The organism is Thiomonas sp. (assembly GCF_034007205.1).
Lineage (GTDB): Bacteria > Pseudomonadota > Gammaproteobacteria > Burkholderiales > Burkholderiaceae_C > Thiomonas.
The window spans coordinates 1-54,611 of the sequence record NZ_JAVERI010000016.1; the positions used below are offsets into that span (position 1 = coordinate 1).

49 protein-coding genes and 1 riboswitch are annotated in these 54,611 nt (G+C 65.6%); of the genes, 15 read left to right on the forward strand and 34 right to left on the reverse strand.

Features of this window, described 5'->3' with window-relative positions; all coding sequences use genetic code 11:
* Positions 1 to 294 (reverse strand): hypothetical protein (locus RBR52_RS12570; protein ID WP_320377619.1); only part of this gene is annotated, 294 nt, incomplete at its 3' end.
* A 229-nt stretch (positions 295 to 523) separates the two neighbouring features.
* Here RBR52_RS12570 and RBR52_RS12575 point away from each other — a divergent pair.
* On the forward strand, positions 524 to 1,759 hold the full coding sequence (locus tag RBR52_RS12575; RefSeq protein ID WP_320377620.1) for a diguanylate cyclase: 1,236 nt from the start codon (positions 524 to 526) through the stop codon (positions 1,757 to 1,759).
* A gap of 133 nt (positions 1,760 to 1,892) precedes the next feature.
* Here RBR52_RS12575 and clsB read toward each other — a convergent pair whose 3' ends face one another.
* The 15 genes from clsB to RBR52_RS12650 all read right to left on the reverse strand — a co-directional run bounded on the left by clsB (position 1,893) and on the right by RBR52_RS12650 (position 19,360).
* A complete protein-coding gene (gene clsB, locus RBR52_RS12580; protein WP_320377621.1) occupies positions 1,893 to 3,275 on the reverse strand; it encodes a cardiolipin synthase ClsB in 1,383 nt (460 codons plus the stop codon).
* Positions 3,272 to 4,108, reverse strand: a complete 837-nt coding sequence (locus tag RBR52_RS12585; protein WP_320377622.1) for an endonuclease/exonuclease/phosphatase family protein — start codon at positions 4,106 to 4,108, stop codon at positions 3,272 to 3,274. Before RBR52_RS12585 ends, clsB begins: the two co-directional genes overlap by 4 nt.
* A 10-nt stretch (positions 4,109 to 4,118) precedes the next feature.
* Complete coding sequence (nudB, locus tag RBR52_RS12590) at positions 4,119 to 4,631, reverse strand: dihydroneopterin triphosphate diphosphatase (protein WP_320377623.1); 513 nt, start codon at positions 4,629 to 4,631, stop codon at positions 4,119 to 4,121.
* Between the two features lie 74 nt (positions 4,632 to 4,705).
* Positions 4,706 to 5,365 (reverse strand): peroxiredoxin, encoded by a 660-nt coding sequence (locus RBR52_RS12595; RefSeq protein ID WP_320377624.1) that lies wholly within the window; start codon positions 5,363 to 5,365, stop codon positions 4,706 to 4,708.
* Positions 5,366 to 5,611: 246 nt separating this feature from the next.
* Entirely contained in the window at positions 5,612 to 7,933 is a 2,322-nt protein-coding gene (locus RBR52_RS12600; RefSeq protein WP_320377626.1) for a histidine kinase, read from the reverse strand.
* 42 nt (positions 7,934 to 7,975) lie between these two features.
* A complete protein-coding gene (gene gshB / locus RBR52_RS12605; RefSeq protein WP_320377627.1) occupies positions 7,976 to 9,043 on the reverse strand; it encodes a glutathione synthase in 1,068 nt (355 codons plus the stop codon).
* A 14-nt stretch (positions 9,044 to 9,057) separates the two neighbouring features.
* Positions 9,058 to 10,350, reverse strand: coding sequence for a glutamate--cysteine ligase (gene gshA / locus RBR52_RS12610; RefSeq protein WP_320377628.1), 1,293 nt, complete (start codon positions 10,348 to 10,350; stop codon positions 9,058 to 9,060).
* A 176-nt stretch (positions 10,351 to 10,526) separates the two neighbouring features.
* The gene (locus tag RBR52_RS12615) at positions 10,527 to 11,864 is read right to left on the reverse strand and encodes an ammonium transporter (protein ID WP_320377667.1); all 1,338 of its coding nucleotides are present in this window, start codon (positions 11,862 to 11,864) and stop codon (positions 10,527 to 10,529) included.
* A 4-nt stretch (positions 11,865 to 11,868) separates the two neighbouring features.
* The gene (locus tag RBR52_RS12620) at positions 11,869 to 12,207 is read right to left on the reverse strand and encodes a P-II family nitrogen regulator (protein ID WP_013107214.1); all 339 of its coding nucleotides are present in this window, start codon (positions 12,205 to 12,207) and stop codon (positions 11,869 to 11,871) included.
* A 39-nt stretch (positions 12,208 to 12,246) separates the two neighbouring features.
* Positions 12,247 to 13,356: an outer membrane beta-barrel protein gene (locus RBR52_RS12625; protein WP_320377629.1), complete on the reverse strand. Its 1,110-nt coding sequence runs from the start codon at positions 13,354 to 13,356 to the stop codon at positions 12,247 to 12,249.
* Between the two features lie 444 nt (positions 13,357 to 13,800).
* The gene (locus RBR52_RS12630) at positions 13,801 to 14,808 is read right to left on the reverse strand and encodes a dipeptide ABC transporter ATP-binding protein (RefSeq protein WP_320377630.1); all 1,008 of its coding nucleotides are present in this window, start codon (positions 14,806 to 14,808) and stop codon (positions 13,801 to 13,803) included.
* A complete protein-coding gene (locus tag RBR52_RS12635) occupies positions 14,805 to 15,797 on the reverse strand; it encodes an oligopeptide/dipeptide ABC transporter ATP-binding protein (protein WP_320377632.1) in 993 nt (330 codons plus the stop codon). The genes RBR52_RS12630 and RBR52_RS12635 overlap by 4 nt, the downstream gene beginning before the upstream one ends.
* On the reverse strand, positions 15,797 to 16,744 hold the full coding sequence (locus RBR52_RS12640) for an ABC transporter permease subunit (RefSeq protein WP_320377633.1): 948 nt from the start codon (positions 16,742 to 16,744) through the stop codon (positions 15,797 to 15,799). The genes RBR52_RS12635 and RBR52_RS12640 overlap by 1 nt, the downstream gene beginning before the upstream one ends.
* A 13-nt stretch (positions 16,745 to 16,757) precedes the next feature.
* Positions 16,758 to 17,768: an ABC transporter permease subunit gene (locus tag RBR52_RS12645; RefSeq protein WP_320377634.1), complete on the reverse strand. Its 1,011-nt coding sequence runs from the start codon at positions 17,766 to 17,768 to the stop codon at positions 16,758 to 16,760.
* Complete coding sequence (locus RBR52_RS12650) at positions 17,765 to 19,360, reverse strand: ABC transporter substrate-binding protein (protein ID WP_320377635.1); 1,596 nt, start codon at positions 19,358 to 19,360, stop codon at positions 17,765 to 17,767. The genes RBR52_RS12645 and RBR52_RS12650 overlap by 4 nt, the downstream gene beginning before the upstream one ends.
* Before the next feature lie 314 nt (positions 19,361 to 19,674).
* Between RBR52_RS12650 and RBR52_RS12655 the strand changes: the two genes are divergently transcribed.
* Together RBR52_RS12655 and RBR52_RS12660 are read left to right on the forward strand one after the other, a co-directional pair.
* Positions 19,675 to 19,962: an accessory factor UbiK family protein gene (locus RBR52_RS12655; RefSeq protein ID WP_320377636.1), complete on the forward strand. Its 288-nt coding sequence runs from the start codon at positions 19,675 to 19,677 to the stop codon at positions 19,960 to 19,962.
* Between the two features lie 18 nt (positions 19,963 to 19,980).
* Positions 19,981 to 21,507 carry a YifB family Mg chelatase-like AAA ATPase gene (locus RBR52_RS12660; RefSeq protein WP_320377637.1) on the forward strand — a complete coding sequence of 509 codons (1,527 nt, stop codon included), beginning with the start codon at positions 19,981 to 19,983 and terminating at the stop codon, positions 21,505 to 21,507.
* A 265-nt stretch (positions 21,508 to 21,772) separates the two neighbouring features.
* Here the strand turns inward: RBR52_RS12660 and RBR52_RS12665 are convergent, their stop codons facing one another.
* The 3 genes from RBR52_RS12665 to RBR52_RS12675 all read right to left on the reverse strand — a co-directional run bounded on the left by RBR52_RS12665 (position 21,773) and on the right by RBR52_RS12675 (position 24,933).
* Positions 21,773 to 22,537: a glycine zipper 2TM domain-containing protein gene (locus tag RBR52_RS12665; RefSeq protein ID WP_320377638.1), complete on the reverse strand. Its 765-nt coding sequence runs from the start codon at positions 22,535 to 22,537 to the stop codon at positions 21,773 to 21,775.
* Positions 22,538 to 22,622: 85 nt separating this feature from the next.
* Positions 22,623 to 23,900 (reverse strand): O-acetylhomoserine aminocarboxypropyltransferase/cysteine synthase family protein, encoded by a 1,278-nt coding sequence (locus RBR52_RS12670; protein WP_320377639.1) that lies wholly within the window; start codon positions 23,898 to 23,900, stop codon positions 22,623 to 22,625.
* Between the two features lie 115 nt (positions 23,901 to 24,015).
* A complete protein-coding gene (locus RBR52_RS12675; RefSeq protein ID WP_320377640.1) occupies positions 24,016 to 24,933 on the reverse strand; it encodes a helix-turn-helix transcriptional regulator in 918 nt (305 codons plus the stop codon).
* A 189-nt stretch (positions 24,934 to 25,122) separates the two neighbouring features.
* Between RBR52_RS12675 and RBR52_RS12680 the strand changes: the two genes are divergently transcribed.
* The 3 genes from RBR52_RS12680 to RBR52_RS12690 all read left to right on the forward strand — a co-directional run bounded on the left by RBR52_RS12680 (position 25,123) and on the right by RBR52_RS12690 (position 31,033).
* Positions 25,123 to 26,625, forward strand: a complete 1,503-nt coding sequence (locus tag RBR52_RS12680; protein ID WP_320377641.1) for an efflux transporter outer membrane subunit — start codon at positions 25,123 to 25,125, stop codon at positions 26,623 to 26,625.
* 67 nt (positions 26,626 to 26,692) lie between these two features.
* Positions 26,693 to 27,877, forward strand: coding sequence for an efflux RND transporter periplasmic adaptor subunit (locus RBR52_RS12685; RefSeq protein ID WP_320377642.1), 1,185 nt, complete (start codon positions 26,693 to 26,695; stop codon positions 27,875 to 27,877).
* 15 nt (positions 27,878 to 27,892) lie between these two features.
* Positions 27,893 to 31,033 carry an efflux RND transporter permease subunit gene (locus tag RBR52_RS12690; RefSeq protein WP_320377643.1) on the forward strand — a complete coding sequence of 1,047 codons (3,141 nt, stop codon included), beginning with the start codon at positions 27,893 to 27,895 and terminating at the stop codon, positions 31,031 to 31,033.
* Between the two features lie 55 nt (positions 31,034 to 31,088).
* On the opposite strand, the gene metH is transcribed toward RBR52_RS12690, so the two are convergent.
* On the reverse strand, positions 31,089 to 33,815 hold the full coding sequence (gene metH, locus RBR52_RS12695; RefSeq protein WP_320377644.1) for a methionine synthase: 2,727 nt from the start codon (positions 33,813 to 33,815) through the stop codon (positions 31,089 to 31,091).
* Between the two features lie 44 nt (positions 33,816 to 33,859).
* Positions 33,860 to 33,936: riboswitch (S-adenosyl-L-homocysteine riboswitch) on the reverse strand.
* Positions 33,937 to 34,008: 72 nt separating this feature from the next.
* On the opposite strand from metH, the gene RBR52_RS12700 reads away from it, so the two are divergent.
* Positions 34,009 to 34,608, forward strand: coding sequence for a cyclic nucleotide-binding domain-containing protein (locus RBR52_RS12700; RefSeq protein ID WP_320377645.1), 600 nt, complete (start codon positions 34,009 to 34,011; stop codon positions 34,606 to 34,608).
* 3 nt (positions 34,609 to 34,611) lie between these two features.
* Here RBR52_RS12700 and RBR52_RS12705 read toward each other — a convergent pair whose 3' ends face one another.
* On the reverse strand, positions 34,612 to 34,776 hold the full coding sequence (locus RBR52_RS12705) for a hypothetical protein (protein ID WP_320377646.1): 165 nt from the start codon (positions 34,774 to 34,776) through the stop codon (positions 34,612 to 34,614).
* A 169-nt stretch (positions 34,777 to 34,945) separates the two neighbouring features.
* On the opposite strand from RBR52_RS12705, the gene lipB reads away from it, so the two are divergent.
* From lipB to RBR52_RS12720, 3 genes are read left to right on the forward strand one after another with little or no spacing between them, the layout of a single operon-like run.
* A complete protein-coding gene (lipB, locus tag RBR52_RS12710; RefSeq protein WP_320377647.1) occupies positions 34,946 to 35,617 on the forward strand; it encodes a lipoyl(octanoyl) transferase LipB in 672 nt (223 codons plus the stop codon).
* Between the two features lie 28 nt (positions 35,618 to 35,645).
* The gene (gene lipA / locus RBR52_RS12715; RefSeq protein WP_320377648.1) at positions 35,646 to 36,611 is read left to right on the forward strand and encodes a lipoyl synthase; all 966 of its coding nucleotides are present in this window, start codon (positions 35,646 to 35,648) and stop codon (positions 36,609 to 36,611) included.
* Positions 36,612 to 36,660: 49 nt separating this feature from the next.
* Complete coding sequence (locus RBR52_RS12720) at positions 36,661 to 37,146, forward strand: DUF3429 domain-containing protein (RefSeq protein WP_320377649.1); 486 nt, start codon at positions 36,661 to 36,663, stop codon at positions 37,144 to 37,146.
* On the opposite strand, the gene RBR52_RS12725 is transcribed toward RBR52_RS12720, so the two are convergent.
* From RBR52_RS12725 to aceB, 4 genes are all read right to left on the reverse strand, one after another.
* A complete protein-coding gene (locus tag RBR52_RS12725; protein WP_320377650.1) occupies positions 37,130 to 37,624 on the reverse strand; it encodes a transcriptional repressor in 495 nt (164 codons plus the stop codon). The two genes, RBR52_RS12720 and RBR52_RS12725, sit on opposite strands and share 17 nt — an antisense overlap.
* A 38-nt stretch (positions 37,625 to 37,662) precedes the next feature.
* Entirely contained in the window at positions 37,663 to 38,355 is a 693-nt protein-coding gene (locus RBR52_RS12730) for a cupin domain-containing protein (RefSeq protein ID WP_320377651.1), read from the reverse strand.
* Entirely contained in the window at positions 38,352 to 39,086 is a 735-nt protein-coding gene (locus RBR52_RS12735) for an SDR family oxidoreductase (protein ID WP_320377652.1), read from the reverse strand. The genes RBR52_RS12730 and RBR52_RS12735 overlap by 4 nt, the downstream gene beginning before the upstream one ends.
* Before the next feature lie 274 nt (positions 39,087 to 39,360).
* Positions 39,361 to 40,947, reverse strand: a complete 1,587-nt coding sequence (gene aceB / locus RBR52_RS12740) for a malate synthase A (protein WP_320377653.1) — start codon at positions 40,945 to 40,947, stop codon at positions 39,361 to 39,363.
* 202 nt (positions 40,948 to 41,149) lie between these two features.
* Here aceB and RBR52_RS12745 point away from each other — a divergent pair, with 202 nt between their 5' ends.
* Positions 41,150 to 42,061 carry a LysR family transcriptional regulator gene (locus RBR52_RS12745; RefSeq protein WP_320377654.1) on the forward strand — a complete coding sequence of 304 codons (912 nt, stop codon included), beginning with the start codon at positions 41,150 to 41,152 and terminating at the stop codon, positions 42,059 to 42,061.
* Positions 42,062 to 42,064: 3 nt separating this feature from the next.
* Here the strand turns inward: RBR52_RS12745 and RBR52_RS12750 are convergent, their stop codons facing one another.
* From RBR52_RS12750 to RBR52_RS12760, 3 genes are all read right to left on the reverse strand, one after another.
* On the reverse strand, positions 42,065 to 42,580 hold the full coding sequence (locus RBR52_RS12750) for a TlpA disulfide reductase family protein (RefSeq protein ID WP_320377655.1): 516 nt from the start codon (positions 42,578 to 42,580) through the stop codon (positions 42,065 to 42,067).
* Between the two features lie 113 nt (positions 42,581 to 42,693).
* Positions 42,694 to 43,170, reverse strand: coding sequence for a phospholipase D family protein (locus RBR52_RS15460; RefSeq protein WP_413818328.1), 477 nt, complete (start codon positions 43,168 to 43,170; stop codon positions 42,694 to 42,696).
* 466 nt (positions 43,171 to 43,636) lie between these two features.
* Positions 43,637 to 43,864: an SWIB/MDM2 domain-containing protein gene (locus RBR52_RS12760; RefSeq protein WP_320377657.1), complete on the reverse strand. Its 228-nt coding sequence runs from the start codon at positions 43,862 to 43,864 to the stop codon at positions 43,637 to 43,639.
* A gap of 643 nt (positions 43,865 to 44,507) precedes the next feature.
* Between RBR52_RS12760 and RBR52_RS12765 the strand changes: the two genes are divergently transcribed.
* The gene (locus RBR52_RS12765; RefSeq protein ID WP_320377658.1) at positions 44,508 to 44,981 is read left to right on the forward strand and encodes a cytochrome c; all 474 of its coding nucleotides are present in this window, start codon (positions 44,508 to 44,510) and stop codon (positions 44,979 to 44,981) included.
* 46 nt (positions 44,982 to 45,027) lie between these two features.
* Here RBR52_RS12765 and RBR52_RS12770 read toward each other — a convergent pair whose 3' ends face one another.
* A complete protein-coding gene (locus RBR52_RS12770) occupies positions 45,028 to 46,233 on the reverse strand; it encodes a PLP-dependent aminotransferase family protein (RefSeq protein ID WP_320377659.1) in 1,206 nt (401 codons plus the stop codon).
* A 160-nt stretch (positions 46,234 to 46,393) separates the two neighbouring features.
* Between RBR52_RS12770 and RBR52_RS12775 the strand changes: the two genes are divergently transcribed.
* Positions 46,394 to 47,869: a PLP-dependent aminotransferase family protein gene (locus RBR52_RS12775; protein ID WP_320377660.1), complete on the forward strand. Its 1,476-nt coding sequence runs from the start codon at positions 46,394 to 46,396 to the stop codon at positions 47,867 to 47,869.
* Positions 47,870 to 48,247: 378 nt separating this feature from the next.
* Here the strand turns inward: RBR52_RS12775 and RBR52_RS12780 are convergent, their stop codons facing one another.
* From RBR52_RS12780 to RBR52_RS12800, 5 genes are all read right to left on the reverse strand, one after another.
* The gene (locus tag RBR52_RS12780; RefSeq protein WP_320377661.1) at positions 48,248 to 49,384 is read right to left on the reverse strand and encodes a 3-deoxy-7-phosphoheptulonate synthase; all 1,137 of its coding nucleotides are present in this window, start codon (positions 49,382 to 49,384) and stop codon (positions 48,248 to 48,250) included.
* A gap of 15 nt (positions 49,385 to 49,399) precedes the next feature.
* Complete coding sequence (gene aspS, locus RBR52_RS12785) at positions 49,400 to 51,199, reverse strand: aspartate--tRNA ligase (RefSeq protein WP_320377662.1); 1,800 nt, start codon at positions 51,197 to 51,199, stop codon at positions 49,400 to 49,402.
* Between the two features lie 78 nt (positions 51,200 to 51,277).
* Positions 51,278 to 51,913, reverse strand: a complete 636-nt coding sequence (locus RBR52_RS12790) for a DUF502 domain-containing protein (protein WP_320377663.1) — start codon at positions 51,911 to 51,913, stop codon at positions 51,278 to 51,280.
* Between the two features lie 95 nt (positions 51,914 to 52,008).
* The gene (locus RBR52_RS12795) at positions 52,009 to 52,284 is read right to left on the reverse strand and encodes an FmdB family zinc ribbon protein (protein ID WP_320377664.1); all 276 of its coding nucleotides are present in this window, start codon (positions 52,282 to 52,284) and stop codon (positions 52,009 to 52,011) included.
* Between the two features lie 135 nt (positions 52,285 to 52,419).
* Positions 52,420 to 52,998 carry a type II secretion system protein N gene (locus RBR52_RS12800; protein ID WP_320377665.1) on the reverse strand — a complete coding sequence of 193 codons (579 nt, stop codon included), beginning with the start codon at positions 52,996 to 52,998 and terminating at the stop codon, positions 52,420 to 52,422.
* A gap of 80 nt (positions 52,999 to 53,078) precedes the next feature.
* Between RBR52_RS12800 and gspG the strand changes: the two genes are divergently transcribed.
* Together gspG and RBR52_RS12810 are read left to right on the forward strand one after the other, a co-directional pair.
* Entirely contained in the window at positions 53,079 to 53,546 is a 468-nt protein-coding gene (gspG, locus tag RBR52_RS12805) for a type II secretion system major pseudopilin GspG (protein ID WP_320377666.1), read from the forward strand.
* A gap of 289 nt (positions 53,547 to 53,835) precedes the next feature.
* Positions 53,836 to 54,447, forward strand: coding sequence for a prepilin-type N-terminal cleavage/methylation domain-containing protein (locus tag RBR52_RS12810; RefSeq protein ID WP_320377668.1), 612 nt, complete (start codon positions 53,836 to 53,838; stop codon positions 54,445 to 54,447).
* Positions 54,448 to 54,611: the final 164 nt, after the last annotated feature.

Consider the following 54,611-nt stretch of genomic DNA (forward strand, 5'->3'; position numbering starts at 1 on the left):
GCTGATCGTGGACGATTGAGATACAGTAAACCCATCGCTTGCGCGCACCCCCGGCGCGTCCACGATCAGCCTGAAACGCCGTCCACGATCAGAATGAAACAGGCGTCCACGATCGCTGAAATGCGCAACCAGACGGATCGTCGCGGAAGATGAGGAGAATGAGGAGAAGATGGGGCGCAGGGCGGTGTGTTCATGCCTGGCATTCTGGAAGTCCGCTGGTGAAAACGGAAATACAGATTCGTCATGCGCATCCAACCGCAAAGCATATGTCGCGCTGCGCATCAGGCGATTCATCGACGACAAACTCCGGTTGGAAACCTCCCCCTTCAGGGGGATAATCGAACGCGGGAGGGGCATGACCTCTTCCGCGTTGTTTCGCCCGGGTAGACCGGGCGCGGATTGAAACATCCCTTATGGGTAAACTGTCTGCTCTGCATGCATCGCAAAACCCCTGTCATCATGCACCCAGAAGGCGGTCTGCTTGGATTCTGTTTGCAGTGCACACGATTGCGTCGAGGTTGTCATGGCTGACGCTGCCAGCCAGCCCACCGGGGAGTGGATCGACCAGTTGCCAGCCTGTGTGGTCATGCTGGTGGGCGACACCGTGCGCTACGCCAACCCGGCGGCGCTGCGGCTGCTGCAGGCGCGCGAACCGTGCGACGTCATCGGGCGCAAGGTCGACGCTTTCATTCATCCGCTGGACCTGCATCGCGTGCTGGCGCGCTTGCGCCACGCCGAAGGCGGCGGCATCAACCCGGTGACCGAGATTCGCGCCTACGCCTGCAGCGGCCAGCCGCTGATGCTGGCCATGAGCAGCGCCACGCTGCAGGTCAAGGGCCAGACGGCGGTGCTGGCCAGCTTTCTCGACATGACCGAGCGTGCCGCGATGGAGCAGCGGCTGCGCCAGACCGACGAAGACTTCCAGCGCATGATGAACACCATGCAGGATGTGTTCTACCGCACCGATGCGCTGGGCATCACCCGCTACGTCTGCCCGGCGGTGAAGCACGTGCTGGGCTATACGGCCGAAGAGATCATCGGCTTGCCCGCGGCGGCGTTCTATCCCGATCCATCGGAGCGCGACGCCCTCGTGGCCGCCATTCGCAAGCAGGGTGCCGTGCACGATTTTCCGGGCCGCATGCGGCGCAAGGACGGGGTCATCATCGACATTTCCATCAGCACCCGTGCCTTGCGCGACGAGCGGGGTCAATACGCCGGGGTCGAAGGCATCTGGCGCGACATCAGCGAGCGCAAGGCGCTGGAGCGCAGGCTCGAACATCTGGCCACCCGCGACAGCCTGACGGGCATCCACAACCGGCACAGCATTCTGGGCATTCTGGAGCGGCTGCTGCAGCGCAAGGCGCCGCTGTCGGTGCTGCTGCTCGATCTGGATCATTTCAAACAGGTCAACGATGGCTTCGGCCATGTCGCGGGCGACCGCGTGCTGGGTCGATTCGCCGAGATCATCGAGAGCGAAAAGCGCAGCCGCGACTTCTTCGGGCGGCTGGGCGGCGAGGAATTCCTCCTGATTCTCGACGGCGCGGACGAAGCCGAGGCGCAGAGCATCGCCGAGCGCCTGCGCGCCGCGGTCTGCGCTCGACCGATCGCCTTGCCCGGGGGCGCAGTGGTGGCGCTGACGGTCAGCATCGGCATGGCGCCGTCCCGCGCGGACGATCTGCGCACCGCCGACGTGCTGGTGCGCGCCGACCGGGCGCTCTACTGCGCCAAGGCAACGGGGCGCAATCGGGTCTGCGCCTGACGGCGCTCCCCCTCCCAACCTCCCCCGCGTGCGGGGGAGGAGAAGACGGCGCTGCGCTATACAAACGATGCCCCTCCCAACCTCCCCCGCGTGCGGGGGAAGAACGGTTTTGCCCCCTCCCCACTCGTCTGCCTCAATATTCGTTCTTCACCCCACCCGCCAGCGCGACAAAGGCGCGTGCGGCAATCGCCACGAAAGGCCGCAGCCACCAGGGCGCGCGGGTGCGCAGGCGGTCGGGGGTGTCGATCGGCAGCGATTGCGCCAGATGCGTCTGGAGGTGTGCGGCCAGTGCGCGGGCGAAGGCGCGGTCGCGCACGGCCAGATTGGCTTCGAGGTTGACCAGCAGCGACAGCGGGTCGATGTTGGAGCTGCCCACAGTGGCCCAGTCCTCGTCGACCACGGCCACCTTGGCGTGCAGGAAAGCGGGGGTGTATTCATAGATGTGCACCCCGGCGCGCAGCATCTCGCCGTAAAGCGCGCGCGCCGCCCAGCCCGCCATGCGGTAATCGAGCCGACCCTGCAGCAGCAGTTCGACGCGCACGCCGCGCGAGGCGGCGTTTTTCAGCGCCTGGCGGAACTCCAGTCCCGGATAGAAGTAGGGGGTGACGATGAGCACGCGCTGCTTCGCCCGCTCGATGGCGCGGATGTAGCTGTGTTCGATGGCGCGGCGCTGCGAGAAGTTGTCGCGCACCACCAGCGCGGCCAGATCTTGCCCCAGGGGCTGTGCGGCGGGGCGCATCGTGGGTGTTCGCGGCGCCGGCGCCGTCGTGCCGGGCAGCAGCGGCGCGCCGTCTTCGTCGGCTACGGGCATGTCGCTGCCCCAGTCCAGCAGTTCCTGCCAGTAGGCGCGACGGTTGGGCGAGGTATCGAACACGCCGGGGCCGGGCAGTTTGCTCAGGCGGCGCTGCAGGCTGCCGGTGAGCACGGTACGCAGCCACAGCCGCTGCATCAGCCATTGCGTCTGCCGCGCGAGGTGGCCGTGGTATTGCACGGCGTAGTCGAGCCGGGGCTGCGCGCTCCAGCCGTGGTGGATGTCGAGCCGGTCGTCGATCAGATTGATGCCGCCGATGAAGGCGGTGTGCGCATCGACCACGCACAGCTTGCGGTGCAGCCGCCGCCAGCGGCCGCGCTGCACCACGTCGAGCCAGCGCCAGGGGCGAAACACCATGAACTCCACGCCGGCTTCGGCAAAGCGGGTGGAAAGCGCGTTTACGCTGCGCCCCGATCCCAGGCCGTCCACCAGCACCCGCACCTGCACACCGCGCCGCGCGGCATCGCACAGTGCGCTGGCGATGGTCATCGCGGCCTCGTCGGTATGAAAGATGTAGGTCTGCAGCCAGATGCTTTCGCGGGCCTGTTCGATGGCTTGCTGCATGGCCGGGAACAGCGCGCTGCCGTAGGGCAGCAGCCGCGGGCTGGCGCCGTCCACCCAGTTCAGCGGTTCTTCGGCGGCTTGAGGCTGTGCCTCGGGCATGACGGGCACGGGCGCGGGGTGACGCTCGGGCGATGCGCTCACACTGCGATGGTCGAGGAAGCGGCCACGGTTTGCTGCGGCGCGGGTGCCTCGGGGCAGTCCGGATCATCGCAGTGCAGCGCGGCCAGCAGCGGGGCATGGTCGGACAGCCGCGCCCAGGCCCGGCCCCAGCCCAGGCCTATCGCGCTGGCGCTGAAGCCCCGGGCGTAGATGCGATCGAGCGGCATCAGCGGCAGCCGCGCGGGGTAGGTGCGCAAGCGCTTGCGCCACGCGGTCTTGCCATTGCTCTTGAGCGGCGGCTCGCTCACGTCGATCAACCCTTGCTCGAGTAGCTGCAGGCCGATGCGGCCGTGCCAGTCGTTGAAGTCGCCGGCGACGATGAGCGCGGCATGCGTCGGCACCTGGGCGGCGATGTAGTCGAGCAGACGATCGGTCTGGCGCTGGCGGCTGGCGGCAAACAGCCCGAAATGCACCACGATGCAGTGCAGCGGCCCGCCGCGGGGAAGCGCCACCTGCGCATGCAGCAGGCCGCGCTGCTCGAAGCGGTGATCCGACACATCGCAGTGGGCGACATCGATGATGGGATAGCGCGACAACAGCGCGTTGCCATGCTCGCCATGACGGGTGCAGGCATTGGTGCGATAGGCCGCGTGCAGCCCCAGCGCCTGGGCGAGAAAGTCGTGCTGCGGTAGTGCGGGCCAGCCGCTCAGACGGCGGGCGTTGTGCTGATGCAGAAACTGCACCTCCTGCAAAAACACCAGATCGGGCTCCAGTCCCTGCAAGGCCGTATGCAGTTCCAGAATGCTGGCGCGCTTGGCCGGCCCGTGACCGAGCACGCCCTTGTGGATGTTGTACGAGGCGACACGCAACTCCATAACCAGCCCTCTATCGGCAAGCCAGGCGGCGCGGCAACTGGCGGATGGCCTCGGCGTTGGACGCCGAGAAGCAGCGCTGCGCCGCTTCCTGCCACGGTAGCCAGATCAGCGCGCGGTGCTCGCGTTCGGCCAGGGTGACGCGGGCGCCCTCAGGCACTTCGAGGCTGAACACATGCTCGGTGTTTTTCCAGATGCCGGGCGCGTAGCGATGGCGCCACTGCGGGTAGATGTCGTACACATTGGCCAGATGCCAGTCGCGCAGCGCGGTTTTCGGCATGGCGCTGCCGCCGACGTGCAGGCCGGTTTCCTCGGCCACTTCGCGCAGGGCGGCATCCATCAGGGGTTCGCCGGGCGCGTCGATGCTGCCCGTCACGCTTTGCCAGAAACCGGGCTGTTGCGCGCGCTCGATCAGCAGCACGTCGAGCGCGGGGGTGTGAATCACCACCAGCACCGAAACCGGGATTTTCTGTCCCGGTACAGGAGGGCGGTCGGCGGCATGGAGGGCTGCATTCATGCGATGCATATTAGGGCAAGCCGCAAAAAAACACCCCCGCCGGAGTTTCGGCGGAGGTGTTCATCGAGGCTGATCTGGATGGATCAGATCGTCTTCTTGGAGAAGTACCAGTCGGTCACTTCCATGCCTTGCGCGGCGCCCTTGCTGACGCGCTCTTCCGCGCCTTCGGTGGTCTTCGGCGGGGGCACGATGACCTTGTCGCCCGGGCACCAGGCTTCGGGCGTGGCCACGCCGTGCTTGTCGCTGGTCTGCAGCGCTTGCAGCAGGCGCACGAACTCGTTGATCGAGCGGCCGTTGCTCATCGGGTAGTACACCATGGCGCGCAGGATGCCGTTGGGGTCGATGAAGAAGGTGGCGCGCACCGCCTGGGTGTCTGCGGCGCCGGGGTGGATCATGCCGTAGGCGCGGGCCACTTCCATCTTCAGGTCTTCGATGATGGGGAAGGGAATGTCCACGCCGAAGTGCTGCTTGATCGAACGCACCCAGGCCAGGTGGGAGAAGATCGAGTCGATCGACAGGCCGAGCAGTTCGCAGTTCATCGACTTGAAGGTCTCGGCTTCGCGGGCGAAGCCCATGAACTCGGTGGTGCACACCGGGGTGAAGTCGGCGGGGTGGGAGAACAGGATCAGCCACTTGCCCTTGTAGTCGGCCAGGGTGCGGGGGCCGTGGGTGGTGACGGCGCTGAAGTTGGGCGCCGGCTCGTTGAGACGGGGAAGGCCGAAGTTTTCGGGGGTTTGTTCCATGCTTGAGCTCCTTGAGTGAGGGGAAAAACATCCGGCGAGAGTGCCGTTGAGAAAGAAGTCTAGGGAAAACCCGGAAATTGATCCAATCGATTGTCACAATCGAACGGTTAGGAAAAACATATGATGAGTCTGCGCAGATGCTGCAAAGCCCCCTCCCCAACCCTCGGCACAAGTGGGGAGGGGAGATTTCCCTGCGCTGCAGCGCATTCTGCACTGCCAACTCAAACTAAGTATGACAGATCGAGATCAGCCCGCTAAGACCAAGGGAAAGACCAGTTCCACCCAGGTGCCGTGGCCTGAAGGCTGTGCGGCATTTTCTGCGCAGGCTTCGGTGGGCAGGCTGGCCGGAGTGCGGTCGATGTTGCGGCGCCAGGCGATCTCGCCGCCCAGCGCGCGGGCGCGGATCTGCATGCTGGTGAGGCCATGACCGCTGGTGGTCTGCTGCGGGTCGAGGCCGATGCCGTCGTCGAAAACGTCCAGCCGCATATAGGTGCGCCCCCAGGGTCGGCTCGCCGACCCGTCCCCCGAGGGGATCAAGGAAACTTGGGACGGCCCTGCGTTTCCTTGAGAGTTATCGACGATGCTCAGCCGCACCGAAACGCGGCTGGCGCGGGCGTGGCGTATGGCGTTGCTCACCGCCTCCTGCAGCAGGGCGCGCAGGTGGTATTGCTGCGCGGCGTCCTGCGGCGGCGGACGCGACGCGCTCAGACCGGCGATGAGCGGCGGCGGCCAGTCGAGCGCCATGCCGGCGGCGGCCAGGCGCTGCGCGGTTTCCGAGCGGATGTCGGCAGCGAACTCCTCCCACGGCTGCACCGCCTGCCGCAGCCCGCGCACGATGGCGCGGAGCTGGTCGATGGTGGTCATCAGCAGGGCCTGTTCGCGCTCGCCGTGCACCAGATGCCGCAGGGTGAGCAGCTTGGCGCCGATGTCGTCGTGCAGATCGCTGGCGATGCGGTCGCGTTCCTGTTGCACGCCGGTTTCCAGCGCGTCGCGGCCCGCCGCGGCTTGGTTGAACAGGGTCACGAGCGAGGCGGCCAGCTCGGCGTCGGTCACGGTGAACAGGCGCTGGCCGGCGCTGCGCCCCTGCAGACGGCGCGCGGCCAGGCCGCCTGCCGGGGCGATGCGCAGCTCCATGCCGTCCTGCGCCAGACCGGGGTCGGTGTCGACCTCGCTTTGCCGCATGGGCAGGTTGTGCAGCGGCTGATACAGCCGGTTGAGCAGACCGAGCCAGCGCCGTTCACGCTCCAGGGTTTGCGCGGTGAAGGCCACCGAGATGATTTCGGGCAGCAGTCGGTCGATGGGCGGCAGCTCGCCTTGCATCATGCGGCCCCACAGCCACTGGCGCAGGGGCAGATAAAGCAGCCCGGCCAGCAGCAGCGTGAGCGCGAGCGACAGGTCGTGCGGCCAGTTCAGCAGCAGCACCAGCAGCATGTCGAGCACGACGATCAGGCCCAGCCCCAGCACCCACAGCAGCAGCCGATAGGCCCAGCGGTCGAGGTCGAACAGGTGATAGCGCCCCACGCCCAGCGCCAGACCGAGGTACATGGCGAGAAAAAAACCGAAGGCGTAGCCCTGCTGCATGAGCGGAAACACGCCGATCATCCTCGATCCGAAGGTGAAGGCCACAAAGGTGAATCCGCCCAGCAGGGCCGTGAGGATGAACCAGCGCAGCGCCGCGCGGTCGGCTGCGCGCATGGCGCTGCGCCGCCACTGCACCACGGCCAAGGCGACGGCGAGCAGGATTTCCAGCAGCAGCGGGATGCGTATGCCCCAGCTCACGTTGGGTGCGAGACGCGCCGCATCCAGCGCCCACCAGCCCACGACGAGAATGGGCGCTGGCCAGAGCCATTTCGCTGCCGCCAGACGCGCGGGGTAGACGAGGAACAGAGCAGCCAATGCGCCGCCAAACCCCAGCGCGCCCAGATGGTTGAGGATCGAAAGCCGCTCGAACAGACCGCCGGGCAGCGCCAGTTCGCGCGTGCTGTAAACCGCGGCGGTGAAGGTGGCCAGCAGAAACAGCAGCCCGGAGAGCGCCAGCAGCCGCCCCGACCAGCCCCTGGGTTTGAGCGCGTACACCCAGGCGCCGACGAGCAGGGACACGCCGCCGCAGAGCAACTGGAACCAGAACACGAAAGGCAGACTGGAAAGCGGGCGGCTGGGGCGTGGCGTGACGGTGTGCTCGAAAACCTGCCCGGCGGGGTCTTGCCAGCTCAGTCGCAGGGGGCGTTTTTGTAGCGCGGCGATCTGCGACTGGCGCTGAAAGAAGCGCTCGACTTCGGCGTAGGTGTTGAAATAGTCAGGTTCTTCGATCAGGTCGGCGGGCTGCAGCACCACGCGCTGTCCGCCTGCGCCGATCGACAGCAGGCGCGATCCCGGGGGGATGGCGGCGGCAGGACACTTGCGGGCGACCTGCGAGACTTCGATGCCCATGCTGTACGGCTCAGTGCCGGACGACAGGACGAGTCCCAGCCACGGCTGATGCAGGGCGAGGTACAGCGCCGCAGTGACCCCCGCGAGGGTCAGCAGCAAGGCGCCCATCAGAATGCGGGCGGAACGGGTTTGCGGCATCGGCATGATGGGCGGATTGTCGCCCACTGCGCGCTGCCGTCGTCAATGCGCGCGGGGTCGGACGACGGCGTTTTCCAGCGCGTCGATGAAGCGTGCGGCCACGTCGCAGCCGGTCTGCTGCGTGATTTCCTGGAAGCAGGTGGGGCTGGTGACGTTGATCTCGGTGAGCCTGTCGCCAATGATGTCGATGCCCACCAGCAACAGACCGCGCGCGGCCAGCACCGGGCCGAGGGCGCGGGCGATGGCCCAGTCGGACTCGGTGAGCGGCTGCGCCAGCCCCAGACCGCCGGCGGCGAGATTGCCGCGCGTCTCGCCGCCTTGCGGTATGCGCGCCAGGCTGTAGGGCACGGGCTCACCGTCGATGATGAGCACCCGCTTGTCGCCCTGCGCGATGGCGGGCACGAAGCGCTGCGCCATGATGGTGGTGGCGCCGTTGGCCGTGAGGGTTTCGATCACCACGTTGAGGTTGGGATCGGGGCTGCCATCGGCCTGCTGGCGCAGGCGGAAAATGCCGGTGCCGCCCATGCCGTCGAGCGGCTTGAGAATGATGTCGCCCTGTTCGGCGTAGAACGCCTTGATCTGCGCCGCGCGGCGGCTGACCAGGGAGGGGGCGATGAACTGCGGAAATTCCAGGATGGACAGCTTTTCCGGGTGGTCGCGCAGCGCACGGGGGCTGTTGAACACCCTTGCTCCTTCGCGCTCGGCCTGCTGCAGCAGATGGGTGGCGTAGAAATATTCGCTGTCGAAGGGCGGGTCCTTGCGCATGAGCACCGCATCGACCTCGCGCAAGGCGAGCGGGCGCTGGTCGAGCACGCGGTACCAGTTTTTTCCGTGGGCATCGCCGGTCAGTTCGATGCGGCGGCACACGGCCGTCACGGGCGCTGCAAACTCCCCCTCCCAACCTCCCCCGGCAAGCGGGGGAGGGGCGATCACCCTCTCTGCACTTTGGGTGAGGGTTGGGGTGGGGAGCCCGCCCCGCCAGTGCAGATCAGCCGCCTCGCACACCCACAGCACATGGCCGCGCGCCTGCGCCTCGCGCATCATGGCGAAGGTGGTGTCCTTGTAAATCTTGAAGGACGCGATCGGGTCGGCGATGAACAGCAGTTGCATGATGGCGTTGCACCTCAGCCCAGTTCCACATCGGGGTCGGTGCGCTCCAGCTCGTAACTGGCGGCCACCATCGCCAGGCGCGCGATGACGCCGTACATGTAGAAGCGATTCGGTCCGTTGGTGCCGGGTTCGGCCTCCGGGTGGGTGACGTTGAACTGTTCCTCGAAAGCCAGCGGCACGAAGTGCATGCCGGGGGCGTTGAGGTTTTCATCCGGCCCGCGGTCGGCGTGCACGCGGTAGAAGCCGCCCACCACATAGCGGTCCATCATGTAGACCACCGGCTCGCACACCGCTTCCTGCAGGCGCTCGACGCTGGGCACGCCCTCCTGAATCATCACTTCGCTGACCTCCAGACCTTCCTTGACCACGCTCATCTTGTTGCGGGTCTTGCGGTTGAGGTCGCGCACTTCGCTGGGGTCGCGCACGGTCATCACGCCCATTCCGTAGGTGCCGGCGTCGGCCTTGACGATGACGAAGGGTTTTTCCTGAATGCCGTATTCCTTGTACTTCTTGCGCACCTTGGCCAGCACGCTGTCGACCGCGTCGGCCAGGCAGTCTTCGCCATGACGCTCGTGGAAGTTGACCTTGCCGCAGCGGGCGAAGTAGGGGTTGAGCATCCACGGGTCGACGCCGATGAGCTTGGCGAACTTCTTGGCCACATCGTCATAGGCATGAAAGTGGTTGGACTTGCGCCGCACCGCCCAGCCCGCATGCAGCGGCGGCAGCAGGTATTGTTCGTGCAGGCCCTGCAGGATGGGCGGGATGCCGCTCGACAGATCGTTGTTGAGCAGGATGGTGCAGGGGTCGAAGTCTTTCAGGCCCAGACGCATCTTGCTGCGGACCAGCGGCTCGACCACCAGCTCGCCGCCCGAAGGCAGCTTGAGGTGCATGGGCTCGACGACCGATTCGTCGAGCGAACCCAGACGCACGTTCAGCCCGGCCTGGCGGAAGATGCGCATCAGGGTGTCGACGTTTTCCAGATAGAAGGTGTTGCGCGTGTGGTTCTCGGGAATGACCAGCAGGTTCTTGGCCTCCGGGCAGATTTTCTCGATGGCCGCCATGGCGGCCTGCACCGCCAGCGGCATCATGTCCGGGGAGAGGTTGTTGAAGCCGCCGGGAAACAGATTGGTGTCGACCGGCGCGAGCTTGAACCCCGCATTGCGCAGATCGACCGAGCTGTAGAACGGCGGGGTGTGTTCCATCCATTCGAGGCGGAACCAGCGCTCGATGGCCGGTTGCGCCTCGAGGATGCGCTGTTCGAGTTCGAGCACGGGATCGCCCGATGAGGTGATGAGATGCGGGATCATTGTTCTGTTTGTAAAAGCGAGGACAGCCCAGATTCTTGCAGACGCGGCGCAAATGCGCTGCGCATAAAAAACCGCCCCGGTGTTTCGGGGCGGTGGGAACATCCTGGGGACAGGATGAGGAGACGCCATCTGACCTGGCGGCGTTGCTGCCGCCAAACCGTCCGGAGGAAAAACCTTTACAACACTTGCTCGCCGTGCAGGCTGATGTCCAGACCTTCGCGTTCCTGCTCCTCGGTGACGCGCAGGCCGATGACCATGTCGACGACCTTGAGGATGATGAAGGTGACGATGGCGTCGTAGACGATGGTGAACCCCACGCCCTTGGCCTGGATCAGGATCTGCGCCATATTGCCTTCCAGCGCGCCAGCGGTGCCGCCGATGGCCTTGACCGCGAACACGCCGGTGAGCATGGCGCCGATGATGCCGCCGATGGCATGCACGCCGAAGGCGTCGAGCGAGTCGTCATAGCCGATCATTTCCTTCATGTAGACCGCAGTCCAGAAGCACACCACGCCAGCGATCAGGCCGATGGCCAGCGCGCCGCCGGGGCCGACAAAGCCGGAGGCCGGGGTGATGGCCACCAGGCCGGCCACCGCACCGGAGGTGATGCCCAGGATGGTGGGTTTGCCGCGGGCGATCCACTCGGCGAACATCCAGCCCAGGGCGGCGGCGGCGGTGGCGATCTGCGTGGCGGCCATGGCCATGCCGGCGCGGTCGCTCGCGGCCACGGCGGAACCGGCGTTGAAGCCGAACCAGCCCACCCACAGCAGCGAGGCGCCGATCAGGGTCAGCACCAAGTTGTGCGGCGGCATGGCTTCCTTGCCGTAGCCGATGCGCTTGCCCATCACCAATGCCGCCACCAGACCCGCGATACCGGCATTGATGTGCACCACGGTGCCGCCGGCGTAGTCGAGCACGCCGTCGCCGCCGAGCCAGCCGCCGCCCCACACCATGTGAGCGATCGGGGCATACACGGCCAGCAGCCAGATGCCCATGAACCACAGCAGGGCGGAGAACTTCATGCGGTCGGCGAACGACCCCACGATCAGCGCCGGGGTGATGATGGCGAAGGTCATCTGGAAGGTCATGTAAGTCGACTCAGGGATGGTCGGCGCCAGCGGGTTGGCCGAATCCAGGCCCATGCCATTGAGGAAAAACCGGCTCAATCCACCAATGAAGCCATTGCCCGGGGTGAACGCCAGGCTGTAGCCGATGATCATCCACAGCACCGTGACCAGACAGGTGATGGCGAAGCTCTGCATCAGCGTGGCGAGCACATTCTTCTTGCGCACCATGCCGCCGTAGAACAGCGCCAGACCGGGAATGGTCATCATCAGCACCAGCGCGGTGGAGGTCAGCATCCAGGCGTTGTCGCCGGAATTGATGAAGGCGGCCGGGTTGGAGGCCGCAGCCGCCGGGGCGGTCTGTGCCCAGGCGCTGCCCATGCCGAGCAGCATCGCGCCGAGCGCTGCGGGAATTGCGAGACTTTTTTTCATGTCGAAGTCCTCAGGAATGGGGTCAAAGGGCGTCGCCGCCGGTCTCGCCGGTGCGGATGCGCACGACCTGTTCGAGCGCGGAGACGAAAATCTTGCCGTCGCCGATCTTGCCGGTGCGGGCTGCGGTTTCGATCGCTTCGATGGTGCGTTCGACCAGCGCTTCCGGCACGGCCGCCTCGATCTTCACCTTGGGCAGAAAGTCCACCACGTATTCCGCGCCGCGGTACAGCTCGGTGTGGCCCTTCTGCCGACCAAAACCCTTGACCTCGGTGACGGTGATGCCCGTCACCCCGATGCCCGACAAGGACTCGCGCACCTCGTCGAGCTTGAACGGCTTGATGATGGCCGTGATCATTTTCATAGTGGCTCCTTCAGTGGTGGGCCCGCAGGCCCATGTGGGTCAAAACGAGTAGACGGCCATGAGCTCGACCGAATTCTGCTTGGTGGTGGGCGAGCCATCCTTATCGGTGAAGATGGCGTTGTCGGATTTGTCCTGGCGCACTTCGGCCGAGAGCTTGAAGTTCTTCACCGGGGTGTAGTTCACCGCGAGAGTCAGCTCCTTGAGCTTGTTGGACGTGCCGTTGGAGCCGGAGACGATGCCGTCCTTGTCGTCGATGTATTCGCCGCGGGCGGCCAGCGAAAACTGGTCGGAGAGTGCGTAGGTGGCGTAGAGCGCCAGACCGTTGGCCTTGCCGGCGCCGCCGCCGGGCAGGGCATCGTCCTTGGACAGCAGATCGACGTTGGCGGCCAGAGTGAGTGCGCTGTTGACGTTGAAGCTGCCGACAAAGTCGAACAGTTGCAGCACCCCATTGGTCGAACCGCCGAACAACGGCGACTGGCCGCGGTAGTAATCGGCCGTGTAGGAGAACAGGCTGCTCGGGCTGCCGGTCAGTCCCAGTTCGATGGTCTTGGCGGTGTTGGACGGCTGCGGGCTGACCCAGCCGTTGTTGACGCCGCCGATGACGGTCAACGCGGGCGAGACGGCGTAACTGGCGCGCAGGCCGGTGAGGGCGCCAGGCTCCATGTCCCAGAACAGGATGCTGCGCGAAACCGTGGAATCGTTCACCGGATTGGTGGACTCATAGCCCGCCAGCGAACTGAACTTGCCGCCCAGGATGGTGAGACCGCCGTTGGCATACTGCACGAACGCATTGTTCAGGTAGAAGGCGCTGTCGTTGCCGTTGAGCACTTTGGCGTCGTTGCCCGCAATGACGTTGACCTGGGCACCGAAACCCGAACTAGGGAGGTAGGCCACAGTCGCCGAGGCCTGGTTGGCCGAAAAGCCGTTGGTCTTGTTGTCATAGGCGCGAAGCAAGGTCGACGAGGTATCGAAATAGGTGTAGCTGCCTGCCATGTATCCGCTGATGCTCAGACCGGGCGTGGCGGCGATCACCGCGCCCAGGCTGGGGACGGCAGGCGCCGCGGGCGCCGGCGTGGTCTGGGCCGAAGCAACACCTGCAGTGCTGGCCAGAGCGGCAGCCACGGCCGCGGCGATTGCGATTTTGTTCATCCAAGTTTCTCCTGTGAGTGCAGCCGGGCAAGACGCCCACCATGAAATGCCGGGGAGCATCTGCAGCTTTCGTGCCAGGTTTGTATGGGGATGTCACATCATTGACACTTGCTTGTTCTTCTCTTGAAGAGGAAATGGGTGCACCTGAGTTGTGCGAATCGATGTATGCGCACCAATTTGGAACGTTTTGCTGCGGTTGATCCTTGGCTACACGCAAAAACGCAATGGCCCGCCTCCTGTGCCGGGCGGGAAAAATCGGCCGCAGTGCAGCAGAAACCTGCGGGAGCGCAACCGCCATGAACGACGGCTTTCGCCAACGCAACACGGCTTTTTCGACCCGCTCGGCCGCCTGGCTAAGCGCGGCGAGTTCGACGCCACCCGGCGCTTGCTGCTGGTCGCGCGCCAGGCATGCCCATATTTCGGAGAGCGGCCGAAGAGCGGGGATCAGGCGGGAGTTCCGGGTTGGGCGACAAGCGTCTCGGCGAGATGGCAGGCGACTTCGCGTCCCGCCACGGCGCGCAGCTGCGGCACCTCGGCTTTGCACCGGGTGACGGCATGCGGGCAGCGGGTATGGAAGACGCAACCCGAAGGAGGGTTGAGCGGCGAAGGCAACTCGCCTTTGAGCAGCTCGCGTACCTTGCGGCGGTTCGCTTCGATCTGCGGCGTAGCGGTGATGAGCGCGCGGGTGTAGGGATGCAGCGGTGTGTCGAGCAAGGTATCGCGGCTGCCGATCTCCATGGCGCGGCCGAGGTACATCACCATCACGTCATCGGCAATGTGGCGAACCACGGACAGATCGTGGGAGATGAACAGATAGGCCACGCCGAATTCCTCGCCCAAGTCCATCAGCAGATTGAGCACCTGCGCCCGCACCGACACGTCGAGTGCCGAGACGGGTTCGTCGGCGACCACCACCTTGGGGTTGAGCATCAGCGCGCGGGCGATGGCGATGCGCTGGCGCTGTCCGCCGGAGAACATATGCGGGTAGCGGGCGGCGTAATCGGGTCGCAGGCCGACCTTGGCCATCATCCAGTCCACCCGCTCGCGGCGTTCGGCGGCGGTCATGCGGGTGTTGATGATGAGCGGCTCCTCCAGGATGTGGCGCACGGCCTTGCGCGGATTGAGCGAGCCGTAGGGGTCTTGAAACACGATCTGCACCTGGCTGCGCGCCGCCCGCAGCGCCAGTCTGTCGTGCAGGGCGACCGGTCGACCATCGAGTCGGATGCTGCCCGAGGTGGGCGACTCGATGAAGGTCACCTGACGCGCCAGGGTGGATTTGCCGCAGCCCGACTCGCCGACCACGGCCAGCGTGCGCGCCGCGGGCAGGCTGAATGACACGCCGTCGAGCGCACGCAACGCGACCTTGGGGCGAAACGGTCCGGCCGGCACCGCGTAATGTCGGCTGAGGCCGATGGCTTCGAGCACAGGGAGATGGGAAGCGGGGGGCGTCATGCGCTTTGCGGAATGGAGGTGCGGCTTGCCGCCAACGGGAAGAAGCAGCGCACTTGGCGCTGTGTGTCGCCATGGAGCATGGGCTGCTCGCGCCGACAGCGTTCCTGGGCATAAGGGCAGCGTGGGCCGAGCAGGCAGCCACGAGGTCGGTCGTGCTGGCCGGGTACGACACCGGCCAGGGCATTGAGACGGCGCTGGCCACGCGCGCGCTCGGGCAGCGCCGCCAGCAAGGCCTCGGTGTAGGGGTGGCGCGGGTCGTCGAACAGCATGTCGGCTGGTGCCGTTTCCACCACCTGCCCGGCGTACATCACTAGGACCCGGTGCGCAGCTTCGGCGGCCACGGCGAGGTCGTGGGTGATGAGAATGAGCGACATGCCGCGTTCTTGCTGCAGGTGCAGCAGCAGGTCCATGACCTGCGCCTGGATGGTGACGTCCAGCGCGGTGGTCGGCTCGTCGGCGATCAGCAGCTTGGGGTTGCAGGCGATGGCCATGGCGATCATCACCCGCTGGCTCATGCCGCCCGACATCTGATGCGGATAGGTGTCGAGGCGGCGTCGCGGGTCGGGAATGCCGACCTGCGACAACAACTCAGCGGCGCGGTCGCGGCGGCTGCGCGTGCTGCCGCCGCCGTGGATTTTCAGCGCCTCCATGATCTGCCAGCCCACGGTGAACGCCGGGTTCAGGCTGGTCATCGGCTCCTGGAAGATCATGGCGATGTCGCCCCCGGTGATCGTGCGGCGCCGCTTCGGTGGCAGGGCCAGCAGATCCTGACCATCGAACATCAGGCGTTCGGCGCTCACGCGGCCGGGATAGGCGATCAACCCCATGAGCGCAAGCGAGGTGACGCTCTTGCCTGATCCGGATTCGCCGACGATGCCCAGCACTTCGCCGGGCCGAACGGTGAAGCTCACGCCGTCGACCGCGCGGAAGGGTTGGTCTGCGGCGCCGAATTCGACGCGCAGATTCTGGATGTCGAGCAAGGCGGTCATCAGCGTTTGAGTTTGGGGTCCAGGGCATCGCGCAGGCCGTCGCCCATCAGGTTGAAGGCGAGCACGGTGATGAGAATGGCCAGACCGGGAAAGGTCACCACCCACCAGGCGCTTTGCACGAACTGCATCGAATCGGCCAGCATCGTGCCCCATTCGGGGGTCGGTGGCTGTGCGCCCAGGCCCAGAAAGCCCAGCGCGGCGGCGTCGAGGATGGCCGAGGAAAAACCCAGCGTGGCCTGCACGATCAGCGGTGCGGTGCAATTGGGCAGAAGGGTGGAGAACATCAGCCGCAGATGCCCCGCGCCCGCCACGCGCGAGGCCATGACATAGTCCTTGGCCGATTCGGCCACCACCGAGGCGCGAGTGAGCCGTATATAAAACGGAATGTTGACAATGGCGATGGCGATGATGGCGTTGACCAGACTGGGGCCCAGAATGGCGACGATGGCGATGGCCAGCAGCAGGCTGGGTATGGCCATCATGATGTCGACCAGACGCATGATCACGCTATCGATCCAGCCGCGGTAGAACCCAGACAGCAGTCCCAGCACCACGCCGACGGCCAGAGACAGCGTGACCACGAGCAGGCCGACGAACAGCGACAGCCGCGCGCCGAAAATCAGCCGTGAAAGCAGGTCTCGCCCGACGGCGTCGGTGCCCAGCGGATCGGTCCAGCTCCCGCCGGGCAGCCATGCCGGAGGCTGCAGAAACGCCGACTGATCCTGATCGATCGGTGAATGCGGCGCCACCCACGGCGCGAAAATGGCGATGAGTACCAGCGCCACGCTCACCGCCAGCCCGGCCAAGGCGCCCTTGCTTTCCCGGAAGTCGCGCCAGACTTCGACCAGGGGGTGCGGTGGTTGATGGCGGACGTGGGCGAAGGCGTGCGCTTCGCCCGCATCGGATGCACTGTCGAGCGACAGTTCGTTTTGAGGATCGGATGGCATCGCGGCGGCGGGATCAGCGGGGGTGGCGGATGCGGGGGTCGATCAGGCCATAGGTCAGATCGACGAGAAAGTTGACGAGGATGATCGCGCAGGCGATGAGCAGAATGCCGCCCTGGATCACCGGATAGTCGCGCTGGTTGATGGCTTGCACCATCCACTGGCCTATGCCCGGCCAGGAGAAAATGGTTTCGGTGAGAATCGCCCCGGTCAGCAGCATGCCGACCTGCAGGCCGGTCACCGTGACGACTGGAATCAGCGCATTGCGCAACGCATGCACCAGGATCACCCGCCAGGGCGCCGCGCCCTTGGCGCGGGCGGTGCGCACATAGTCATCGCCCAGCACTTCCAGCATCGATGAACGGGTCATGCGCGCGATTACCGCCAGCGGAATCGTGCCCAGCACGATGGCAGGCAGAATCAGGTGCCATAGCGCGTTTTCGAAGGCATCGAAATCGTTCTCCCGCAGCGTGTCGATCAGCATGAAGCCCGTGTGGGGCGTGATCCAGTATTCGGCCGACAGGCGTCCCGATACCGGCGTCCAGCCCAGTTGCACCGAGAACAGCAAAATCAACAGCAGCGCCCACCAGAAAATCGGCATGGAATAGCCGGTGAGGCTGGCCGTCATCACCGTGTGATCGATCCAACTGCCGCGCTTGACTGCGGCGAGTACGCCCGCCGGCAGGCCGATGACGATGGCAAATACGATGGCCGCAAGCGACAGCTCGACAGTAGCCGGGAAGCGCTGGAGAAATTCGGTCATCACCGGCTGGCGGGTAAAGATCGACCGACCCAGATCGCCATGCAGTGCATTCCAGTCGTACATCAGAAACTGCTGCCAAAGTGGCTTGTCCAGGCCGAGCTGGTGCAGCATTTCGGCGTGGCGCTCGGGTGTGAGCCCGCGGATGCCGACCATAATGGTGATCGGATCGCCGGGGATGAGATGCACCAGGGCGAAAGTGAGCAGGCTCACGCCCGCCAGCGCCGGGATGATCAGCGCCAAGCGTTTGAGGAAAAAGGAGGTCATTCCAGGCTTACGCCGTAGAAGATATGCGCTCCCGTCGGCGAGATGGTGTAGCCCCGTACCTTTTTGGACATGGGCATGTAAACCGTGGAATAGTCGATCGGCACCCAAGGAACCTGCTGGTGAAAGATCACCTGCGCCTGTTCATAGAGCTTGGCGCGCTTGGACTGATCGGTGGTTTGCAGGGCTTCGTCCATCAGGTTTTGGTAAGGCTTGTTGCACCACTGGGCGATGTTCTGCGTGGTGTGCACGCCGGCGCAGCCCAGCAGGGTGTTGAGGAAGTTGTCGGGATCGCCGTTGTCGCCGGTCCAGCCCAGCAGCGCGGTCCGGTGTTCGGCCTGTCCCAGGCGCTTGAGGTATTCGCCCCACTCGTAGGTCACGATCTTGGCCTTGACGCCGATCTTGGCCCAGTCCGACTGGATCATCACCGCCATGCGGCGCGCGTCGGGGTTGTACGGACGAGAGACGGGCATGGCCCAGATATCGGTTTCGAAGCCATTGGGGTAGCCCGCCTTGGCCAGCAGTTTCTTGGCTTCGGCCGGGTCATGGGGGTAGTCTTTGATCGATTGGTCGTAGCCCCAGATGGTCCGCGGCATCGGGTTGACCGCCACGGTGGCCGTTCCCTGGAAAACGGCATCGACGATGGCCTTTTTGTTGATGGCCATGTAGAGCGCCTTGCGCACCTCGACATTGTCCAGCGGTTTTTTCTCGGTGTTGAAGGCCAGGTAGCCGACGTTCAGACCGGGCTGCGAGAGCACCTCGATGGATTTATCAGCTTGCATCGCCTTGATATCGGTGGGATTGGGGTAAGCCATGATCTGGCATTCGCCCGCGCGCAGCTTGGCCCAGCGCACCGAGGCATTGGGCGTGATGGCGAATACCAGATTGTCGATGGCGGCCTTGCCGCGCCAATACTGCGGGAACGCCCTGTAGCGGATCATCGAATCGGGCTGATAGGCCACAAGCTCGAACGGGCCGGTGCCGATGGGCTTGAGATCGAGGTCTTGCTTCTTGTTCTCCTTGGCCAACTTGTCCGCGTACTGCGCCGAGTCGATGGAGGCGAAGTCCATGGCCATATCGGCCAGAAAAGCCGCATTGGGCTGATTGAGCTCGAACCGCACGGTGTAGGAGTCGAGCTTCCTGATCGCCTTGATGAGCTTGGGCATGCCCATGCCGTTGAAATAGTCGTACGTGCCGCCCGAGACCCTGTGATACGGATTGCTCTTGTCGAGCATGCGCTCGAAGGTGAACACCACATCGTCGGCGTCGAAGTCGCGCGTGGGGGTGAAGCCAAAGTTGCTCTGGAACCTCACGCCCTTGCGCAAATGGAAAGTGTAGGTTTTGCCATCAGGCGAGACCTCCCACGAGGTGGCCAGCCCCGGCTCGACTTCGGTCGTGCCGGGCTTGAATTCCACCAGACGGCTGTAGATGGTGCGCGAGCTGGCATCGAAGGTGGTGCCGTCGGTGTAGAGCGCAGGTTGAAAGCCGTTGGGGTTGCCCTCGGAGCAGTACACCAAGGTCTTGGCGGCCAGCGCAGGCAGACTGAATGCCGCAAGCGATGCGCCCAGCGCGAGTGCCGCAATGGACTTTCTCATGGAAATTTCCTCATGGGTTGTGTACGGTGGGACTTCAACACAGTGGCACGGAAATAAAGCAAGTGTTGTGCCAAAAAAAACACAAATCCGGCAGCTATCCGCCGCAATCCCTGGTTGGGGGGATTATCAGAGTGGCTCCCGTATACATCAATCCTGTGGTTTGCCCGACCGAAGCGTCTACCCAACGGGTGCAGCAATGCGGCGGGTCTGCTGACGGCGCGCAAGGTGGCTGGGCGGTTCTCCAGCAGACACAAAAGAGCTCGCGCCAAAATCGGTCACAATGCATATTTAGAAGTCATTTCAGGAGCATCGCCATGAACGACGGCTTTCGCCAACGCAACAACACCCTTTTCGACCAGCTCGGCCGCCTGATCGAGCAATCGCCGCTGCACGATGCGCAGCGCAATCTGCGCGCGCTGGCGCATTCCGCAGCGGGGCGGCTCGATCTGGTGACGCGCGACGAGTTCGACGCCACGCAGCGCATGCTGCTGGCGGCGCGCCAGCAGATCGATACCCTCGAAGCCCAGGTGCGCGAATTGCAGGCGCGGCTGGACAGCGGGGCGCAGGCGCCGTCCGCATCGCCCGAAGACGCCTGGCGCTGATCGGCGCATTCGGCATCCATGTCGCTGGCGCAGGTCGCCAGCCGGGCGCTGCTGGGCATGGAAGCGCCGCCGGTCACGGTGGAGGTGCATCTGTCGCCCGGTCTGCCCGGCTTCACCATCGTCGGGCTGCCCGAGGCCGAGGTGCGCGAGGCACGCGACCGGGTGCGCAGCGCGCTCATCAACAGCGGGCTGGGGTTTCCATCGAACAGGCGCATCGTCGTTAATCTGGCGCCGGCCGATCTGCCCAAGGAGTCCGGCCGCTTCGATCTGCCCATCGCCATCGGCCTGCTGGCGGCGCAGGGCTTGATTCCTCCCGAGCGTCTGCGGGGTCACACCTTCGCGGGAGAACTGTCGCTCACCGGGGCGTTGCGGCCCACGCGGGGCGCGCTGGCAATGGCGTGCGCGCTGGGGGCGACGCAGGAAGGCGATGCCGCCGAGTCTCGCCTGGTCTTGCCGCAAGCCAGCGCAGCAGAAGCGGCTCTGGCGCAGGCGGGAACCGTTCTCGGCGCCGACGATCTGCAGCAGGTCGTGGCCTATCTGCTCGAACAGGACGGCGCGGCGCAGCCGGTGACGGCCGCTGCCGTCGAGATTTCGCCTGCCGACGCGCCCGACATGGCCGAGGTGCGGGGCCACAGCGCGGCCAAGCGCGCGCTGGAAATCGCCGCCGCAGGCGGTCATCATGTGCTGATGGTGGGGCCGCCGGGCAGCGGCAAGTCGATGCTGGCGCAGCGCTTTGCCGGGCTGCTGCCGCCCATGACGCGCGAGCAGGCGCTGGAGAGCGCCACGGTGCTCAGTCTGGTGGGGCGCTTCGACCCGGCGCAGTGGGGGCGGCGTTTCGTTCGCAGCCCGCATCACACGGCGTCGGCGGTGGCGCTGGTGGGCGGCGGCGCGGGGACCATTCGCCCGGGCGAAATTTCACTGGCCACGCAGAATATTTTGTTCCTCGATGAGCTCCCCGAGTTCGACCGCGCGGTGCTGGAGAGTCTGCGCGAACCGCTGGAGACCGGGCGCATCCACATTTCCCGCGCGGCGCGTCAGGCCGAATTTCCGGCGCGCTTTCAGCTCATCGCGGCGATGAATCCCTGTCCCTGCGGCTACTTGGGCCATGCCACCAAGGCCTGCCGCTGCACGCCCGATCAGGTGTCGCGGTATCAGGGGCGCGTCTCCGGCCCCTTGCTCGACCGTATCGACATTCAGGTCGAAGTCGGCGCCATTGCGCCCGATGCGCTGCTGCAGATGCCGCAAGGCGAAACCAGCGCGCAGATCGCCGCTCGCGTGGCCGTTGCGGCTGAGCGTCAGCAGGCGCGGCAAGGCAAGCTCAATGCCCGGCTGCAAGGGGCCGAACTGGATGTGCATTGCGCGCTCGACGCCGCCAGCGGCGCCTTTCTGACCCAGGCCATCACCCGGCTGGGCTGGTCGTCCCGCGCGGCGCATCGGGTGCTGCGGCTGGCGCGCACCATCGCCGATCTGGCCGGATCGGAGCACATCGCCCTGCCTCATCTCGCCGAGGCCCTGCAGTTGCGCCGCGCCCTGACGTCGACTTGACAAAAAAAAGCCAGGTGCTTTGCGCACCTGGCTGGAAATGCCCGGATCGGGGGGAGAGTCTGTAGAGCAGACTACCGGGCAACTTGGAGGGCCACAGGATCGAGCATGAACTCAAACCACAGCAGCCCTTGTTCTGTTCAGCAAAAACACAAAAAGTTCAGTCCATTTTGTAACGCTTCATCTTTTCCGTCAATCACGCTCGAACATTGTTGCGGACCCCCGTAAACAGGGGGTGATTGCCGCTTGAAAAATGGCGAGATGACGTTCACCGAATCGGATTGAGTCCGCCGTCGGCGCCGATCTGCACACGCTGACCCACGGGCGGGGCGACCTTGAGCTGCAGGGTCTGCACCTGACCGTTGTCCAGACGCACCTGCACGTTGTAAACCGTCTGCGCATCCACCCGTTTGGCGATTTCGTTGCCGGCGATGCCGCCGCCGATGGCGCCGGCCACGGTGGCCAGCTTGCGTCCGTCACCACCGCCGACCTGATTGCCCAGGATGCCGCCGATGAGACCCCCGGCGATCACACCGACCGGGTTGGTCTGCTGCGACTGTACCTGGACCGGGGTGACCGCGGTCACCGTGCCGCAGTTGTTGCAAACCGGCTGCTGCGGGGCTGCCGGTACGGGCGCGGCTTGCGGTGCGAACTGTTGCGGCTCGAAGGTCTGTGGTGCCATCTGTTGAGCTGAATGCGTCTGCTGCGCCACTGGAACAGGCCGCGGGGCGACCACGCGCTGTTTGACCGCGGGTTGTGGCGCAGGTTCAGGGGTCACCTGTTCGGCAGGCTTGGACGCAGGCGCTGCCGCAAGGGCAGAAACGACTGATGAGGCCGCCGCGGTGTGAGCGAGCGGCGCGCTGGCGGGCTGTGACGCAACGGCCACGGCCACTTCCGGCTTGTTGCCCGAACTGTCGCTGAGTTTGTAAAGCACCGCGGCCAGCAAGGCCACGATCACGGCGCCCATGACGAAAACCGCGATCCAGACGCCTTTGCCCGTCGTAGCCGGAACTTGCGGAGGAATGGATGACATATTGCTCTCCCGAGAGTCTGATGAAGTATGGCCTATTCAACGCGCAGGTCGCCAGTTTGACGACAGCCGCCCGAAGCGCAGGGTATCAGCCGCCGCTGGCTTGCAGCGCCTGGTCGAGATCGCCGATCAGATCATGCACATTTTCGATGCCGATGGACAGTCTCACCATGTCTTCGCTCACCCCGGCGGCCTGCAGTTCCAGCGGGTTGAGCTGGCGGTGCGTGGTCGTGGCCGGATGGCAGGCAAGCGACTTGCAGTCGCCGATGTTGACCAGCCGGGTGATCAGCTTGAGCGCGTCCTGAAAGCGCGCTCCGGCCTCGCGGCCCCCCTTGACGCCGAAGCTCAGTATGCCCGAGGCGCGGCCTTGCATCAGCCGCTGGGCGACATCATGATCGGGATGATCGACCAGCCCGGCGTAGCGTACCCAGGCCACGCGCGGATGTTTCTGCAGATGCGTGGCGATGTGCAGCGTGTTGGCGCAGATGCGGTCCATGCGCAGCGGCAGGGTTTCGATGCCCTGCAGAATGAGAAAGGCGTTGAGCGGCGACAGCGCCGCGCCCATATTGCGCAGCGGCACCACGCGGGCGCGGGCGATGAACGCGGCCGTGCCGAACTGCTGCGTGTAGCTCACGCCGTGATAGCTCACGTCGGGCTCGACCAGCAGCTTGAAGCGCTCGGCGTGCGCCGCCCAATCGAACTTGCCCGAATCGACGATGGCGCCGCCCACGCTGTTGCCGTGGCCGCCGAGGTATTTGGTGAGCGAGTGCACCACGATGTCCGCGCCGTGCTCGAACGGGCGGCAAAGATAGGGCGAGGGCACGGTGTTGTCGACGATCAGCGGCACGCCGGCGGCATGCGCCACCGCCGCGAGCGCGCCGATATCGGTCACATTGCCCAGCGGATTGCCGATGGTTTCGCAGAACACTGCGCGGGTGCGGTGGTCGATCAGCCGGGCGAAGCTCTCCGGGTCGCGCGGATCGGCGAAACGCACCTCCAGCCCCTGCCGCGGGAAGGTGTGGGCGAACAGGTTGTAGGTGCCGCCATACAGACGGCTGCTGGAGACGATGTTGTCGCCCGCCTCGGCCAGCGTCTGGATAGCCGCGGTGATCGCCGCCATGCCCGAGGCCAGCGTCAGCGCCGCCACGCCGCCTTCGAGCGCGGCGACGCGCTTTTCCAGCACGTCGTTGGTCGGGTTCATCATGCGGGTGTAGATATTGCCCGCCACCTTCAGGTCGAACAGGTCGGCGCCGTGCTGGGTGTCGTCGAAGGCGTAAGACACCGTCTGGTAAATGGGCACCGCCACCGAGCGGGTCACGGGATCGGGGTTGTAGCCCGCGTGGACGGCGAGCGTTTCGAATTTCATGGGGGGTCTCCTTTGGCGATGTTTGACAAGCGTCAAGCCTACCGATCTCTGTCGACGGTTTCAAAGAATCCTTTGTTGGAAGGATATGCACGCAGGATATGCATGCACGCGCGTTTCATTCCAGTGCGGCAGCGGGCTGGGCGGCGGACGAGGCTGGCATCGGCTGCCCGCGCTGCTGGGCCTGGAAATAGGCCGACGGCGTGGCGCCCAGCGCCTGGCGGAAGGTCTTGATGAACGCGCTCACGCTGTCGTACCCCAGCGACAGCGCCACGTCCTTGACCGCTCGCCCGGTGGCCAGCCATTCCAGCGCCTGGGTCAGCCGCGCCCACTGACGCCATTGGGCAAAGCTCATGCCGGTCTCCAGCATGAACTTGCGGCTGAGTGTGCGCGGGCTGATTTCGGCCCAGCGCGCCCACTGCTCCAGGGTGCGCGCGCTGGCGATGTCGTCGAGCAGGGCGCGGGCGATGCCGAGCAGCCGGGCGTCCTGCGGCCAGGGCAATTGCAGCGGGCGGGCGGGAGATTGGCGCAATTCGTCGAGCAGGACCAGCAGCAGACGCATGCGGGTGAGGTCGAGCGGGGTGCCGTGTGGCCAGCTCAACGCCTTTTGCAGGATCAGCGCCACCAGCGGGTTCACCGGATAGCTCGTCGGCTCGGCCGGCAGGTCGCCGCAGAATTGGGGCGTGAGAAAGGCGCCGCAACCCGCGGTCGGCCCGTAAGACTGCACGGCGTGTTCCACGCCAGGTGGCATCCAGCCTATGGTTTGCGAGGGCGAAAGCTGGCGGCCCTGCGCGGTCTCCACGATGACCAGCCCCTCGGTGAGCAGAAACAGTGTGCCGCGGGCGTGGCAATGGGTTTGCGGGTCCATGGCCAGCGGATTGCGCACATTCACCGCGATCAGCTCGGCTCCGCCCAGATGGTTGATGCGGTCGAGCAGCTCGGCCTTGCTGCATTCACATTCAGTTGACGTTAGCGCGGATTGAGGCATATTGGCGTGTTTGCGATATTCATTGGCATAGTAAAGCAACCCGGCCATATCGTTTTCCCCTAGCATGCGTTGCGTTCGCCTCATGCTGTCGGGGGGAACGCACCCGGCAGAAATCGCAAGCGCCTCTTAGAATCAGTCGCTATTTTGAGCCGCTTGCTCCCTGCCCAGGGACGCTTGAGTGGTGCAGTTCATTCGGTTTTCTCCCCCGCTGTCCTTCCGTCTTTCCGGACCCGCCCTATGCAGAATTTGCCCGCGACCCCTCGCGCTGTTTGGATTGCCCTCGGCTTTGCCCTGCTGGGCGGCTGCACCACGGTCGGCCCCGACTTCCATGCGCCCAAGGCGCCCGCGGTGCAGCAGTACACCCGCGAGGCGCTGCCCGTGCAGACCGCCTCGGCCCCCGGGTCGATGGGGGGTGCGCAGCGCTTGCGGACGGTCGAGCGCATCGCGCCCGACTGGTGGCGGGTGTATGGCTCGTCCCGTCTCGATGGGCTGGTGGACTCGGCGCTGCGCAGCAGCCCGACTCTGGCTGCCGCCGAAGCCACTTTGCGCCAGGCGCAGCAGACCTACCAGGCCCAGGCCGGTTCCACGCTCTATCCCACGGTCAACGGCAATCTGGGCGCCAACCGCAACCAGACCAATTCTTCCAGTTTCGGCCAGAGCAGCAACACGAGCAATATCTATAACCTGTATAACGCCAGCGTCGCCGTCGGCTACAACCTCGACCTGTTCGGCGGCAATCGCCGCGCGCTCGAAGCGCTCGCGGCGCAGGCCAGCTATCAGCAGTACCAGCTCGACGGCGCCCGCCTGACCCTTGCGGCCAACGTGGTTACGGCAGCCTTTACCCAGGCGCAGCTCGGCGCGCAGATCGACGCCACCGAGGCCATTCTGAAAGCGCAGCAGGACCAGCTCGACATCGCCCGCAAGCGCTTTGCCCTGGGCGCGGCGGCGCGCAGCGACGTGCTGACGCTGCAGACGCAGGTGGAGCAAACGCGCGCCAGCCTGCCCCCGCTGCGCAACAGTCTGGAGCAGACCGATCACCTGCTGGCCGTGCTGCTGGGTCAGGCGCCGGGCGCGGCCGACATTCCCCGCTTCACACTGGCCGACTTCACCCTGCCGCAAACCCTGCCGATGGTCGTGCCTTCCGCCCTGGTGCAGCAGCGGCCCGACATCCAGGCCAGCCAGGCCCTGCTGCACGCCGCAACGGCGCAATACGGCGTGGCGATTTCCAAGCTCTATCCGCAGATCAACCTCAGCGCCAGTCTGGGCACACAGGCGCTGACCACGGGCGCCTTGTTCGGGCCGGGGTCGGCGGTGTGGTCTTTGGCCGGCAGTCTGGCGCAACCCTTGTTCAACGCCGGGCTGAAGGCGGGCGCCAATGCCGCCGAAGCCAGCCTGCAGGCCGCGGGGGCCAACTATCAGCAAACCGTATTGCAGGCCTTGCGCAATGTTGCTGATGCCCTGCGTGCGCTGGACAACGACGCGCAGACGCTGCAGGCCCAGGCCGCCGCCGATGCGTCGGCGCAGGAGTCGCTCAAGCTCGTCGAGCAGCAATACCTGCTCGGCGCAGCCAGCTATCTGCAGTTGCTCACCGCGCAGCAGCAGGCGCAGCAGACCCGCATCGGCCTGATCTCGGCACAGGCGCAGCGTCTGGCCGACAGCGCAGCGCTCTATCAGGCCATGGGCGGCGGGGTGCTGGGTGACCACAGCGCACCCGTCGCCGCGGCGTCGGCCAGCCAGTGAACCGACGACAAGCCGCCCCGTTTTCCCGATCAGGCACCCTACAAAAACCAGCACACGGAGTTCACAGATGACCCAAGGCACCACCAAGCGCATGATCATCATGCTCATCATCGCCGCCGTCCTGATCGGGGGCGTGGCCTGGTTCCAGCAGTTCAAGGGCACCATGATCGCCAAGGCGATCAAGGGCATGTCCAACCCGCCGCAGACGGTTTCGACCATCGTGGCGCAGGAGTCGTCGTGGCAGCCGACGGTGGAGGCGCTGGGCAATCTGCACGCCAGTCAGCAGACCTCGTTGAGCCCGCAGATCGGGGGGATGGTCACCGCCATTCACTTCCGCTCCGGCGAAAAGGTGACCAAGGGGCAGATGCTGGCGCAGGTCAACGACGCGCAGCAGCGGGCGCAACTGGCGCAACTGCAGGCGCAGGTGGGGCAGTTGCAGGCCCAGCTCGATCTGGCGCAGATCAACCTCAGGCGCGATGAGGCGCAGATCAAGGTGCAGGCCGTCAGTCAGGCCGTGGTCGACAGCGACCGCTCCACCGTCGCCAGCCTGCAGGCCCAGCTCAAGGCGCTGGGTGAACAGATCAACGCGCAAAAGGCGGTGATCGCGCAGGCGAAGATCACCGCGCCGTTTTCGGGCGTGCTGGGCATACGCAGAATCAACCTCGGCCAGTACCTGGCGCCAGGTACGGAGGCGGTGACGCTGCAGGCGCTCGATCCGATGGACATCGACTTCACTGTGCCGCAGAGCCAGATCGATCTGGTGCATGTGGGCATGACGGCGCAAGTCACCACCAATGCGGTGCCAGGCAAAACCTTCGAGGCCAGGGTCATTGCGATCGAGCCGCAGGTGAACACGGCCACGCGCAACCTTACGGTGCGCGCCCGCATCCCCAACCCCAAGGGCGAACTGTTGCCCGGCGTGTTCGCCACGGTGCGGCTGACCGACGGCGCGCCGCGCAACTACATCACCCTGCCCAATGCGGCCGTTGCCTACAACCCGTATGGCGCCACGGTCTTTCTGGTCAAGGATGAAGGCAAGGGGCCGGATGGCAAGCCCAGGCTGGTGGCCGAGCAGCGCTTCATCACCACCGGCCTGACGCGCGGAGATCAGGTGGCCATCGTCAGCGGGCTCAAGGTGGGCGAGACCGTGGTCACCGCCGGCCAGCTCAAGCTGCGCAATGGCACGCCGGTGCTCATCAACAACAGCGTGCAGCCGGCCGACAACCCCAACCCGCAAGTGCCCAACTCCTGAACCGGCCAGAGCGCGATGAACAAGAAATTCACAGACATTTTCATTGATCGCCCGGTGCTGGCCATTGTGGTCAGCCTGGTGATCCTGGTGCTGGGCCTGCGCTCGGTGGGCCTGCTGCCGGTGCTGCAGTACCCCTACACGCAGAACGCGGTCGTGACCATCACCACTTCGTACCCCGGCGCCGACGCCAATCTGGTGGCCAGTTTCATCACCACGCCGCTGGAAAACGCCATCGCGCAGGCCAACGGCATCGACTACATGACGTCGAGCAGCGTGCAGGGCGTCAGCACCATCACCGCCAACCTGCGGCTGAACTACGACCCCGACAAGGCGCTCACCGAAATCAACACCAAGGTCAATTCGGTGCTCAACCAGTTGCCACCGCAGTCGCAGACGCCGGTGCTCAGCGTGTCCATCGGCCAGACCATCGACGCGATGTACATCGGCTTCTACAGCGATGTGCTCAAGCCGAACCAGATCACCGACTACCTGATCCGCGCGGTGCAGCCCAGGCTGCAGGCCGTCGAAGGCGTGCAGACGGCGGAGATCCTGGGGGCCAAGAACTTCGCGCTGCGCGCCTGGCTCGACCCGAACAAGCTCGCCGCCTTCGGCCTCACCGCCGCCGACGTGTATTCGGCGCTTGCGGCCAACAACTACCTCTCGGCCAGCGGCAGCACCAAGGGCCAGATGGTGCAGATCAATGTGTCGGCCAATACCGATCTGAAGTCGCTTGAGGGCTTCCGCAACATGGTGGTCAAGACGGTGGGCGGCCAGGTGGTGCGGCTCGATCAGGTGGCCAACGTCACCCTCGGTTCGGACGACTACGACAGCTCGGTGGCCTTCGACGGCAAGTCGTCGGTGTTCATCGGCATCCAGGTGGCGCCTGGCGCCAACCTGCTCGACGTCGTCGCCCGGGTGCGCAAGGTCTTCCCCGACATCCAGCAGCAACTGCCCTCCGGATTGAAGGGGCAGATCGTGTACGACTCGACCAAGTTCGTCAATTCCTCGATCGACGAGGTCATCAAGACCCTGGTCGAAGCGGTGCTCATCGTCACCGTCGTGGTGTTCGTTTTCCTCGGTTCGCTGCGCTCGGTCGTCATTCCGCTGGTGGCGATCCCGCTGTCGATCGTCGGCACCTTCACCATCATGCTGGCGCTGGGCTACTCGATCAACCTGCTCACCCTGCTGTCCATCGTGCTGGCCATCGGACTGGTGGTGGACGACGCCATCATCGTGGTCGAGAACATCAGCCGCCACCTCGAGGAAGGCATGCCGCGGCATGACGCCGCGGTGCGCGCCGCGCGCGAACTGGCCAACCCCATCATCGCCATGACCATCGTGCTCGTGGCGGTGTATGTGCCCATCGGCTTCATGGGCGGGCTCACCGGCGCGCTGTTCACCGAGTTCGCCTTCACGCTGGTGGGTACCGTGGTGATTTCGGCGATCATCGCGCTGACGCTGTCGCCGATGATGTGCTCGAAGTTGCTCAAGGCGCCCGACCCGCAGAGCCATAGCTGGCAGGACCGGCTGGTGCTGTTCCTCGACCACAGCTTCGACCGTCTGCACAAGCGCTACGAGCGTACCCTGCACGGCTCGCTCAACTTTCTGCCGGTGACCGTGGTGATGGCCGTCATCATCCTGGGTTCCATCTATTTCCTCTACTCCACCTCCAAGTCGGAGCTGGCGCCGCAGGAAGACCAGGGTGTGCTCGTCTCCCTGTCCTACAACAACCCCACGGCCACGCTCGACCAGCGCGCGCTCTATGCCAAGCAGGTCTACGACGTGTTCAAGACCTTCCCGGAAACCGACCATGTGTTCCAGCTCAACACTCCCAGCCAGGTGATCGGCGGCATGGTGCTCAAACCGTGGAACGAGCGCAAGAAGACTGCGACCGATCTCCAGCCGGTGCTGCAACAAAAGCTCAACCACATCGCCGGCAGCCAGATCGCGGTGTTCCAGCCGCCGCCGTTGCCGGGCTCGCGCGGCTTGCCGATCCAGTTCGTCATCACCACCACCGAACCGGTGAACAAGCTCTACGCGGTGTCGCAGCAATTCCTTCAAGACGCGCTGAAAACCGGCAAGTTCATTTTCCTGCAGTCCGACCTGCGCATCGACCTGCCGCAGACCCGCATTCACATCGACCGCGATATGGCCGCGCAGCTCGGCCTGACCATGCAGGACATTGGCTCGGCGCTGTCGGCCATGCTCGGCGGCGGCTACGTCAACTTTTTCGAGCTCCACGGCCGCTCCTACAAGGTCATCCCGCAGGTCGAGCAGAAGTACCGCCTCAACGCAGATCAGTTGAAGCACTACTACATCCGCACGGCCAGTGGCGCGATGGTGCCGCTGTCCACCGTGGTGCACCTGACCTCGAGCGTGCAGCCCGAGACCATCAACCACTTCCAACAGGCCAACTCCGCGACGATCCAGGGCGTGTCCCTGCCCACCATCGCGCAGGGCCAGGCGCTGAACGATCTGGTGGCGCTGGCCAAGCGCACCCTGCCGACGGGTTACAGCTACGACTTCGCCGGGCCGTCGCGCCAGTTCGAGCAGGAAAGCGGTGGGCTGGTGCTGACCTTCGGCTTTGCCCTGATCATCATCTTCCTGGCGCTGGCCGCGCAGTTCGAGAGCTTCCGCGATCCGGTCATCATCCTGGTGTCGGTGCCGATGGCGATCTCCGGGGCGCTGCTGTTCATCAACCTCGGCATCGGCCACGCCACCCTCAATATCTACACCGAGGTCGGACTGGTCACGCTCATCGGCCTGATTTCCAAGCACGGCATCCTGATCGTCGAGTTCGCCAACAATATGCAGCGCGCCGGGATGAGCAAGCGTGAAGCCATCGAGCACGCCGCGGGCATGCGGCTGCGGCCCATCCTGATGACCACTGCGGCCATGGTGCTCGGCGTCATGCCACTGATCCTGGCCTCTGGCGCGGGCGCGGTCAGCCGCTTCAACATGGGCTTGGTCATCGCCACCGGCCTGGCCATCGGCACGCTGTTCACCCTGTTCGTCGTGCCCGCGATGTATATGCTGCTGGGCGCCGATCACAGCCACGAAGCCCGCGCCCAGGCGCTGCGCGAGGCCGAGGCGGCGGAGCGCGCTGGCCATCTGCCGCCGCCACCGGCGGCTGCGGAATCAGGCAACCCGGGCTGAGCCCGCAATCGACAGCCAAGGCCCGGCCGAACGGCACGGGCCATTGCATTGCGGCTCAGGCGACTGCCTGCACCGCGACAGCTTCCAGCGGCCGACCGGCTCTGCGTTCCCAGTCGGCCTTCTGGTCCGGGCCGACGGGGCCGACGTTGAAGTATTGCGCCTCGGGGTGGGCGAAGTAAAAGCCGCTCACGCTGGCCGCGGGCAGCATGGCCCAGCTTTCGGTCAGCGTCATGCCGATGTCCTGCGCCTGCAGCGCGGCGAACATCTCGGCTTTCACCGAGTGCTCGGGGCAGGCCGGATAGCCCGGCGCCGGGCGGATGCCGCGATACTTCTCGGCGATCAATTCCGCATTGCTCAAGGATTCTTCAGGCGCATACGCCCAGAACTCGGTGCGCACGCGCTGGTGCATGCGCTCTGCCAGTGCCTCGGCCAGGCGGTCTGCCAGCGACTTGAGCAGGATGGCGGAATAGTCGTCGAGGTCGGCGAGAAAGGCTTTTTCCTTCGCTTCGACACCGATACCTGCGGTGACCGCGAACAGGCCGATGTAATCGGCGGCGACGCCTTTGGGCGCGATGAAGTCGGCCAGCGCGCGGTTGGGGCGGGGCACGCCATCGACAACCGGACGCTCGGTCTGCTGACGCAGCCCATGCCACACCATCAGCTCGGTGCTGCGGCTCTCGTCGGTGTAGATCGCGATGTCGTCATCGTTCACGCTGTTGGCCGGCCACAGACCGATGACGGCATGCGCCGTGAGCCAGCGGCCTTCGATCAAGCGCTTGAGCATGCGCTGCGCGTCGCTGTACACCCGGCGGGCCGATTCGCCCACGATGTCGTCGGTGAGAATATCGGGAAACCTGCCCGCCAGATCCCAGGTCCGGAAAAACGGCGCCCAGTCGATGCGGGCGGCGATTTCGCCCAGGTCGTAGTTGCGGAACACCCGGCGGCCGATGAACTTGGGCACGGGCGGCTGGTAGGCCGACCAGTCGATGCGGGCCTTGTTCGCCCGCGCCTTTTCCAGCGGCACCAGGGGCGTGACGCGCTTGCCCGCGTGCAGGACGCGCACCTTCTCGTAGTCGGCCTCGATCTCGGCGATATAGGCCGCAGCCTGCTCGGACAGCAGGTTCTGCGCCACACCCACGCTGCGCGAGGCGTCGGGCACATAGACCACCGGCCCGTCGTAGTGGGGCGAGATTTTCACGGCGGTATGCACCCGGCTGGTCGTGGCGCCGCCGATGAGCAGCGGCAATTTGCGGCTGCGAAAATAATCGTCACGCTGCATTTCCGCGGCCACGTGCTGCATTTCTTCCAGACTCGGGGTGATGAGGCCCGACAGCCCGATGAGGTCGGCGCCTTCCTCGCGCGCCTTGGCCAATATGTCCTTGGCCGGCACCATCACGCCCATGTTCACCACTTCGAAGTTGTTGCACTGAAGCACCACGGTGACGATGTTCTTGCCGATGTCGTGCACGTCACCTTTCACCGTGGCGATGACGATCTTGCCCTTGGCGCGCACGTCGCAGCCGGCGGCCTCCATCTCTTTTTTCTCGGCCTCGATATAGGGCAGCAGGTGGGCGACGGCCTGCTTCATCACCCGCGCGCTTTTCACCACTTGCGGCAGGAACATCTTGCCCGCGCCGAACAGATCGCCGACGACGTTCATGCCGTCCATCAACGGGCCTTCGATGACGTGCAGCGGCCGCCCGCCCTCCGCGCGGATCGCCTGCCAGACCTCCTCGGTGTCTTCGACGATGAAGTCGGTGATGCCGTGCACCAGCGCGTGGCTGAGGCGCTGGCGCAACGGCAGTTCGCGCCAGGCCAGCCGCGCGGTATCGTCCTTGGCGGCGCCTTTCACCGCTTCGGCCACTTCGAGCAGGCGCTCGGTGGCGTCGGGGCGGCGGTTGAGCACCACGTCTTCGACGCGCTCGCGCAGCGCGGGGTCGAGGTCGTCGTACACACCGATCTGCCCGGCGTTGACGATGCCCATGTCCATACCGGCGCGAATGGCGTGGTAGAGGAACACGGTGTGGATGGCCGCGCGCACCGGCTCGTTGCCGCGGAAGCTGAACGACACGTTGGATACGCCACCCGACACTTTGGCGCCGGGCAGGTTCTGCTTGATCCAGCGCGTGGCCTCGATGAAATCGACCGCGTAGTTGTCGTGTTCCTCGATGCCGGTGGCGATGGCGAAGATGTTGGGATCGAAAATGATGTCCTCGGGCGGAAACCCGACCTGCTCGACCAGGATGCGATAGGCCCGCGCGCAGATGTCGATCTTGCGCTGATAGGTATCGGCCTGCCCCTGCTCGTCGAACGCCATGACCACGGTGGCCGCGCCGTAGCGGCGCAGCAGGCGCGCCTGGCGAATGAACTCGGCCTCGCCCTCCTTCATGGAGATGGAGTTCACCACGGCCTTGCCCTGCACGCAGCGCAGCCCGGCCTCGATCACGCTCCACTTGGAGCTGTCGATCATCACCGGCACGCGGGCGATGTCGGGCTCGCTGGCCAGCAGATTGAGAAAGCGCACCATCGCCGCCTTGCTGTCGAGCATGGCCTCGTCCATATTGACGTCGATGATCTGCGCGCCGTTCTCGACCTGTTGCCGCGCGACGGCCAGCGCCTTGTCGTACTCGCCCGCGAGGATCATGCGGGCGAAGGCCTTGGAGCCGGTCACATTGGTGCGCTCGCCGATATTGACGAACAGCGAGCCGGGGCCGATGGCCAGCGGTTCCAGGCCGGAGAGTTGCAATGGAGGCAGGGCGGGGGTGGGCGGGTTTGGCGGCATGGGGATTTGATGGGTTGTCAGCCTTCGTCGCCGCGCGGGAGAAGAAGGGATGAGCGCCGTTAAGACCCCAAGCCTGACACCCGACGCACACTGCGCGCAGGCGCTGCAACGCTCCTTGGAGGAAAGTATTGTAAATATCTGAATGTGTGCGGCGCATCGGGCCTACCATGCGTTTGTGACCCAACGCCTCACCATGCCAGACCGACGCCCTTCCAGCCGAACCGACCATGCGACCTGGGCACCGCGCATCGCGCAATTGCTGCTGCGCCAGCCCGGCCATCGCCTCACTGCGGAGGATGCGGTCCTCATCGCCAACCAGATGCAGGTGCGCTGGATACAGGCGGGCACGTGCTTCATCCGGCAGGACGATGACACGCACGATGGCACCATCCTGATGCTGCTCTACGGCGAAGTCAGCGTGGAAAAAGCGCCGCAGCACCAGGGCGACAGTCTGGTGGTGTCCATCGCCAAGGCCGGGCAGATGTTCGGAGAGATGGGCGTGCTGCTCAATGCGCCGCGCAGTGCCAGTTGCGTGGCCTATTCCGACGTGGCGCTGGCCGAACTCGGCCGCGATGCGCTGGAGCGATTGGTTGCGGAGCATCCCGCAGCTGCGGCGCGGCTGGCGCTGGGCATCGCCAGCCGCCTGGCCGAGCATCTGCGCGACACCTCGAACAAGCTCGCCTCGATGTCGCGTCTGGTCAGCGCCATGCACCCGGCCATCCGCGCACAGGCGCTGGGGCCGAAGTCGGGCTTTTCCCCCAGCCAACTGGCCGATCCGACGGACCGGGACTGAAGTTCAAAGCCGCCCCACGGCTTGCGCCGCCAGCCAGCTCACCACGCTGGCGAGCAGGAACACCAGAAATCCGATGTTGTTCTCCATCCCCAGCCGCTCGGTGAAGAACCGGCGCAGGCCATAGACGGCGAAGGGGTAGATGATGAGAGAGACGAAAAATCCGGCCACGGCAAGCGTCCTGAAACTCAGGTATTCATTGTGTCGCGTCTGGCGGGACCAAGGTGTGTGAGACTGTAAAAGCGCGCCGGTAAACGAAAATCGACGGCGATGGCGGGTTGCGCCAAAAGTTTTCTCTGCAGCTTCGATGGTGAATGCCACAACTCGATAGGGCTCGAACATGAACCCGGATGGATCAGAACTGAGTCCAGCCGCCACGCTGGACTGGCAGTGGCTGGGCCGGCAGGACTATCTGCCCATCTGGCAGGCCATGCGCGCGCTGACCGAGGCGCGCACCGCGGCGACGCCGGACCAACTCTGGGGCGTGGAGCATCCGCCCGTGTTCACCCAGGGGCAGGCGGGCAAGCCCGAGCATCTGCTCGCCCCGCATGGGTTGCCCGTGGTGCAGACCGATCGCGGCGGGCAGATCACCTATCACGGCCCCGGTCAGGCGGTGGTCTATCTGCTGCTCGACCTTCGCCGTCGCCACTGGATGGTGCGCGAAACCGTGCAACGCATCGAGGAAGCGGTGATCCGCACCCTGGCGCGATGGGAGATCGACGGCCTGCGCCGTCCCGGTGCGCCGGGCATCTACCTCGCAACGGGCGAGAAAATCTCGGCCCTCGGGCTCAAGGTGCGCAACGGCTGCACCTATCACGGCGTGGCCATCAACGTGGCGATGGATCTGCAGCCGTTTGGCTGGATCAACCCCTGCGGCTATGCCGGGCTGCGCACCCTCGACATGGCCAGTCAGGGCGTGCAGGCCGGCGTGGAACAGGTCGCAGCCGCCTTCGCCGAGGAATTCGGCCTGCTCTGGCAGCGGCAGGGCGGCGGGCCTACCATGAAGCCTTGAGCGTTTTTCGCATCTTGCCTTTTCACCCATGACCTCGCCCACCCCGCCGCTTGCCGACCCCACGATCAAACAGAAAGGGCAGGCCAAGACCGCCCGCATTCCCATCAAGATCGTGCCTGCGGGCGACGCGCCGCTGCGCAAGCCCGACTGGATCCGCGTCAAGGCGGCAGCGCCCTCGTCGCAGTTCTACGCCATCAAAGGCCTGCTGCGCGAGCACAGGCTGGTGACCGTATGCGAAGAGGCCAGTTGTCCCAACATCGGCGAATGCTTCGGCAAGGGCACGGCCACCTTCATGATCATGGGCGACAAATGCACCCGCCGCTGCCCCTTCTGCGACGTCGGCCACGGCCGCCCCGACCCGCTCGACCCGGAGGAGCCCGGCAATCTGGCGCGGGCCATCGCCGCGATGCGGCTGCGCTATGTGGTCATCACCAGCGTGGACCGTGACGACCTGCGCGACGGCGGCGCGCAGCACTTCGTCGATTGCATCCAGACCGTGCGCGCGCTGTCGCCCGCCACGCAGATCGAGGTGCTCGTGCCCGATTTCCGCGGACGGCTCGACAAGGCGCTCGATCTGTTCGCCGCTGGCCTGCCCGACGTGATGAATCACAACCTCGAAACCGTGCCGCGCCTGTACAAACAGGCCCGACCCGGCGCCGACTACGCCCATTCGCTCAAGCTGCTGGCCGATTTCAAGGCGCGCCATCCCGGCATTCCGACCAAGAGCGGGTTGATGGTCGGCCTGGGCGAAACCGACGATGAAATTCTCGACGTGATGCGCGATATGCGCGCGCACGGCATCGACATGCTCACCATCGGCCAGTACCTCGCCCCCACCGGGCACCACCTGCCGGTGGCGCGCTATGTGCACCCTGACACCTTCGCGATGTTCGAGCGCGAGGCGCTGGCGATGGGCTTCACCCACGCCGCCGTGGGCGCGCTGGTGCGCTCCTCGTATCACGCCGATCAGCAGGCGCATGCAGCGGGGGTTTGATTTGCGTTGACGCAGCCGCGTCCGCCCGCGCCTGGGCGACAATCCGCCCATGCATCGTGACACCAAGGGAGATCGCCTGATGAAAGCACCCGCCTACGCGCTTGGCCTGGCCGGGCTCATTCCGTTCATCGCGCTGGGCTTCGCCGCCTGGATCGCGCCGGTGACCTCGCTACTCCCAATTGTAGCGATTCAGGCGCAATACGCCGCGGCGATTCTGGCCTTTCTCGGCGCGCTCTACTGGGGCGCGGCGCTGGCGCTGCCCGAGGCGCAGGTGCAGCGCCCCTGGCTTCTGCTGGGCTGGGGTGTGGTGCTGCCGCTGTGGGCCTGGCGCATGACCTGGGGATTGAGCGTGGCGTACAGCATGACCGGGCTGTTCATTGGTCTGGCCATCGCCTATGCCGCCGATGTGATGCTGCGTAAGCAGCTTCCCTGGCCGTCGTGGTTCCTGCCGCTGCGCCTGTGGCTCACGTTGGGTGCGCTGCTCGGCCTAGGACTGACGCTGGTGCGGCTCTATACCCTCAACCCCGCGGGCTGAGGCAGGTCGCCGATCGGTCGGCCTGCACCGATGCGGCGCAGGCCGCGCACAGACCCTGCACTTCCAGGTGAGCGCGCCGGGCGACAAAACCCGTTGCCGCCACGGCTTGGACGATCGCGGCGTCCACCGCCTCGCTTTGCAGTTCTTGCACCCGGCCACAGCGCTCGCACAGCAGAAAGTGTGCGGCATGCGGGGTGTCGGGGCGCTTGCAGCCGACAAAGGCGTTGAGGCTGTCGACACGGTGGATCAGCCCCTGCTCCAGCAGAAAATCGAGCGCGCGATACACCGTGGGCGGCCTGGCGGCGTGATCCTCGGTGGACAACAGCGCGAGCAGGTCATAGGCCTTGACCGCTTCGGTGCGCGACTGCACCAGCTCCAGCACCCGACGGCGCAGCGGCGTGAGACGCACGCCGCGCGCGGCGCACAGGGCTTCGGCGTGCGACAGGGTATGCTGATCGGGGTGGCCGGGCGCAGTCATGCACGCAAGTATGCACCAAACCATGCGGACGAACGGGATCAGCCCGGTTCCGGCAGATGCCCCACTTTGACGAAAATGGTGCAGCCTTCCCGGCTGAATGGGGCATGCTGGCTCAGGTGCGGGCTGCGCATCCAGGTTCCAGCCGGGTACCGGCCGTGCTCATCCTCGAATACGCCTTCGAGCACATAAATCTCTTCCCCGCCCCAATGCCGGTGCGGAGTGAACACGGTGCCGGGCGCCCATTGCACCAGCGCGGCATGCTCGCCCGCAAAGTCGGACAAAGGCTTGACGCTCAAGCCTTGCACCAGACCCGGCAGCCAGGGCGCCTGATGCGTGTCGATCACCACGCGCTGGATGTCGTCAGGCTGCATATGGCACAGCTTCACCAGCAAGAGGCATCCCTCTTCGGTGAACGGGGCGTGGCGTGAACCGGGAGGGTTTTTCAGATAAGTGCCCGCCGGATAGACGCCCTGTTCGTCGGCAAACGTGCCCCCCAGCACCAGAATTTCCTCGCCCAGCGGGTGGGTGTGCGCGGCAAAGCGCGAACCCGGCGCGTAGCGCACCAGCGAGGTGGCCCGTCCGGCTTCGCCGCCATCACGTTCGATCAGTTTGCGCTGCACGCCGACTGCGGGCGAGTCCACCCAGGGCAGGGCGGCGGTATCCACCACTTCGGCGCGGGAGAAGTCGACTCTCAGCGGCAAAGCGGTTGGGGGGTCGAGCACGGCATTCATGGCGAGATCTGTTTGGTGGGCAGAATCAGCAGTTCCTGCGGGTTGACATGCGGCGGCTGGGCAAAGGCGTAGAGCAGCGCCTGGGCGATGTCCTCCGCGTGCAGCGCTTCGATGGCATCGCGCCGCGCCTTCATCTGTTCGGGCGGAACATTGTGACCCCAGTCGGTGTAAACCGCTCCGGGCTCGATCAGCGATACCCGGATGCCTTGCGGCCCCAGTTCCTTGCGCAGCGCGTCGTGCAGACCCACCACGGCAAACTTGGTGGCGTTGTATACCGCCCAGCCTTCGATGCCGCGCCGCCCGCCCACGCTGGAAACCGTGTTGATCATCGCGCCGGGTCGACCGCGCAGCAGCGGTATCGCCGCCCTTGTGCAATACAGCACGCCCCAGAGGTTGGCATCGATGGTGGCCTTCCATTCGTCGGTGCGGCCGTGCTCGAATGCACCGTGATAACCCACGCCCGCATTGTTGAACAACAAGTCCAGGCCGCCGAACCGGGTTTTGACCGTTTCGAACAATTGCTGCACCTGGGCTTCGTCGCCCACGTCGGTGGCGACCACGAGAGCGCGCTTGCCCAGTTCTTCGGACAGGGCATGAAGCTTGTCCGCAGAGCGGGCCGCGAGAACGACGGACATGCCCTCATTCACCAGCGCGCGAGCGGCGGCGGCACCGATGCCGCTGGATGCGCCGGTGATGACGGCGACCTGATCTTTCAGCGAACGGATGTGCATGGAGGTCTCTTTTCGTTGAGTTGTTGAAAACCGAATCCTAGGCCCGTAGTTCAGCATGGGGCAGGCAAGCGCCAAATCCACACGAGCGCCGTGCGGGCATGCGGATGGGTGAGCAGAAAAGTATCCTCATATTAGGTATGCTCGCCTGCGAATCCTCGGCAAACGTCAATGGCCGAGGGGGTTCATCTGCACCGTGTCCGCAATATTCCGGGCTCAATTTGAGCCAAAATGAAAACAGCCGCCCTGCGGCGGCTGTTGGTGGGGCAACGCTTGCTCAGCTCAGCGCTTCGTACAGCGGCAGGGTAAGAAACTCGGTGAATTCCGCGCCGGTGGCCATGCGCTCGAAAATCTGCGCGGCCTGGTCAAACCGGCCTGCAGCGCCAGTGGCTTTCACGCGGGCCAGTTCCTCGGGAATGAGCGCACGCACCATCTCCGCGCTGACCTTGCGGCCGTCGTCGAGCACGCCCTTGGGGCTGTGAATCCACTGCCACACCTGGCTGCGCGAGATTTCGGCGGTGGCCGCGTCTTCCATCAGGTTGTGGATGGGCACCGCGCCGCTGCCCGACAACCAGGCGCCGAGGTAGTGGATGCCGACGTTGATGTTGTTGCGCAGCCCGGCCTCGGTGATGGGCGATTCGGGGCGGAAGTCCAGCAGGTCGCTGGCCGTCACCTGCACATCGTCGCGGGTCTTGCCGATCTGGTTGGGCGCATCGCCGAGCACGGCGACGAATTCCTCCATCGCCACTTGCACCAGCCCCGGGTGCGCGACCCAGCCGCCGTCGTAGCCGTCGGTGGCATCGCGGCGCTTGTCCATGCGGATGCCTTCCATCGCCTTGGCGTTTTTCTCGGGATCGTTCTTGATTGGGATGAGCGCGCTCATGCCGCCGATGGCGGGCGCCCCGCGCTTGTGGCAGGTCTTGAGCAGCAACAGGGCGTAGGCGCGCATGAAGGGCACCGTCATGGTGATCTGCGCGCGGTCGGCCAGACAGAAGTTGCGGTCCACCTTGAACTTCTTGATCGCGCTGAAGATGTAATCCCAGCGGCCGGCGTTCAGCCCCGCGCTGTGCTCGCGCAGTTCAAACAGGATTTCGTCCATCTCGAACGCGGCGAGGATGGTCTCGATCAGCACCGTGGCGCGGATTGTGCCCTGCGGCAGGCCGAGTTCCTGCTGCGCCAGCACGAACACCTCGTTCCACAGCCGCGCTTCCAGATGGCCCTCCATCTTGGGCAGGTAAAAGTAAGGGCCGGCGCCGCGGGCGACCAGCTCGTGGGCGTTGTGGAACAAAAAAAGGCCGAAGTCGAACAGACTGCCGCTCACGCGCTGGCCGTCCACCAGCATGTGTTTTTCGTCGAGGTGCCAGCCGCGCGGGCGCACCTGCAGCGTGGCGATGGTGTCGTTCAATCGATAGGTCTTGCCGTTCTGCTCCAGGCGGATGGTGCGGCGGATGGCATCGAACAGGTTGATCTGGCCTTCGATCTGGTTGTCCCAGTTCGGCGTGTTGGCGTCCTCGAAGTCGGCCATATAGCTGTCGGCGCCGGAGTTCAAGGCGTTGATGATCATCTTGCGGTCCACCGGGCCGGTGATTTCCACGCGGCGGCGCTGCAGGGCCTTGGGCAGGGGGGCGATGGTCCAGTCGCCCTCGCGCACGGCCTGGGTCTGTGCGAGGAAGTCGGGTTTTTCCCCGGCGTCCAGGCGGGCGGTGCGGGCCTTGCGTGCGGCCAGCAGGGCCTGACGGCGCGGCTCGAAAGCGCGGTGCAACTGGGCGACGAAAGCCAGCGCGTCTGGGGTGAGGATGCGGTCGAAGCCCGGTTGCAGCGGGGCGTTCAGCGTGACGCCCTGAGGGGCGGAAGCGGTTGTCATCTGGCGATCTCCGTGAGTTTGATGTGGGTGGATTGCGTCAGCCATCCCGCAGCGGATTGCGCAGCGGCTGGCAGACGCCCATCTTTTTGGGATCCATAGAGTTTATGCTGCGCTGCGACACAAATCCAACTGGGCAGCCCGCGATTTCCATCTCTGAAAGTTGCTACATTGATGACTTCCACGGCGGTAATTGAGCGCGGATATGGACAAACTCAAACAGTTGGAGACCTTTGTCGCGGTGGCGACCAAGGGCAGTCTGACCGCGGCAGCGCATGCCGAAGGCGTGGCGCCAGCCATCATCGGTCGCCGCATCGATGCCCTGGAAGCCCGGCTGGGCGTCAAGCTGCTGCTGCGCACCACCCGGCGCATCAGCCTGACCGATGAAGGCAGCGCCTTTCTCGAAGACTGCCAGCGTCTGCTCGCCGATCTGCAGAACGCCGAAGCCAGCGTGAGCGCGGGCGGAGTCAAGGCCAGCGGCCATCTGCGCATCACCGCCCCGGCGGGATTCGGCCGCCGCCACATCGCGCCGCTGATCCCCGGTTTTCTCGACCTGCACCCCGAAGTCACGCTGTCGCTCGACCTCACCGACCGCCTGGTCGATCTGGTCAACGAGGGCTACGACTGCGCGGTGCGCGTGGGCGATCTGGCCGACTCCTCGCTGGTCAGCCTGCGGTTGGCCGACAACCGGCGCGTGTGCGTGGCTGCACCGAGCTATCTGCAGCGCCACGGCGCCCCAGTCACACCGGCCGACCTCACCCGTCACGCCTGTCTGGCGTATTCATCCGTGAGCAGCCAGCCGCGCGGCTGGATGTTTCAGGACGATGGGCAGATCATGCATGTGCGGGTGTCGGGCCGGATGGACTGCACCGATGGCGCCGTGCTGCACCAATGGTGTCTCGAAGGCCGGGGCATCGCCTGGCGTTCGCTGTGGGAGGTGGGTGCCAGTCTGGAGGAGGGCAAGCTCGTGGCCATCCTCGAAGACTACGCTGCGCCGCCCAACGGCATTTTTGCGGTGTTCACCCAGCGCAAGCACCAGCCCTTGCGGCTGCGCCTGTGGCTGGACTATTTGAAACACCACTTCGCCCAGCCGCAGCGGGCGTCGGGGGCAAAGTGAAATTCAGGCCTGCCGCGCCAGCAAGTCGTCGATGAGCTGATGCAGTTCGGCGAAGTTGGGCGGGCCGACATACTGCTTGACGATGCGGCCCGACTTGTCGATGAGAAAGCTCGTCGGCGTCAGGCGCACATCCCTGAACGCCTTGGCGGTCTGCCCGCTGGCATCGAAGGCCACGGTGAACGGGAGTTGGCGCTGCTGCACGAAGTTGTGCACAAAATTGGGGTTGTCATAGCTCATGGCCACTGCGACGAGGTCGAAACCCTTGGGGTGGAGCAGGTCATAGGTTTTGACCAGTTCGGGCATTTCTCCCACGCAAGTGGTGCAGCTCGTCGCCCAGAAATTCACCAGCAGCACCTTGCCGCGATACGCCGACAGATCGACCGTCTTGCCGTCGAGCAGGCTGAAGCTCGCATTGGGCGCCTCGGGTTGCTGATTCAGCGCCGACCAGCCGAGATAGCCGCCGACAGCCAGAACGGCCAGCACGATGACGGCGATGAGCGATTTGGACAGGGACTTCATGGGGGAGCCTAAAAAGGAATTCGGTGCGAATGCAGAAAACAAATTTTAGGCCGCACAGACGTGGCCGCATGCAACCCCGCGCGCATCGTGGCAATCCCGGGCATTGCGGGTATTCAATACGGCAGTTTGATCGGCTGGCCGAGCGCCCAGTTGCGCTGCCAGTCGGCCAGATAGCGCGCGGCCAGCTCGGGGGCGTTCCACACCACCAGCACATTTTCGGCATTGCGATGCGCGGCGGAGTAGGTGTAGTTGAAGCTGCCGGTCTGCACCGTGCGCCGGTCGATCACCATGTATTTGTCGTGAAAGATGGGATAGACGTCGATCTGGCGCACCGCGATGCCGGCATTGCGCAGAATGCCCAGCGCGTGCCGCGCGTAGCGGGCGTCCTCGTCGAAATTGGCTTTCCAGTCCACCAGCACCTGTACCTGCACGCCGCGCTTTCTGGCCTGCACCAGCGCCCGGGCCACATCGGACGAGGTGAACAGATAAGCGGCCACGTGGATGCTGCTCTGCGCCCGGGAGATGGTTTGCAGCACCAGCGTCAGCGCGCCGTCCGAAGGGGAGAAAGCGCTGGAGATGTGGACCCCCACGCTCGCTTGCGCTCGCTGCCCCCCGAGGGGGCTTCCCCCGCCTTGAGGCGGCTCTGCGGCGGGGGAGTTGACCCCCACGCTCGCTTGCGCTCGCTGCCCCCCGAGGGGGCCATCCCCACCCCGGCCCTCCCCACAAGTGGGGAGGGAGTGATCGCTCCTCCCCCACGGCGTGGGGGAGGTTGGGAGGGGGAGATGCCCGCCTTGAGGCGGCTCTGCGGCGGGGGAGGTGGTCTGCGCTGGCAGGGCAAGAGTTTGAGGCGTGCGTGCCTGCACCGGCAGCGCGCAGGCCAGGCCGGCGAGCACGAGGCCAAGCATTGCGCGCCAGCGCAGGGCGTTGGGCAGATTCATGGCGAGATCAAGCCAAAAGTCGGGGACGAAAAAAGACCCGGCGGCTGCCGGGTCTGCGCCATGTGCCGCGGGCCTTGCAACCCGCAGCGCGATCAGGCCTTACCGATCAGGCCTTACCTTACTTCAAATGCGCGCTGACCAGTTTGGTCATCTCGAACATGCTGACTTGATCCTTGCCAAAAATCGGCTTGAGTTTGATGTCGGCGTTGATCATGCGCTTGTTCGCGGCATCTTGCAGCCCGTTCGCCTTGATGTATTCCCACAGTTTTTTCACGACTTCAGTGCGCGGCATCGGGTCGGCGCCGACGACGGCGGCCAGATGCACTGAAGGGGCGAGCGGTTTCATGAACGCCGCGCTGGGTTGACGGGTGGTTTTGGCGGCGGTCGCTTTTTTTGCCGCGGGTTTTGCAGTGGCCATATCGAGTGCACTCCGAGAAGTTGAGCTTGTTTCCACTGGCGCGTCAGCGGGCCATTAGGGGCCGCTGCGCGCCTTGCAGATTCACTGTTGTCATGAGGGTTGTCACGAACGCGTCGAGCCGATTCCTAGGAGCCTGTCGGACTTGAGGATCGCGGGCTGCAAAAGGGCGGTGCGGCGCCCTGCGGCAGCGGCTTTGCCCCATAGCTTCGGCTATGGGGCTGCAAATCCGCCGCCACATGGCATCCACACGGCCCTTTTCCGCCTTCCGCGCCCCAAGTCCGACAGGCTCCTAGCCTTGCGGGTCTGTGCATGATGCGCCCCGATCGGCGCCATCGTGCCGGAGGATCGTGCTCAACCAGCCGCATATTAAGCCGAGCGCGCAGCCGTCCGACGCGGTCTGTGCGTTTTTTTTGCGTTTGGTGCGTTGTTTTGTTGTCCTGTTGGCGCCAGACGGACAGGTCGGGGGCCTTGGCCAGGCTCTGCAGCTTTGATTGCTTTTGCTTACACTGCCCCCGCCATTTGGCCCACCTTTGTTCCGCTCAGTTGTTCAATCCAGCCAGGAGTCTGTTCCATGAACCCAGCCTCATTGCATCCCAAAAAGCTTTTTGCCGCCGTGCTTGCCTGTGGTCTGCTGGCCAGCGTGCCGGCTCAGGCGCAGTTTGCCAAACCAGAAGACGCTGTGAAGTATCGCCAGTCCGCTTTCACCGTGATGGCGGCGAGCTTCGGTCGCATCGGCGCCATGGTGCAGGGCAAGGCGCCGTTCGATGCCAAGGCCGCGCTGCAGAACGCCGAAGTCGTGGCCTTCATGTCGCATCTGCCGTGGCAGGCCTTCGGCCCGGGCACCGATCTGCCCGACTCGCATGCCAAGCCAGAACTCTGGAAAGAGATGGACAAGTTCAAGGCCGATGCCGACAAGCTGCAGGAATTGACCCCCAAGCTGGTGGCCGCCGCCAAGACCGGCAAGCTCGACGAGATCAAAGTGGTGTTCGGCGAAACCGCCAAGACCTGCAAGTCCTGCCACGACGCGTTCCGCGAAGAGCTTTGACGGTCTTGCACCCGTGCACAAACCCGCCGCCGGCGGGTTTGTTTTTTCAGAGGTTCAACACGCCCTCGGTCAGCGGACGCACCTGGGTCTGCGAAAAGACGTCGCCAAGATGCGCGATGGCGGTGTCGATCTGTTCGGGCGTGGCCGTGGCATAGGACAGGCGCAGGGTGTTGCGCGGGGCCGTGCCTGCAGCGTAGAACGCCGTACCCGGCACATAGGCCACCTTGCGCGCTAGGGCCAGGGGCAGCAGCGCCGTGGCGTCTGCGCCTTCCGGCAGAGACAGCCAGATGAACATGCCGCCCTGAGGCGCCTCCCAGCGCACGGTCTCGGGCATGTGGCGTTCGAGAGCGGCGAGCATGGCGTCGCGTTGGCTGCGGTAGAGCGCGCGGATGCGCGGCAGTTGCGCATCCAGCAGTCGGCCTTCAAGCACCTTGAGCACCAGGCGCTGCGTCAGACTGGAGGTCTGCAGGTCGGCGGCCTGACGCGCCTGCGCCATCTTGGCAATCACCTCCTGCGGCCCATGCACATAACCCAGACGCAGCCCGGGAGACAGCACTTTGGAAAAGGTGCCCAGCAGGATGCTCTGGCCGGGAAGCTGCGCCGCCAGTGGCGCGGGCGGCGGGCCGTCGAACCACAGCTCGCCGTAGGGGTTGTCTTCCACCAGGGCGATCGGGCGGTCTTGCAAGGCGCGCGCCCATTGCGCCCGGCGCGCGGCGGTCAGGGTCTGTCCGGTGGGATTGCGGAAGTTGGGCTGCAGATAGACCATGCGCGCGTCGCGATGCGCCGGGGCGTTCAGCGTCGGCAGCGCGCCCTGGGCATCGTCGTCCAGATCGGCAAAGCATGGACCGTAAGGCGCGAAGGCCTGCAGCGCGCCAAGGTAAGTCGGGCGCTCCACCAGCACGGTGCTCCCGGGGTCGATCAACACCCGCCCCACGAGATCGAGGCCTTGCTGCGAGCCGCTGGTGATGAGCACTTCGTCGGCCTGTGCCGCGATGCCCTGTTCGCGCAATTGCGCGGCCACCCACTCGCGCAAAGGGGCGATGCCTTCGCTCGGGCCGTATTGCAGCGCGCCCTGGGCCTGCGTGTCGAACACCTCGGCGCAGGCAGCGCGCAGCGCGTCCACCGGAAAGCTGCCAGCCGCGGGCAGGCCGCCGGCCAGAGAGATGATGCCGGGCTGCTCGATGAGCTTGAGCAGATCGCGAATGGGGGAGGTGGTGTATTGCGCGCTGCGCTGCGACAAAGTGAGGGCCATATATCAACTCCGGGGGGGGCAGGGTGCGGCGCTTCATGCACGGGCGGGCGCCAGCAGACGGGTTTGCTCGGAGGAGGCTGCGGGTGTGGACATGGGCTGCAGCTTAGGGTTCAATTCAATACAGTATCAATACACATTGGCAATACAAAAAAACAACTGTATGGACGATTTGAACAATACAGCAGCGACGAAGGGGGAAGCCATCGGCCTGCAGCGCCATGCCGCGGCGACCTTGACGGAGCAGCTTGCCGCCCTGTTTGCCGCCCGCATCCGCAACCGCTTGCTGCCGCCGGGCAGCCGCCTGCCTTCGGTGCGCGACTGTGGACGGCGCTACGGGCTGAGCACGCAAACCGTGGTGGCGGCCTATGACCGGCTGCAGGCCCACGGGCTGGTGGAGGCGCGCGCGCAGCGCGGGTATTTCGTGCGGGCTGCAGTGCTGGCGCAAGCACCCGCAATCGCCAGGCGTGGCGCTGCGCAGCCCGAGGTTGCTGCGCCCATGATGGCGCCGACGCACGCCACCGCCCTGGTGCGCGGCATGTTTCATCAAATGGGCGCAGGCTCTGCTGTGGCGCTGCGGGGCGCACCCGGCTCGGGTGTGCTGCCCGCGTCGTGGCTGGAGAGCGCTGCGCTGGGTTCGGCGCTGCGGCGCATCGCCCGCGGGAGCGAACTGGAGCAGGTTTCGCTGCATTACGGGCATCCGCTGGGCGATCCGGCCTTGCGCGAGGCCTTGTCGCGGCAACTGGCTGGCTTGTCGCTGCAGGCGCCGCCGCAGCAGATTCTGACCACGAATGGCGCGTCGCAGGCGCTGGATCTGGTGCTGCGCGCGCTCACCCGTCCCGGCGACGCGGTGCTGGTCGAGAGCCCCGGCTGGGCGATGCAGTTCGCGCAGATGGCGCACCACGGGCTCAAGCTGCTGCCCGTGCCCCGCGGCGCCGACGGCCCCGATCTCGACCTGCTCGATCAATTGGCCCGTGCCCATGCGCCGCGGCTGTTCATCTGCGTGAGCGTGCTGCACAACCCCACCGGGCAGAGCCTGAGCGCGGCCAGCGCGCACCGCGTGCTGCAGCTCGCGCAGCGCCACGGCTTTCAGGTGGTCGAGGACGATGTCTATGCCGCCCTGGCCGAGCCCAGCAGCGCGCGCATGAGCGTGCTCGATCAACTGGAGCACACCCTTTACCTCAGTGGCTTCTCCAAGATTCTTGCGCCGGGCTGTCGTGTGGGCTTCGTGGCGGCGTCGCCCGCCATCATCGACCGCCTGATCGATCAAAAACTGCTGGCCGCGCTCACCACTCCAGCGCTCACCGAGAGAGCGCTGGCGCATGTGCTGGAGCAGGGGCAGATGCGGCGTACTGTACAGCAGGTGCGCGACCGCCTGGATGCGGCGCGGGCACGCGCGGTGCGGCTGGCCGAGAAGGCGGGCTGCCGCTTCGTCGCCCCGCCGCGCGGACTGCTGGGCTGGGTGGAAACCGGCGTGGACACCGCCATGCTGGCGCAGCGCCTGCTCGATGCCGGCTATCTGCTCGCACCCGGCCACCTGTTCGATCCGCAGCAGCAACCCTCCACCCGCATGCGCATCAACTTCACGCAGACGCAGGACGAAGCCTTCTGGCGCGCTTACGCCGCGGCGAAAGGGTAAGGGTTATCCGGCAGGTTGATGTTTGAAACGGCGCCTCCCCACCCCGGCCCTCCCCACGAGTGGGGAGGGAGGGAACTCTCCTCCCCCACGGCGTGGGGGAGGCTGGGAGGCGGAGATGCCCACCCCGGCCCGTCCAATGGCTGGCATGCAGGCCAACCCCGTTGCGGCGGGGCAAAGCCAAGCAGTTGGCTTTGCCTCTCCCGCCTCCACCCCCACGAGTGGGGAGGGCCGGGAACTCTCCTCCCCCACTTGCTGGGGGAGGTTGGGAGGGGCATCCTTTGTTCTGCGCAGCGCTGACTTCTCCTCCCCCACTTGCTGGGGGAGGTTGGGAGGGGGAGATGCCGTTGCATGGCGTTGCCCTTGAACCCCTCATCCTTCTCACGCGGATCGAGAGTGTTGCGCGGCGGCGCGACGGGAGCGCACCGCATCGGCCAGCCCGCGCAGCAAGGGAACCGTATCGTCCCAACCCAGGCAGGCGTCGGTGATGGAGACGCCATACGCCAGAGGCTGACCGGGCTTGAGATCCTGCCGGCCTTCGCAAAGATGGCTCTCGACCATCACGCCGACAATGCGCCGCTCGCCCGCGGCGATGCGCTGCGCAATGCTGGCGGCCACCTCGATCTGCTTGCGCGGCTGCTTGGTCGAATTGGCGTGCGAGCAGTCGATCATCACCTGTTCGCGCTGCCCCGCCCTGGCGAGCACGGCACAGGCTGCGTCCACCGAAACGGCGTCGAAGTTGGGCACCTTGCCGCCGCGCAGGATGATGTGGCAATCCGCATTGCCGCGGGTCTCGAAAATCGCCGCCACGCCCATCTTGGTCATGCCCATGAACGCATGACCGCTGGCGGCCGACACCATGGCATCGACTGCCACCTGTACCCCGCCGTCGGTGCCGTTCTTGAAGCCCACCGGGCAGCTCAGACCCGACGCGAGCTGGCGGTGGCTCTGGCTTTCCGTGGTGCGCGCGCCGATGGCGCCCCAGGCGATCAGGTCGCTGAAATACTGCGGCGACAGCAGATCGAGAAACTCGGTGCCCGCAGGCAAGCCCAGGGCATTGATGTCGAGCAGCAACTGGCGCGCGCGCTGCAGTCCCTCGTTGATGCGGAAGCTGCCATCGAGCCGCGGATCGTTGATATAGCCCTTCCAACCCACGGTGGTGCGCGGCTTCTCGAAGTACACGCGCATCACCACCACCAGCGCGTCGCTCACCTCGTTGGCCGCAGCGCGCAGGCGGCGCGCATAGTCCATCGCCTGATCGTGGTCGTGGATGGAGCAGGGACCGACCACCACGATCAGCCGGTCGTCGCGCCCGTGCAGCACATCGGCGACCGCAGCACGGCCCTGTTCCACCCCGGCTTCGATCGGCGCCGTGACGGGCAAGGCTTCGAGCAGCACTGCCGGCGAGACCAGCGCCCGCACCGCCTTGATGCGGGTGTCGTCGATGCGGGTGGTGTCGAGCGTGCCGTCAAGCACACCGGCTTCGTGGTCGTGAGTGGGGTCGTCGATGCGGGGCATGGGGGACTCGCTGGCTCACACTGCCGGCTGCGGATTGCGCAGGCGGATGTGCAGTTCCTTGAGCTGCTTCTCATCCACCGGACTCGGCGCGTGGGTCAGCAGGCACTGGGCGCGCTGGGTCTTGGGGAAGGCGATGACGTCGCGGATGCTCTGGGCGCCGGTCATCATGGTGACGATGCGGTCCAGGCCGAAGGCGATGCCGCCGTGCGGCGGGGCGCCGTATTGCAGGGCGTCGAGCAGGAAGCCGAACTTGGCGCGGGCCTCGTCGGGGCCGATCTTGAGCGCGGAGAACACCTTGCTCTGCACTTCGGCGCGGTGGATGCGCACCGAGCCGCCGCCGATCTCCCAGCCGTTGAGCACCATGTCGTAGGCCTTGGCGATGCACTTCTCGGGGGCGCTGTCCATCAGCTCCTCATGGCCGTCCTTCGGCGCGGTGAAGGGGTGGTGCACGGCGGCCCAGCGCTGCTCGTCCTCGTCGAACTCGAACATGGGGAAGTCGACGACCCACAGCGGCTTCCAGGCCTCTTCGAACAAGCCTTGGCGCTTGCCGAATTCGCTGTGGCCGATTTTCACGCGCAGCGCGCCGATGGCGTCGGCCACGATCTTGGATTTGTCGGCGCCGAAGAACAGCAGATCGCCGTTTTGCGCGCCGCTGCGCTGCAGGATGGCGGCAATCGCCGCGTCGTGCAGGTTCTTGACGATGGGCGATTGCAATCCATCGCGGCCCTTGCTCGCGTCGTTGACCTTGATCCACGCCAGCCCCTTGGCGCCGTAGATCTTGACGAACTCGGTGTAGGCGTCGATCTCGCTGCGGCTCATCTCGCCGCCGCCGGGCACGCGCAGCGCGACCACGCGGCCGCCCGGGGTGGTGGCCGGGCCGGAGAACACCTTGAAGTCCACGTCGCCCATCACGTCGGTGAGTTCGGTGAACTCCATCTTCACGCGCAGGTCCGGCTTGTCGGAGCCGAATCGGGCCATGGCCTCGGCATAGCTCATGACCGGGTAGGGGTCGGCCAGCTCCACGCCGAGCACCTCCTTGAACACGCTGCGGATCAGGGTCTCGAACAGATCACGGATCTCCTGCTCGTTCAGGAAGGAGGTCTCGCAGTCGATCTGGGTGAACTCGGGCTGGCGGTCGGCGCGCAGGTCCTCGTCGCGGAAGCACTTGGTGATCTGGTAATAGCGGTCGAAGCCCGAGACCATGAGCATCTGCTTGAACAACTGCGGCGACTGCGGCAGGGCGAAGAACTCGCCGTCGTGCACCCGGCTGGGCACCAGGTAATCGCGCGCGCCTTCGGGGGTGCTCTTGGTGAGCATGGGCGTTTCGATGTCGATGAAGCCCTGGGCGTCGAGAAAGCGCCGCACCGCCATCGCCACGCGGTAGCGCAGCTTGAGGTTGTGCTGCATCTGCGGACGGCGCAGGTCGAGCACGCGGTGGGTCAGGCGCGTGGTCTCGGACAGGTTGTCGTCGTCGAGCTGGAACGGCGGCGTGACCGAGGCGTTGAGCACGGTGATGTCATGGCACAGCACTTCGATCCTGCCCGAGGTCATGCCCTCGTTTTCGGTGCCTGCCGGGCGCGGCCGCACCAGGCCCTGCACCTGCACGCAGAACTCGTTGCGCAGACTTTCGGCGGTGGCGAACATGGTGGCGCGGTCGGGGTCGCAGACCACCTGCACCAGACCCTCGCGGTCGCGCAGGTCGATGAAGATCACCCCGCCGTGGTCGCGGCGGCGATGCACCCAGCCGCACAGGGAAACGGTTTGGCCCAGCAGGGCTTCGGTCACCTGACCGCAATACTGGCTACGCAGACTCATGTTGGAGAGGTACTTTCGGAAAACAGGCCCGCACCACTCAGGCGCAGACAGCAGAAAAAAGAGAGGATGCGGCGCGGTTCAGCGCACCCGCTGGTTGTTCGGCCCGCCCGGCACGACCACGCCCATGGAAATGATGTATTTGAGCGCAGTGTCCACGCTCATCTGCAGTTCGATCACCTCGCTGCGCGGCAGCATCAGAAAAAAGCCGGAGGTGGGGTTGGGGGTGGTCGGCACATAGATGCTGACGTGGTCAGGCAGATGCTCGGCGACCTCGCCGCCCGGCGTGCCGGTCATGAATGCAATGGTCCACGAACCCTGCCGCGGATACTGCACCAACAGGGCCTTGCGAAAGGCATTGCCGCTGCTGGAAAACAGTGTGTCCGACACCTGCTTGACGCTGCTGTAGATGGTCTTGACCAGCGGAATGCGGGCCATCAGGGCGTCCCAGCGCGCCAGGCCCCACTGCCCCACGATATTGGCCACGGCCAGTCCGGTGAGGAAAATGGCCATCAGCACCAGCACCACGCCCACGCCGGGAATGTGCACCAGCTTGTCCAGCCCCGGCGCCAGCCCGGGCGCCACGGTGCTCATGGCGCTGACGAGGGCCCGAAAAATGCCATCGAACACCGCCAGCAACTGCCACAGCACCCAGATGGTGATGGTCAGCGGCAGCCACACCAGCATGCCGGCGATGAAAATGTTTTTCAGGCTCATGGAATGAAACCGCCTTCCGGGGCGCGGAAGGCGTTGGGTTCAGGGAAGGGGCAGGGCACGCGAACCAGGGCCCTGAAGCTCAATGGCAGACGCACTCAATGGCAGGCACACGAAGCGCCGCAGGCAGGGGATGCGGCGCTGTCGGAAGAAGATGCGGCAGCTGTCGTCGCTGCGGCAGCCGTCGCGCCGCCGCCCTTGAAGTCGGTGGCATACCAGCCCGAGCCCTTGAGCTGAAAGCCCGCTGCGGTGACCTGCTTGTGCAGCGCGGGCTTGCCGCAATGCGGGCAGACGGTCAGCGGGGCGTCAGACATTTTCTGCAGTGCGTCCAGGGTGTGGCCGCAGGCATCACATTTGTAAGCGTAGATCGGCATGGTGGAAACCTCGTCAAAATCGGAACGCCCGGATGTCGGCGTTTCGAGACCGAATTGGGGGCGTACAGGCGCGAAACAATGTCCGCATTATAAAAATGCCCCGCGGACAGGGTTGTGGGCCAGGATTGCGGCCGCTCATCTTTCGTTGTCGAGGCGCGCAGGGGCGGTGCCGGGCGGCGCCAGTGCGGGCGGGGCGAATGACGGCAGCCGCGGCGCGACGCCCGGAAAGCCGACATTCCCGGGCTGAGCGCCTGGCGGATCCATTTTGAGTTCCTGACGCATGCCGTCGCGTTCCAGCCACACCGCCTTGTAGCCGGTGGCCTGCAGGATCACCCCCGGAGCGATGGCGTCGCCCACGCCGATGGCGCGGGGCGGTTTGCCGTCGATGCCGATCAGCGCCGAGCCGGTATCGCCCCCGGCAATCACCCCGTACAGGCGAAAGCGGCCGGGCGCGGCCGGTGCGCTGGCGGCGCCGACGGGCGTCGCGCCAAACAGGCGAGCGGCCTGCTGCGCCGCCTGCTCGGGCGACAGCGCGCCGATGATCTGGGCGTCGGCCGGAACCGCCTGCGGCGAGGCGACCCATCGCAACACCCAGGTGACCGCCAGCGCCGCGCAGGAGAACGCGAGCGCAACGGCCAGCCACTGCGCGGCCCGGCGGCTGCCGCGGGTGGAAGCGCTGCCGGGAGAGGGGAATTGGATCGAGGTGCGCAACATGAGACACTTATTATCCGCGCAGAATGTGCCTCCTCGGAAAGCAGAGGTTGCACCCGGCGCTATTCAAAAGGTGGAAGTCGATGAATGAGGGTTGGAAGGAAATTTCCTCCGAGGTGCCGCGCGCGCGGGCAGCTCGGTGCAGGACGCGCGGTTTCACGCTGATCGAACTCATGGTGGTGCTGGTCATCATGGGCGTGCTGGCGGCGCTCATCGTGCCCAACATCATGGGCCGCACCGACGAGGCGCGGCAGACGGCGGCCAAGACCGACATCGCCACCATCATGCAGGCGCTCAAGCTGTACAAGCTCGATAACGGCGTCTATCCCACGCAGCAGCAGGGCTTGCAGGCGCTGGTGGTCAAACCCTCCACGCCGCCCATCCCGAACAACTGGAAGCCCTATCTCGAAAAATTGCCGACCGACCCCTGGGGCAATCCGTATCAGTATCTCAATCCGGGCGTGAAGGGCCCGGTGGATGTGTTCAGCTATGGCGCAGACGGCAAACCCGGCGGAGAAGGGGCCAATGCCGATATTGGAAGCTGGCAGTAGATCGGCCCGCGGCGCGGTCGAGGCAGACGCGCAGCAGGAGCGGGTGGCCTGCGCGGGGCGGGCCGTACCAGGGCGGGCCTCTCCCCCTCCCAACCTCCCCCAGCAAGTGGGGGAGGAGAGGACGGCGCTGCGCGAGACGAAGGATGCCCCTCCCAACCTCCCCCAGCAAGTGGGGGAGGAGCATTCGCTCCCTCCCCACGAGTGGGGGTGGAGGCGGGGGAGGCAAAGCCAACTGCTTGGCTTTGCCCCGCTGGAACGGGGCTGGCTTGCAAGCCAGCCATTGGACGGGTTGGGGTGGGGTGGCCCCCCTCGGGGGGCAGCGCAGCCGCGTCAGCGGCAAGCGTGGGGGCTCTATTCCCGTGGTTTCACCCTGCTGGAAATGCTCGTGGCGCTGGTCATCGTCGGCATGGTCACTGCGCTGGCGGCGTTTGCGCTGCCGCCTTCCGAAAACGCGCAGATGCAGCGCGAGGCGCAACGGCTTTCGGCGCTGTTCGACGCGGCTCGCCAACATGCCGCTGAAACCGGCGTGCCTCTGGCCTGGGCCAGCGGACCCAAGGGCTATGCCTTCGTGCAGATCGGGCCGCAGGGCTGGGAGCCGGTGGACTCCGACCTGCTGCGTCCGCGGCTGTGGCCCTGGGTGGGCGGCAGCAGAGACATTCCCCCGCAGGATTGGCGCGCCGCGCTGGGCGGCGAGCCGCGCGAGGCGGACTACGCGGCGGGTTCGGTGTCGGTGAGCCTGAGCGAGGGTGGGCAGCGCATGGGCACGCCGCCGAGCTGGCTGCTGTTCGGCTCCGAGCCGGTCGGCGGGCCAATCCGCATCGTGTTGTCCGACGGCGCCGAGCGCGACAGCATCGAGTCCGACGGCTTCGCGCCTTTCGTCGTGAGTCGAAGCCGATCATGATGCGCGGACCCCTTCGCGTTCCAACGCCCCCATTGAATAGATCGGCCCAGCCGCCGGGCCGCCCCAAGGCTGGGCCAGCCCCCTCGGGGGGCAGCGCCGCCGCGTCAGCGGCAAGCGTGGGGGCAAGCAAATCGGCCCAGCCGCCGGGCCGCCCCAAGGCTGGG

Excerpts from the sequence above, each read along its gene's own strand:
- RBR52_RS12575 (WP_320377620.1), top strand. The coding sequence starts at position 524 with ATGGCTGACGCTGCCAGCCAGCCCACCGGGGAGTGGATCGACCAGTTG.
- RBR52_RS12585 (WP_320377622.1), bottom strand. The coding sequence starts at position 4,108 with ATGGAGTTGCGTGTCGCCTCGTACAACATCCACAAGGGCGTGCTCGGT.
- nudB (WP_320377623.1), bottom strand. The coding sequence starts at position 4,631 with ATGCATCGCATGAATGCAGCCCTCCATGCCGCCGACCGCCCTCCTGTA.
- RBR52_RS12595 (WP_320377624.1), bottom strand. The coding sequence starts at position 5,365 with ATGGAACAAACCCCCGAAAACTTCGGCCTTCCCCGTCTCAACGAGCCG.
- RBR52_RS12600 (WP_320377626.1), bottom strand. The coding sequence starts at position 7,933 with ATGCCGCAAACCCGTTCCGCCCGCATTCTGATGGGCGCCTTGCTGCTG.
- gshB (WP_320377627.1), bottom strand. The coding sequence starts at position 9,043 with ATGCAACTGCTGTTCATCGCCGACCCGATCGCGTCCTTCAAGATTTAC.
- gshA (WP_320377628.1), bottom strand. The coding sequence starts at position 10,350 with ATGATCCCGCATCTCATCACCTCATCGGGCGATCCCGTGCTCGAACTC.
- RBR52_RS12620 (WP_013107214.1), bottom strand. The coding sequence starts at position 12,207 with ATGAAAATGATCACGGCCATCATCAAGCCGTTCAAGCTCGACGAGGTG.
- RBR52_RS12625 (WP_320377629.1), bottom strand. The coding sequence starts at position 13,356 with ATGAACAAAATCGCAATCGCCGCGGCCGTGGCTGCCGCTCTGGCCAGC.
- RBR52_RS12630 (WP_320377630.1), bottom strand. The coding sequence starts at position 14,808 with ATGACGCCCCCCGCTTCCCATCTCCCTGTGCTCGAAGCCATCGGCCTC.
- RBR52_RS12635 (WP_320377632.1), bottom strand. The coding sequence starts at position 15,797 with ATGACCGCCTTGCTCGACATCCAGAATCTGCGCGTCGAATTCGGCGCC.
- RBR52_RS12640 (WP_320377633.1), bottom strand. The coding sequence starts at position 16,744 with ATGCCATCCGATCCTCAAAACGAACTGTCGCTCGACAGTGCATCCGAT.
- RBR52_RS12645 (WP_320377634.1), bottom strand. The coding sequence starts at position 17,768 with ATGACCTCCTTTTTCCTCAAACGCTTGGCGCTGATCATCCCGGCGCTG.
- RBR52_RS12650 (WP_320377635.1), bottom strand. The coding sequence starts at position 19,360 with ATGAGAAAGTCCATTGCGGCACTCGCGCTGGGCGCATCGCTTGCGGCA.
- RBR52_RS12655 (WP_320377636.1), top strand. The coding sequence starts at position 19,675 with ATGAACGACGGCTTTCGCCAACGCAACAACACCCTTTTCGACCAGCTC.
- RBR52_RS12660 (WP_320377637.1), top strand. The coding sequence starts at position 19,981 with ATGTCGCTGGCGCAGGTCGCCAGCCGGGCGCTGCTGGGCATGGAAGCG.
- RBR52_RS12665 (WP_320377638.1), bottom strand. The coding sequence starts at position 22,537 with ATGTCATCCATTCCTCCGCAAGTTCCGGCTACGACGGGCAAAGGCGTC.
- RBR52_RS12670 (WP_320377639.1), bottom strand. The coding sequence starts at position 23,900 with ATGAAATTCGAAACGCTCGCCGTCCACGCGGGCTACAACCCCGATCCC.
- RBR52_RS12675 (WP_320377640.1), bottom strand. The coding sequence starts at position 24,933 with ATGGCCGGGTTGCTTTACTATGCCAATGAATATCGCAAACACGCCAAT.
- RBR52_RS12680 (WP_320377641.1), top strand. The coding sequence starts at position 25,123 with ATGCAGAATTTGCCCGCGACCCCTCGCGCTGTTTGGATTGCCCTCGGC.
- RBR52_RS12685 (WP_320377642.1), top strand. The coding sequence starts at position 26,693 with ATGACCCAAGGCACCACCAAGCGCATGATCATCATGCTCATCATCGCC.
- RBR52_RS12690 (WP_320377643.1), top strand. The coding sequence starts at position 27,893 with ATGAACAAGAAATTCACAGACATTTTCATTGATCGCCCGGTGCTGGCC.
- metH (WP_320377644.1), bottom strand. The coding sequence starts at position 33,815 with ATGCCGCCAAACCCGCCCACCCCCGCCCTGCCTCCATTGCAACTCTCC.
- RBR52_RS12700 (WP_320377645.1), top strand. The coding sequence starts at position 34,009 with ATGCCAGACCGACGCCCTTCCAGCCGAACCGACCATGCGACCTGGGCA.
- lipB (WP_320377647.1), top strand. The coding sequence starts at position 34,946 with ATGAACCCGGATGGATCAGAACTGAGTCCAGCCGCCACGCTGGACTGG.
- lipA (WP_320377648.1), top strand. The coding sequence starts at position 35,646 with ATGACCTCGCCCACCCCGCCGCTTGCCGACCCCACGATCAAACAGAAA.
- RBR52_RS12720 (WP_320377649.1), top strand. The coding sequence starts at position 36,661 with ATGCATCGTGACACCAAGGGAGATCGCCTGATGAAAGCACCCGCCTAC.
- RBR52_RS12725 (WP_320377650.1), bottom strand. The coding sequence starts at position 37,624 with ATGACTGCGCCCGGCCACCCCGATCAGCATACCCTGTCGCACGCCGAA.
- RBR52_RS12730 (WP_320377651.1), bottom strand. The coding sequence starts at position 38,355 with ATGAATGCCGTGCTCGACCCCCCAACCGCTTTGCCGCTGAGAGTCGAC.
- RBR52_RS12735 (WP_320377652.1), bottom strand. The coding sequence starts at position 39,086 with ATGCACATCCGTTCGCTGAAAGATCAGGTCGCCGTCATCACCGGCGCA.
- aceB (WP_320377653.1), bottom strand. The coding sequence starts at position 40,947 with ATGACAACCGCTTCCGCCCCTCAGGGCGTCACGCTGAACGCCCCGCTG.
- RBR52_RS12745 (WP_320377654.1), top strand. The coding sequence starts at position 41,150 with ATGGACAAACTCAAACAGTTGGAGACCTTTGTCGCGGTGGCGACCAAG.
- RBR52_RS12750 (WP_320377655.1), bottom strand. The coding sequence starts at position 42,580 with ATGAAGTCCCTGTCCAAATCGCTCATCGCCGTCATCGTGCTGGCCGTT.
- RBR52_RS12760 (WP_320377657.1), bottom strand. The coding sequence starts at position 43,864 with ATGAAACCGCTCGCCCCTTCAGTGCATCTGGCCGCCGTCGTCGGCGCC.
- RBR52_RS12765 (WP_320377658.1), top strand. The coding sequence starts at position 44,508 with ATGAACCCAGCCTCATTGCATCCCAAAAAGCTTTTTGCCGCCGTGCTT.
- RBR52_RS12770 (WP_320377659.1), bottom strand. The coding sequence starts at position 46,233 with ATGGCCCTCACTTTGTCGCAGCGCAGCGCGCAATACACCACCTCCCCC.
- RBR52_RS12775 (WP_320377660.1), top strand. The coding sequence starts at position 46,394 with ATGGACGATTTGAACAATACAGCAGCGACGAAGGGGGAAGCCATCGGC.
- RBR52_RS12780 (WP_320377661.1), bottom strand. The coding sequence starts at position 49,384 with ATGCCCCGCATCGACGACCCCACTCACGACCACGAAGCCGGTGTGCTT.
- aspS (WP_320377662.1), bottom strand. The coding sequence starts at position 51,199 with ATGAGTCTGCGTAGCCAGTATTGCGGTCAGGTGACCGAAGCCCTGCTG.
- RBR52_RS12790 (WP_320377663.1), bottom strand. The coding sequence starts at position 51,913 with ATGAGCCTGAAAAACATTTTCATCGCCGGCATGCTGGTGTGGCTGCCG.
- RBR52_RS12795 (WP_320377664.1), bottom strand. The coding sequence starts at position 52,284 with ATGCCGATCTACGCTTACAAATGTGATGCCTGCGGCCACACCCTGGAC.
- RBR52_RS12800 (WP_320377665.1), bottom strand. The coding sequence starts at position 52,998 with ATGTTGCGCACCTCGATCCAATTCCCCTCTCCCGGCAGCGCTTCCACC.
- gspG (WP_320377666.1), top strand. The coding sequence starts at position 53,079 with ATGAATGAGGGTTGGAAGGAAATTTCCTCCGAGGTGCCGCGCGCGCGG.